Below are 56,619 nucleotides of genomic sequence, written 5' to 3' on the forward strand. Positions count from 1 at the left end.
GTTGATAGGTTCGGTGTGGAAGCGCGGTAACGCGTGGAGCTGACGAATACTAATCGGTCGAGGACTTATCCACACACTTAGCAACTGATCATGCAGATCCAGTTTTCAGGGAATAAAAGAAGCCTTCTTGCTGATGACAGCAGGAAGGTTTTTTCGTGTAGATGTAGATAAAGCAGTGGCAGGAAAACTAATACAGATCCGACGGCAAAGAGGGAAGGGGCATCCGGTGATTTCGGTGAAAATGCCTTCGAATAACCGAGGGGAAAGTATCCATATGGTTATCCAAAAAATGTTCGACCAAATAGCGCTCAACAAGTCCATGAGACATCGTTAGCTCTCCCCACCACTCCGTTTCATAGCGACAAAGCATGCTGAGTAAATAAAGCAGCAAGTAATGACTGGCCCATTCGGGAAGAGGTAGAGAAGAAGCAGAACCATTCCAGAAGAAGAGTACGTTCTGATGCAAACGAAATAACGGGTGTTGATCCAGTTCAGGCAGGGAACACTGAGGAAGGGTCAGTTCCTTTTTGTTTTTGTTTTTGTTATTTTCCCAGTTCAGTTTTTCCAAGTTACAAACAGATGGAGCCAACCTGCGAATGTATTGGATAAAGGTCTCAGTTGAATAGGATAGTGGCCCGTCCGTTTTTTCAGGAAAGGTAATGCGAACTAAATTATCCTGACTTATCTCGTCAATTTTTAGCGTTAACCAGTTACGCGGTTTATCCGTAGCAATTCCGTAACTATCGCTGACGCTGGGGATGGATGAAAATAAGTCATGGACAGAATAGCGGTCTTGTAACGGCACAAGCTGGAACGCGTGAGCTAATTGTGCAAAAAACCCTTCCTTTTGTGGACGAACTTCGTCTTCCATTAGCATATAGGCGTTTCGTTTAAGCTTTCGTGTCGTGACACCATGTTGAAGAACACGACTGTTTTGGGGATAATACGGATCACGAGTCAATAACATGGCCTTCAACAAGTGAGAGCAGCCATAAAACAGCAGCAATGGCTGGATGGACAAGTCAGCAACAACGGAAGTGGAATAAAAATGTCTGGCTTGTCTCCATAGATACAGGAAACGCGAGCTTTGTTGAAATGCTAGTCGCTCCGCATGCTCAGCACCCATGTCACGATAGCAGGCAGCCAAATATTTACGTGCAGTTGGTTCTGTCTCAAAATAGCGTAATGTTTTCCAAGCGTTATCCATGTTACCCACCTTTACCAATTTTCGTAATATGGTTAAGTTTCCCTAATTGTTTTTTGATTTATCTGTCTAATAGAATCTATAACCGAACGATATACTCATTTCTTGACAGTAAATTAAGCCGTTTGTTAAACTGTCTTAAACTATTCGCCGAGAGGAGCTTTCAACTGTGCGGGAAGACAAATTTGTTAAAGAGGGCTTAACGTTTGACGATGTATTGCTCATTCCAGCAAAATCTGAAGTTTTGCCAAGGGATGTTGATCTACGAGTACAATTGAGTGAAAATGTGAAGCTGAATATCCCTCTGATCAGTGCTGGTATGGACACCGTAACGGAGTCTGGACTTGCAATCGCCATGGCTCGCCAAGGTGGTATCGGGATTGTTCATAAAAACATGACCATCGAGCAACAAGCAAGCGAAGTAGATCGTGTAAAACGCTCTGAAAGTGGCGTTATTACCAACCCATTCTCTTTGTCCCAAGAACATACTGTCGAAGAAGCGAATGCTCTCATGGGTAAATATCGTATCTCAGGTGTTCCGATTGTCGATGCGAATCAAAAGCTGATCGGAATTCTCACCAACCGCGATCTTCGCTTTGTACATGACTTCTCCATCAAGATCAAAGAGGTTATGACCAAGGAAAACCTGGTGACGGCTCCTGTCGGTACTACACTGCAACAGGCAGAATTGATTTTGCAACAACATAAGATCGAGAAGCTCCCGTTGGTGGATGACAACAACACCCTGCGTGGACTCATTACGATTAAAGATATTGAAAAAGCCATCCAATACCCAAATGCAGCAAAAGATAACCAAGGCCGCTTGCTGTGTGGTGCTGCTGTTGGGGTATCTGCAGACACGTTCGAGCGCACAGCTGCACTGGTACAAGCTGGCGTGGACGTATTGGTGATCGATACCGCTCACGGGCATTCCAAAGGCGTAATTGAAACGGTAAAAGCCGTTCGCAAAGAATACCCAACGCTCACCATCGTCGCGGGGAACGTTGCAACTGGACAAGCTACTCGCGATTTGATCGAAGCTGGGGCATCTGTGGTGAAGGTTGGTATCGGTCCTGGTTCCATTTGTACAACTCGTGTCGTAGCAGGTATCGGTGTTCCGCAAATTACAGCGATCCACGATTGTGCACAGGTAGCGCGAGAGTACAATATTCCAATTATTGCCGACGGCGGCATTAAATACTCCGGTGATTTGCCAAAAGCAATTGGTGCAGGTGCTTCTGTGATCATGATCGGCAGTCTGTTCGCTGGTACAGAAGAAAGTCCGGGTGAATTTGAGATTTTCCAAGGTCGTCGTTTCAAGGTATATCGCGGAATGGGATCGATTGGCGCAATGAAAGCCGGCAGTAAGGACCGTTACTTCCAAGAGAACGCACAAAAGCTCGTTCCGGAAGGGATCGAAGGCCGTGTTCCTTACAAAGGCCCATTGGCGGATGTTACGTATCAGTTGATTGGTGGACTGCGTGCAGGTATGGGATACTGCGGAGCAAAGACCATCGAGGATTTGATTGAAAACTCCCAGTTCGTTCGTATTACCGGCGCTGGCTTGCGTGAGAGCCACCCGCACGATGTACAAATTACAAAAGAATCACCTAACTACTCGATTTCCTAAACGAAAAATAGTATGGAAGACCTACGTCCCCTTTCTTTTAAAAAGAGAGGGGATTTTTACTAGCTACTAACATGTGGAAATAGGAGGAATCTCGCTTCAAGCCACCATGCAAACTATGGTACACTTACAATTGTGTGCTTGTTTCATAAAAAAATAAAATCGACAGAAATAGGAGAGTGAGAGATTACATGAAGCGAAAGACATGGACAAAGCGATTGACAGGTCTGTTCCTTTCTGTCGCTGTTTTTGCTGCAGCAATGGGAGGAACGGTTTCAAAGGTGGAAGCTGCCCCTGTAGCATCTCAAGCGAATTTACAACTGGAAGCGAAGTCTGCCATTCTTGTTGAGGCATCGACGGGAAGGGTTCTCTATAGTAAAGATCCTGACGTAGCACTTCCGGTAGCTAGTATGAGTAAAATCATGTCTGAATACCTGGTTCAGGAAGCCATCAAACAAAAGAAAATTAAATGGGATGATGTTGTCCCGGTTAGTGAGTATGCTTTTTATATCGCGAAAATTTCAGATTCGTCTGGTGTGTATTTGAATTTAGGCGAATCCTTTACGGTTAAACAATTGTACGAAGCGATGGCAATCGTATCGGCCAATGACGCTACTGTACTTTTGGCTGAGAAGATCGCAGGCAGTGAGCCAGCCTTTGTTGAACTGATGAACAAAAAGGCAGCAGAGCTTGGTATGAAAAATACTTCGTTCGTCACTTCTACTGGTTTGCCAGCCAATGAGTTGGGTCCATACTCTGTTCAGACCGAACAAACAGAGAACTTGATGTCTGCTCGTGATTCAGCGATCCTTGCCCGTGCTCTGATTCACGATTTCCCGGATGCGTTGGAGGCTTCCAAAAAACCAATCTTCAGCTTCCGTACAGGTACATCGAATGAGTGGAGCAAGAAAAACTATAACTGGATGCTGCCTAGTCTGATTAGCTATTACCCAGGTGTAGATGGATTAAAAACGGGGCATACAAATGCAGCAGGTTATTGTTTTACAGGTACGGCTGTTCGCGACAACATGCGTTTGATTAGCGTTGTGATGAATGCAAGCACCGAGACAAAGCGTTTTGCTGAGACGAGAAAACTGTTTGACTACGGTTTTGGCAATTTCAAACTCACAAAACAAATGGACAAGAATGTACCAGTCAAAGGATTTGAAACAGCTCCTGTGAAAAACGGTGTAGAGGTAACTGTACCAGTTGTTACAGGCAGCGAAGTAAATATGATCACCAAAACCGGTACAGAAGCAAAATACACACCAACAGTTACCTTCCAAGAGCTAACCGCACCGATTACGCAAGGACAAGTGGTCGGTAAGATCGTTTTGAAGGAAGAAGGTACGAAGGAATCCGATTTCTTGCAGCCTGAAGACGCAGCAAAAGCAGGCGTGGATATCGTAGCAGGACAGGCAGTAGAGGAAGCCAGCTGGATTCGTCTGTTCTTCCGGAGCATCATAGAGTTTTTCAGCAATTTGTTTAGCAGTGGAACAGGAAATTAAATAACTATTGTTTTCCCCTACATCTATCGTTTACAATGGCGGTAACAGGAACCATAACACCGCATAACAGTTTCGGTTCTGACTCATGATGTAGGGGGTATTTGTAATGGTACAAGTAGGAACATCCCGCGTTAAAAGAGGTATGGCTGAAATGCAAAAAGGCGGCGTCATTATGGACGTCGTGAATGCTGAACAAGCAAAAATTGCAGAAGCAGCGGGTGCTGTTGCTGTAATGGCTTTGGAGCGTGTACCGTCTGACATTCGTGCAGCTGGTGGAGTTGCGCGTATGGCTGACCTTAGCATTGTAGAGGAAGTACTGAATGCTGTTTCGATTCCTGTTATGGCGAAAGCTCGTATCGGTCATTTTGTTGAAGCGCGTGTTCTCGAGTCTCTGGGTGTAGATTATCTCGATGAGAGTGAAGTACTCACACCAGCAGATGACTTGTACCATATCAATAAAAAAGAGTTCACTGTACCGTTTGTATGTGGCGCTCGTGATCTGGGTGAAGCTCTCCGCCGTATTGGTGAAGGTGCATCCATGATCCGCACAAAAGGTGAGCCAGGAACCGGAAACATTGTAGAGGCTGTTCGTCATATGCGCACGATGATGTCCCAAATCCGCAAAGTGCAAGCCATGTCCTACGATGAACTGATGGCGGAAGCAAAAAACCTGGGTGCCCCATACGAACTGCTTGAAGAGGTACACAAAACAGGTAAGCTGCCAGTCGTAAACTTCGCAGCAGGTGGAGTAGCAACACCAGCAGATGCTGCCCTGATGATGCAACTGGGCTCCGATGGCGTGTTTGTAGGCTCTGGTATCTTTAAATCAGAGAATCCAGAGAAGTTTGCTCGCGCGATTGTGGAAGCGACCACCCACTACACGGATTACGAACTGATTGCTCGCGTATCCAAAGGCTTGGGAACGGCAATGCCAGGAATCGAAATCTCCAAAATTCGTGAAGCTGATCGCATGCAAGAGCGCGGCTGGTAAGGTGAGTAGCATGAAAATCGGCGTACTCGCTCTACAAGGAGCTGTAGCAGAACATGTGCGACTGCTAGAAGAGGTTGGTGCCACAGCCGTCCCGGTCAAAAAAGTAGAAGAACTGGATGACCTCGACGGGCTGGTCATTCCCGGCGGAGAGAGCACCACGATTAGCAAGCTGATGCACAAGTACGGATTCATGGAGGCGGTTCAAGAGTTCGGTAAGGCGAACAAGCCGATCTTCGGAACTTGCGCAGGAGCGATCCTCCTGGCAAAACAGATTCAAGGACAAGACGATTGCCATTTAGGCTTGATGGAGATCAAAGTCGAGCGGAATGCTTTTGGTCGCCAAAAGGAGAGCTTCGAGGTCTTGATGCCTGTTGCGGGTGTGGCGGCAGATTACCCGGCAGTGTTCATCCGGGCACCGTATATCATGGAAGTGGGAGAGAACGGTCAAGTCTTGGCCAAGCACGAAGACAAGATTGTTGTCGCCCGAAGCGGTCACTATTTGGCAGCAGCCTTCCATCCAGAATTGACGGAAGATACAAGGCTGCACAAATACTTCCTCGACATGGTCAAGGAATACAGAAGCTAGCTGTTATACCGGAAGATCGGCCGTAAAAAGGCGCCGATCTTCTTTTTTTCTGTATAGATGTAGGCGGGCTGCTCTTTACAGAGGTATAGAACCTGTAGTACAGTTAACAATAATAGTATTCATGAATGAGAATGCGATGATGAGAACAAGTACTTCACAAGAGCCAGGCCTAGAGAGTCGGTGGTAGGTGCGAACCGATCCGGTTATGTGAAGGAATCCATCTCGGAGTGGCAAAGGACAACAACTTTGCCCGGAACCGTCCCGTTATGACGGAAGAGTGGGCATATGCATGAAGGATTGCTGCATGTGTCAACGAGGGTGGCAACGCGGGTATACAACACTCGTCCCTTACCAGGGGACGGGTGTTTTTTGTTTTTTTTCAATACGATTCGGAGGGATTTACACATGTTGGACGTAAAAGTATTACGCCAGGATCTAGAAGAAGTAAAACGCCGTTTGGCTCACCGCAATGAAGATATTTCTGCGTTGGATCAATTTGTGGAAGTTGATGAAAAGCGTCGCGAAGTCATCCAAGAAGCAGAAGCACTGAAAAATAAGCGTAACACGGTATCCGAGCAAGTAGCGGTTATGAAACGCAATAAGGAAAATGCAGACCATCTGATCGCTGAAATGAAAGAAGTAAATGAGCGCATCAAGGCTTTGGATGAAGAGCTGCGCCAACTGGATGAGCAGTTGGAGTTCATTTTGCTGAGCCTCCCGAACCTGCCGCATGAGAGCACACCGATCGGTACGACAGAAGACGATAACGTGATTGCCTGGACATGGGGAGAGCCACGTGCATTTGACTTCGAGATTAAGCCTCACTGGGAGCTGGCTAGCCAAGCAGGCATCCTCGATTTTGAAACGGCGGCAAAAGTAACAGGTAGCCGTTTTGTTTTCTATAAAGGCATGGGCGCACGCCTGGAGCGCGCACTGATGAATTTCATGATGGATTTGCACTCGAATGAGCATGGCTATGAAGAAGTGATTCCGCCGTATATCGTCAACCGCACGAGCATGACGGGAACGGGTCAATTGCCTAAGTTCGAAGAGGATGCGTTCAAAATCGAGGGACCAGATTACTTCCTGATTCCAACTGCAGAGGTGCCAGTCACCAATATGCATCGTGATGAGATCATGGATGGAGCGGATCTCCCTCGTTACTACACTGCTTTCAGCGCATGTTTCCGTTCGGAAGCGGGTTCTGCTGGTCGTGATACGCGTGGGTTGATTCGTCAGCATCAATTCAACAAAGTTGAGCTGGTGAAATTCGTGAAACCAGAAGAGTCTTATGACGAGCTCGACAAACTGGTGAAAAACGCTGAAACGGTGCTTCAACTGCTTGGACTGCCATACCGTGTCCTGAGCATGTGCACAGGCGATCTAGGATTTACGGCTGCGAAGAAATTCGACCTGGAAGTTTGGATTCCGAGCGGCGGCACATACCGTGAAATCTCGTCTTGCTCGAACTTTGAAGATTTCCAAGCGCGCCGTGCCAATATTCGTTTCCGTCGTGATACGAAATCGAAGCCGGAATTTGTGCATACATTGAATGGTTCTGGCTTGGCGATTGGACGTACAGTAGCAGCGATCTTGGAGAACTACCAAGAGGCAGACGGAACAATCGTGGTTCCAGAAGTTCTTCGTCCGTACATGGGCGGAGTAGAAAAGATCGCACCGAAGTAATAAGCGAGAGATTTGGAAAGCAGCTCTTGATCCATAACGGGTCAAGGGCTGTTTTATATTGTGTACTAATACAGGTGGGATTTTTCAAAAAACGTGTTGCACTGTACTAATCTCTGTTATATAATAAAAACAAATTTTAAGAATATTGTTTTAATACAGAAATGGAGGAATGGAGAATGGACTGCTATCGGTGTGAAGGAAACGGAGAACAAAATTGCCCAAAATGTGGGGGCGTTGGTCATGATGCCAACGGAGCGGCTTGCCACAATTGCTTGGGAGACGGGCATGTATGCTGCAGCCATTGCAGTGGCAGCGGGTATCAGGAGTAAGAACATTTTTTTTGCTACCACTGTTATATAATAAAAAATATTTTATCAATCTGTACCATAATAACTTTCGATTGAGGGAGGAGGAGCTGTTTTGACTACCGTACCAACGAATCCATATCCGCTGGGGGTTCAGATTTCCGGTGAGATGCACCTCGGTTATCAAGATATCCTGACACCAGAAGCAATCCAATTTGTAATGAAGCTGGAGCAAAAGTTTGGCGAAAGACGCCAGCAATTGTTGGCTAAACGCGTGGAGCGTCAATTGCAAATCGATGCAGGTCAACTGCCCGATTTTCTACAGGAAACAGCGGACATTCGAAAAGGAGATTGGACTGTTGCTCCATTGCCCAAAGATTTGCAAGACAGACGGGTGGAGATTACGGGACCTTCGGGTGACCGGAAAATGGTCATCAATGCGCTGAACTCGGGTGCTCGGCTTTTCATGGCTGATTTTGAGGACGCGAACTCACCGACCTGGGAGAACACCATCCAAGGCCAAATCAACATGAAGGATGCGGTACGCCGCAATATCTCTTACATCAGTCCACAAGGCAGATCATACACCCTCAATGAAAAAACGGCGGTTTTGATCGTGCGTCCTCGTGGCTGGCATCTTGAAGAAAAGCACATCCTCCTCGATCAAAAACCGATCTCCGGCAGCCTGCTTGACTTCGGACTTTACTTTTACCACAACGTAGATGCTCTTATCGCGAATCAGACAGCACCGTATTTCTACTTACCGAAACTGGAGAGCCATTTGGAGGCCCGCCTCTGGAACGACGTCTTCCTTTTCGCGCAGGATGAATTAAATATTCCACGCGGCACGATTCGCGCGACAGTATTGATCGAAACGATTCTCGCTGCTTTTGAGATGGATGAGATTCTGTACGAGTTGCGCGAGCATAGTGCAGGACTGAATTGTGGACGTTGGGATTACATTTTCAGCTATATCAAAAAGCTGCGGAATCAGCCTGATGTCATTACACCGGATCGTGCGCAAGTAACCATGACAGTGCCGTTCATGAAAGCATATACCACGCTGGCCGTGAAGACTTGCCATAAAAGGATGGCGCCCTGCATTGGCGGAATGGCTGCACAAATTCCGGTGAAAAATGACCCGTTACAAAATGCAGAAGCCATTGCCAAAGTGCGCGCTGACAAAGAGCGGGAAGCGTACGATGGACATGATGGGACTTGGGTTGCTCACCCTGGGCTGGTGCCGGTAGCCATGGAAGTATTCGATCGCCTGATGAGAGAGCCGAACCAAATCTGGTACAAACGTGAAGACGTAGACGTATCTGCTAAGCAACTGCTGGCAGTTCCAGAGGGCACGATTACAGAAGCGGGTGTCCGTACGAACATTAGCGTAGGCTTGCAGTACATCGAGGCTTGGTTGCGAGGCTCTGGGGCTGTGCCGATCAACAATCTGATGGAGGATGCGGCTACAGCAGAAATTTCGCGGGCTCAGGTCTGGCAATGGATGCGTCATCGTCACGGAGTCTTGCAGGACGGTAGAAAGGTGACGGAAGGTTTGGTGAAGCAATGGTTGAGTGAGGAGCTGCAAGCGATCAAGCAAGCAATCGGCCAAGAGAGATACGAAAACAGCAAGTATCCGATTGCTGGTGATCTGTTCTTGCAATTGGTAACGACAGAAGATTTCGAAGACTTCCTAACGGTACCGGGTTATCGCTATTTGTAAAAATAAAAAGAGTGGGGGAAATGAAAATGACGAAAGTAAACAAGCAAGAAGCGATTCAACAGGTGGAGCAAAGCTGGCAGGAGGAGCGTTTTCAAGGAATTACACGTCCGTATTCGGCAGAAGATGTTGTTCGTCTGCGCGGTTCCGTACAAATCGAGCATACGCTGGCTCGTCTCGGAGCAGAACGTCTGTGGGGCCTCTTGCATACCGAGCACCATATTAAAGCGTTGGGGGCTTTGACTGGGAATCAAGCGATTCAGCAGGTAAAGGCAGGATTAAAAGCGATTTATTTGAGTGGCTGGCAGGTAGCGGCCGATGCCAATCTGTCTGGTCAGATGTATCCTGATCAAAGCCTCTACCCAGCAAACAGTGTTCCCCAAGTCGTAAAAAGAATTAATCAGGCATTACAACGGGCTGATCAGATCGATCAATCAGAGGGCGGTACAGAGACGAATTGGTTTGCTCCGATCGTAGCGGACGCAGAAGCGGGCTTTGGTGGGCCACTGAACGTCTTCGAATTGATGAAGGGTATGATTGAAGCGGGCGCAGCAGGCGTTCATTTTGAAGACCAACTGGCTTCCGAGAAAAAATGCGGCCATATGGGCGGAAAGGTACTCATTCCGACGCAAGCAGCGGTACGTAATCTGATTTCCGCCCGCTTTGCGGCAGATGTAATGGGAGTTCCGACGATTATCGTGGCACGTACCGATGCCAATGGCGCTTTCTTGATTACCAGCGACATCGACGAGCAGGATAAACCATTCCTGACAGGTGAACGAACAGCAGAAGGGTTCTTCCGTCTACGCGGCGGATTGGATGCAGCGATTGCTCGTGGACTTGCGTACGCTCCGTATGCAGATTTGATCTGGTGCGAGACTTCTGAGCCGAATTTGGAGGAAGCACGCCGTTTTGCCGAAGCGATTCATGCCAAATACCCGGGCAAGCTGTTAGCCTACAATTGCTCGCCTTCTTTCAACTGGAAAAAGAAGCTGGATGAAAAGACGATTGCTCGCTTTCAGGAAGAGATCGGCGAGATGGGCTACAAGTTCCAATTTGTCACGCTTGCTGGCTTCCACTCCCTGAATTACAGCATGTTTGAACTGGCGCGCGGCTATCGTGACCGCGGAATGGCTGCCTACTCGGAATTGCAGCAGGCTGAGTTCGCTAGCGAGGTACATGGTTATACGGCTACTCGTCATCAGCGTGAAGTGGGTACCGGATATTTCGATGAGGTTGCGCAAGTTATCTCGGGCGGCAATTCCTCTACGACTGCACTCAGCGGGTCAACGGAAGAGGAGCAATTTGCTCACAACTAAAGAGGAAAAACGAAGGACGAGGTGGTTCTCTGGTATTCAGAGAGCCACTTTTTGCGTTCACTTCTATTTTTCATAGAGTCTTAATAGCTTTTTAACAACGCATTTATATCAGTTTCATTTTGGTTGTTTACGATTAGATTAGAAAAAACCAAAAGATCAAACACAAATAAAAACGAAAAGGGGCCTTAAAGATGAGAGGGAACCAGTTAAGCTGGAAACGAACCGTTGTTGTCATGACATCTGTTTTTCTGCTTGCGGGATGTGCCACCGAGACGAAATCAGGCACTTCTCTGGATACGTCGCAATTGACCCTGGATCAAATCGTAGAAAAAGCGAAGCAGGAGGGAGAAGTCAACTCCGTGGGTATGCCGGATACGTGGGCAAACTGGGGAGAGACCTGGAGCAATCTCGGAAAGGAATACGGCTTGAAGCATACCGACTCCGACATGTCGAGCGCAGAAGAATTGGCTAAGTTTGAAGCAGAAAAAGAAGACGCCACAGCAGACATCGGTGACGTAGGCATCGCTTTCGGACCGTTGGCCAAGCAAAAAGGGCTGACGCTGCCTTACAAAACCTCCTACTGGAACGACATTCCCGACTGGGCAAAAGATGATGAAGGACATTGGTTGCTAGGCTATACCGGAACACTGGCTTTCATCACAGACAAGACAAAGGTGCAAAATCCTCCCAAGACCTGGGCAGATTTGAAAAACGGAAACTACAAGATCGCAATCGGTGATGTCATGAAAGCGAATCAGGCACAGTTTGCCGTTCTGGCCGCCGCTTATGCGAATGGGGGAGATGAGAAAAATATTCAGCCCGGCATTGACTTTTTCGCTGAGTTGGCAAAAAACAAGCGGCTTAGTACCAGCGATCCGAGTCTTGCCAATCTAGAAAAAGGTGAAATCGAAGTCGCAATCCTGTGGGACTTCAACGCGCTCGGGTATCGGGACAAAATCGATAAAAACCGCTTTGATGTCCTCATCCCGGAGGAAGCATCAGTCAGCAGCGGGTACGCTACGGTTATCAACAAGTACGCCAAGCACCCACACGCTGCCATGCTGGCTCGTGAATACATCCTCTCCGACGCTGGACAGTCCAATTTGGCTCGGGGCTATGCACGACCGATTCGCGCCAACGCCAAGCTGGATGAATCCGCTAAAGCCATGCTGCTCCCCGATGAAATGTATAAAAACGCACGTCCGGTGGGCGATTTGACTGCTTGGGAAGAGACAGCTAAAAAATTGCCGCAGCTATGGCAAGAGAAGGTGTTAATCCATGTGCGCTAGCAAGCTCGCGATGATTGTGCTCGACGGATTGAGATTTGACACAGCTATCTCGCACATGGGGTACCTGCATCACCTGGTCGAATACGGCATTGCAGCCCGCTTTCAGGTACGATCGGAATTGCCCAGTCTCTCTCGTCCTTTGTATGAGGTTCTTTTAACGGGAACCCCTGTTTGGAAAAACGGCATTTCCAGCAATCAGACGGTTCGGCTTTCGCATCAGGAGAGTCTCTTTCACCTGACGCGGAAAAACGGGATGTCCAACGCTGCTGCGGCTTATGGCTGGGTAAGCGAGCTTTATAACAAGGCCCCATTCAATCCGTTTCACGACCGAATCCAATTGAACACCGACAAGCCGATCCAAAACGGGATGTTCTACTGGGAGGATCACTATCCGGATACACACTTGTTTGCTGACGCCAACTTTTTGTTGAATGGTTACAATCCGGATTTTCTTTACGTCCACTCCATGAACATCGACGATGATGGCCACAAGCATACGGCCGATTCCGCACACTATCGAAATCGCGTTCTGGCGGCAGATTCGATACTGGCAAATGTACTTCCAGCGTGGATTGATGCGGGTTATCAAATCATCGTGACAGCGGATCACGGGATGACAGCCGATGGAAATCATGGCGGCACTTCTAGCGCTGACCGGGACGTCCCCCTGTTTGTCATCAGCAACCTGATCTCTCCGGGTATTCGCGAGGAGGCAATCCCGCAATTGCAGGTGGCTCCGCTTGCCTGCCATTTGCTCGGGATCTCCCCCTCGAAAGAGATGCAGCCATTGAACGTATGAGGGCTGAGTAAGACGTCTCCCTAAGGGGGCGTCTTTTCCTCTAAGAAAGGAGCTTTTGCATGAAACGATTTGTCAGTATGTTTTGGATAACGACGATTCCGTTCTTTGCAATGATCGCTCTGTTTCTTCTCGTCCCGTTGCTTTCCATGATTGGAGGGAGCTTTCAGGCCGAGGGAGGCGGCGGTTTTACCATGAGTCACTATCGTGAAATTTTTTCAAATCCATATTACTTGCAGGCTTTTGAGAACAGCGTGCTCATCTCGTTCCTGTCTGCTCTCATTGGAATCGTCGTTGCTGTTTTCGCTGCCTATGCGATTACCCGTTTCCCACAGTCTCTGCAACAGCGAGTGCTTGTCATTACCAATCTAACCTCCAATTTTGCAGGGATTCCGCTCGCTTTTGCCTTCATTGTCCTGTTGGGAAACAGTGGATTGTTTGTTTTGCTCGCGAAGCAACTGGGGATTGATTTTGGACAGTCCTTTACTCTGTATTCGTGGAGCGGCTTGACGCTTGTCTATATTTATTTTCAACTGCCCCTGGCGGTAATGCTTTTGTATCCCCTGTACAACGCCATTCAGAAGCAATGGATGGAAGCGGCCGAGCTGCTTGGGGCAAGTCCATGGAAGTTTTGGCTGAGAATCGGTTTTCCGGTACTGCTTCCAGGCATCGTCGGTACATTCAGCATTCTGTTTGCCAATGCAATGGGTGCCTACGCTTCTGCCTACGCGCTCACCGGGAGCAACTACAATCTGGTGCCCATTCGGATTGGTGCGCTAGTATCTGGCGACATTTTTGCCAGACCCGAGCTGGGTAGCGCACTCGCTGTACTACTTGGCCTGACGCTTGCCGCCGCCCTGCTCGTGAACGAGTGGCTGACGCGGAAGATTCGGAGGGATTTGTCTTGAAGCGGATCAGTTTGCCATCCTTGTCGTTTGCGTTGGTCATGCTGTATTTGTTTTTGCCTGTAGCGGCTACCATCCTGTACTCATTGGCAACCGAGTGGAACAGCACGGTTTTGCCGGAAGGACTCACAGGAAAATGGTTCGCGGAGCTGTATGCTGATCCCCGATTCTTGCAGGCATTCGGGCGTTCTTTTCTGCTCAGCTTTCTGACGACTGTCGTTGCCGTCGTCGTTATTGTTCCTGCTGTATTCTCCATTATCGTCTACGCTCCCCGGATGGAGAGGCTGGTTCAGATTTTGGTGATGCTGACCTATGCCGTTCCGGGTGTCATTATGGCGGTCGGATTGATCCGTACTTATTCAGGAAATGGGATTCCAATGGTCATCATCACAGCCGGGGCGTATCTGGTCGGATTGCTTCCGTATCTTTATCAGGGAACGCGCAACAGCTTGCTTGCCATGCAGGCACGTTCGTTGATGGAGGCAGCCGAGCTACTGGGTGCGAGCCACTGGCAGGCATTCGTACGGATTATCGTTCCGAATATCATGTCTGGAATTTTCGTGTCCTCGCTCTTGTCGTTCTCTATTTTGTTCGGTGAATTCGTATTGATTAACATCCTGGTGGGAGGAAGATACGAAACCCTGCAGATGTATCTGTACGCCAAGCTATCGTCAAGTGGACATGTCGCCAGCGCGATTACGGTCACTTATTTTGTCCTGATGGCTATTATCACTGGCCTGGTTGTAAAATTCACGCGCCGAAGCTTCGCACGCAAGGAGGTCCCCTGATGAGTTACGTCCAAATCGAACACTTGTCCAAAACCTTTCACGGTCAACATGTGCTGCAGCAACTCGATCTTGCAATTGAAAAAGGCGAGCTGGTTACCTTACTTGGTCCTAGCGGATGTGGCAAAAGCACGCTGTTACGCATTCTCAGTGGTTTGACGGCTCCTGATACGGGCACGATCTTCATTGACGGAAAAGATGTGACGGACGTGTCGCCAAAAGACAGGCAGATCGGCATGGTGTTCCAATCGTATGCGCTTTTCCCCAATCTTACGGTCAGTCAAAACATTGCCTTTGGTCTGGAAATGAACAAAATCTCCAAAACGGAGATTCGGCTGCGTGTCCAGGAAATGATTGAGCTGGTGGGATTGGTGGGAAAGGAGCAGGCTTACCCACGTGAATTGTCTGGCGGTCAGCAGCAGCGTGTGGCACTCGCCCGTTCTCTGGTCACAAGGCCAAAAGTGCTTTTGCTCGATGAGCCGCTTAGTGCGCTTGATGCCCAGATTCGAAAAAATTTGCAAAAGCAGCTACGTACCATCCAACGTGAATTAAACATGACGACTGTGCTGGTGACTCACGATCAGGAAGAAGCCATGGCTGTCAGTGACCGCATCTACATCATGAATGGTGGACGGATCGTTCAGCACGGCAGTCCTAAAGAGATTTACACGCAACCTCGTTCTGAATTTGTTGCTCGCTTCATTGGCAATTACAACGTGCTGACTGCCGAGCAGCTTAACCGAATCACGCCAAAACTGTCTCATCCGGCAGTTGAACGTTTCGCAATCCGTCCTGAGACGTTTCGCGAACAGCCTCTGGATGGGGAGGACATCTGTTTGACCGGGAATATCGCTCAGGTAACCATGCTCGGCAACATTACCCGTTACGAGCTGAACATTGGCGATGTTCCTGTACTGGTGGACACTCTTCACCTGTCCTTCGAGCAGGAGCAGATAGGCACAACAAAAACATTGTATGTAAGTCCCAAGGATGTGATTCCGCTTTATGACACTATTGCCTGAAGAACGACAGCAAGTGATTCTCGATGAATTGAACCGCTACGGTAAAATTCAGGTGATGAGTCTGGCAAAAACCCTGGCAGTAACACCGGAGACAATACGACGTGATCTGGACCAGTTGGAACAGCAACGTTTGTTAAAGCGAGTGTACGGAGGAGCCATCCCTTATCATTTGGCGAAACGCGAGCCGCACTTTGAAAAGAAACAGGCGATCCAACAGACCGCAAAAACGAAAATCGGGCAAATCGCGGCAGAACTTTTGTCTGACGGGGATACCATCGCGCTCGATGTCGGGACGACAACACTGGAATTGGCACGTGCTATAAAGGGACTCAACCAATTAACGATTGTAACGAATTCGCTTCCCGCTGCTTCTTTACTAAACGAGCTGTTGGAAGCCAATCAATTCAACGGTCAGGTCATTATGCTGGGGGGGCTGACTCATCCGGCCCAGAAATCGGTTGCCGGGGCGTTTACCTGTGAGCTACTCTCTCGTTTTCATTTTGATAAAGCTTTTATTTCCTGTGGAGGAATGACGGCTGATGGCTTCACCGACTATGACATGGAAGAAACGCTGTGCTCGACCATGATGGTACAGCGGGCGGAGCAAGTCTATGTATTAGGAGATACATCGAAGATCGGCCAAACGCAATTTTTTCGTATTTGCGGCTGGCAGGATGTCAGCGCGGTTGTTTGTGACCAGCCGATGCCGGATGAATGGCTATCGTCTGGCATGCAAACTACCTGGATAAGCGAACATCCGGAAAGGAGAGACTTCACATGCTGATCGACTATCATCTTCATCTGGAAGAAGGGCCTTTTTCATTGCGTTGGCTCGACCGTACTAATGTGGCCCTCGACCACTTTTATCCGTTGACTGAACCTCGACATACCCGTGCTTGGCTGCTGAATAGTCTTGCGCGATTAAATAACCGCATGTCATTGGGGGCATACGACCCGTCCTGGATCGATCTGTATTTACGTGAAGCGTTAAACAAAGGCTTGAAGGAAGTGGGAATTGTCGATCATTTATACCGCTTTCGTGAAGCGCGTCCCTACTTTGAACGGTATATGGAGCTGGGCGACACCGAATTGGGGCGCTTGCAGCGAACGTGGCTTGATCAAGTATGCACCGAGAGCCTTAGTGACTTTTGTGTCGCCATTGAGGCAGCAAAGCAGCGTTGGTCGGCAAGCGGCGTGGAGTTGCGGTTGGGGCTTGAAGCGGATTACTTTATTGGCGGGGAAGCAGAATTGGAGGGCTTGCTCGCAGGCGCTTCATGGGATTATGTGATCGGCTCCGTTCATTTTTTGCAAGGATGGGGCTTTGACAATCCCGAGACTCGTCAATTGTTTGAGCAACATGACCTAAAACAGTTATACGCGGACTTTTTCCACACGGTTGAGTCCATGATCAGGAGCAACTTGTTTGATTTTGTTGCCCATCTGGACAATCTGAAAGTGTTCTCCTATCGCCCAGAGGAATCGGAGCTTGTCCCCTATTACCACCGAATCGCAACTGCTTTGAAAGAAACGGATACAGCGACCGAAATCAATGCGGGCCTGTACTACCGCTATCCCGTTCAGGAAATGTGCCCCAGTCCTGCTTTCCTCGACGTTTTGGTGGCGCATGGTGTTCCACTGACACTTTCGTCCGACGCCCACTTTCCCGACGATATTGGGAGATACGTGGCACAGAATCTGGAAAACCTCTATTCATTGGGGGTAACGGAGATTGCTACTTTTTCCAGTCGTCAACGGATTATGAAGCCAATCTGTGATTTTGAGCAAAATATTATTTGAGATGCAAAAAACCTTGGGATGCCAAGGTTTTTTTGTTATCTACACATCCGACTTGTATTTGCCCAAAAATGGATAAACACATATAATAAGAAAGTAGGTGTGATCATACTTGTCCCCGTAGCTCAGCAGGATAGAGCAACGGTTTCCTAAACTGTAGGTCGGAGGTTCGAATCCTCTCGGGGACGCCATAAAAAGCAAAAAACCTTGATACATCGAGGTTTTTTGCTTTTTATCTTTTGACTTTGAAATGAATGAAGAATATTAAAATTGTGTGATAAAAACATGAGAAGGTTTATTCTTTTGTTAAAGTATAGGAGAGTTTAATTGCTTCACAATACGAAGGCGTGTTTATGACAGACTAAAAATGTAGGTATATAAATTACCGTGTAGGGTAAGTATCTACAACTAAAAAATGGAAAATCCACAAAAAAGTAAAGGCGTGATCATTATGTCTTTTAATAATGTGCAGTCTTGGATAATTACTGTTTGTTTCGTGGTAATAGCGTTCAGTTCAGCTTATATAGCAATCAGAATAGATAAGATAATTGAGCGCTTGGCAACTATTGCTGAATTTATTAGTATTACAGGAGGTAGTTAAGTTGACGGAAGAATTAAACTCTTCCTATAAGGATAGTCAGTCGATTTACTAGAATTACCATTGTTATAACTTAACTTGAAACAATATAGATTACAGCCGCCACCTTACTTATAGAAAGGCAGGGCTTATTTGCAGTTCAGTTTGGGGCACTTGTTGGAGAATCATAAGATGTTGGGAGTCGGAGGTTTAAATCCTCTCGGAGACTCCATATAAGAAAAAGCCTTGGCGTATCAAGGTTTTTTCTTTTTTTGTTGAGATGTGTAGCATGCTTGAAATGTATAACGTATATCAAATAACGAACGAAATAAGGGGGATTTCTTTTGAAAAAAGTGATTGTAGGATGTATGGCTATGGTCTTCGCTATTTTCTTCAGTGGTTGTAGCTCGGATGCGGTTGTACAAAATCAGACAGTCTCGCCACCTGCAAAAGAAGTAACGAACACTGGCACAGAACCGAAACAATCGGTCGACAACTCTACAAGCTATAACCAAATCGCAAGCTATATGCAAGAAGAGAGCAAAAAAGCTTTCTCCCCCTACTATGAGCTGCTGGAGTTTACCCTGTCGGATTATGAAGAGAAAACAGTGGACGGAAAAGTGGAAGCGACATTCGGATATCAAGTGAAGTACAAAAACTTTGAGAAAGACCCTGACACCGTGGACTACATCAAAGCGGCAAAAGAAAAGAACGACCCCAACTACCAACAGTTGTATGATGAATATTTGCAGCCCAAGGAAATGAGTTTTCATTTGAAAGCCGTAGTTGAAGATGCGGACTCCATAACGCTTTACACCAATGTGAGTCCAAAAGGAATCCAATGGGAAAAGGCAGTCATGTCTGATTTCATCCTGAAGAAATAATAAAGATAACAAACACAAAAGGAACGTTCACTTTAAATAGGAGTGGACGTTCTTTGTTTAAGATAATTTGGAGAGGCGTCTCGCATGTAAATAGCAAATTCTAAGAATCACTATACTACTAATAAATCCAGTGATCGTAATGATTGTATGGTATTCATGGTAGCCTTTTATTAAGGATTCAACCATTGAAAAGCCCCAAAGAAAAGAAGGGATAACAAGGAAGTAAAACAATCGAGTGTTAGCTGAAAGTTTAACATAGAGCAGGACTACAATTGTGGAGACGAGTAATGTTAGAACCATATTTTGCATTTCATCCGAAGAAATGGACATAGGAATATCACTGGAAAGTAGCATCTTGTAGAGCCAAAGAATCATGAACCAAATAGCAATGGCACCGTTAGCACAAAAGATAAAAAGTTTTTTCATGTTTTCCCCTTAGATAGACATGTCATGAGAAATTACGTCTGCTACTCGGAATTTACGCCAATTTGGTAGGAAGGACCGCGTACTCACGCGGTCTTATTCATTTTTCTCACACCAGTACTCGTACTCGTTGTCGATCCAATCTTTTATATGATCGTAATTCTCCCAAGTATCTTCCACGTGATACACACTTGGCTCGCAATCAAACGCTTCTAGATAATGATAGCGATACTCCCCCGTATCGAAATCGAAGTAAAACATCGCGAACTGGTTTCCTTCTTCATTCAGCATGTCTTTTGCAAATACTCCACCCGTCTTCTCATAAACTTCAGGACCCGTAATCTTCCTTTGTTTAAAATCAGCAATCAGGTTTTCGAAACTCTTTTGAAAATCCCCGCTAACCATATCATTTTCAATCAACCAGCCGATGAAAAAGCCTGTATGTACGTATGCCTGTTTTTGCGGAAGATCCTCCTCAAAGTTTTCGTAATGATATTTCGCTTTATCGTATACCGTTGTCACTAGTGAATCCTCTCTTTCAATTTTCCTATTTTCCAAAAATTATACAGGAAAGATATAATCGTAAAAAGCCAAAAGAGGGTGAAGAAGGAAGGGTAGGAATTTTGTAGCATTGCCATGATGTGAAGTGGTAGTATTTAACTGTTATATAGAGAGAACCATTGGTTGGTTCCATAGAGGGGTCATATTTCATGCGGAAATTGCTTGCCTATTTTCTTAGCGTTGTCATGATTAGTCTGGTAATCCTTCCTGTAGAGTCTGCGTCATCTCGAGGCTCAAGTTCATCTAGCTCCAGTAGTTCTGGCAGAAGCTCAGGTTCGTCTAGTACAAGCTCATATTCGTCCGGCAAAAGTTCAGGATCATCGAGTACAAGCTCATATTCGTCGGGCAGAAGCTCAGGATCATCGAGTATAGGCTCATCCTCCTCAAGCAAAAGCTCAGGCTCGTCCAGCAGAAGCTCATATTCTTCTGGAAAAAGCTCAGGCTCATCCAGCAAAAGTTCAAGCTCCACGATCAAAAGCGCAAAACCGTCAAGCGGTTTTAAATCATCCAAGCCGGTTAAAATCAAAAAGCATGACGATGACGACGATGATGAAGAAAACGTGGAAGAAGAGGCTAGCCAAGAAGAGGAAACGACCGAAGAAGCCGTAGCGGAAGAGGAAAGAATCAAGCGGAACGAACTCTTAATACAAATCGATGGTGGTATTGGACCATACCATTTACAACCGAATCAATTTTATCATACGACCATATGGGGTGACCCAACTTATAATGGTTCTCTATACTTTACCGTACATAATAACGGGCAGTTAGAAGAGGTAGGTGAGACTGAGTTAGGTGGGGCAACAGTATTCAACATCCCATACAATTTCGATCCAACACCATTTGAAAAAGAGTATTATCTTCATAGCTTACCAACCAATCAAATCTATCTGACATCCTTTCAATATCAGGATATTTACTTATTTTTACGCTCGGATGGCACCATTCAATGGCTCCCTAAATATGAAGCCTTAGAGAAAAACCTCCCCATCATCGATGCAGAAGAGGTACTGCTGTCAGAGCAGACACTGGAAATGCATAGCAACGAAATGGCCTTGCATAATTTCCCGAAAAACAAAGTGTATCGGAAGAATATCAATAGGATTCCGAGGTATTTTCTGTTCAATAATGAAGAAAATGTTCAGTTAGTAGGGAAAAATGAAAGTAAGAACTATGAAGTTTTGGAATATGACCAAATGATTGATCCGACTTCTCCTGATCTTATGGGAGAGATCAAAGAAAAAATCCAGGATTCAGGTGTCCCGACAGGATACATATACCAAATGACAGTAAACAATGCCCCGCGGAATTTTATCTACTATGGAAGCGGCTCGGTTGGGTTTGTAAAGAACCTGTCGTCTGTTAAAGAAAATTATAAGGTTCGTGATTTTGAACAGGTTGTCCAAAAGATGCGGGAAGAAAAAAAGGAGGAAGAGAAAAGGCAATCGATCTGGAAGCTGTATTTGATTACAGCCGGTACAATTATGCTCGGTATTTTTCCTTTATCTTATTGGTTTATGAATAGAAAAAGAAAAAAGAAGAAGCAAGCCCCTAACAAGATCATTACGAAAAATACGAAAAGTACGAGAAAGAAAAAGAATGTAGTGCCTGTAAAGCCTGTAAAGCCAGAAAGAACACCGATTCAACAGCCCCTACCGAAAAAGAAAGAAATAAGAGTAGAAGAAAAAAAGAAGTATGACGGCGGATTGTTTCAGCAATTTGAAGCCGCAAACAAAAAAGAACAGCCAAAAAGCTCTGGAAGCGGGCTGTTTGATCAATTTAATTCCTCCAAATAGAAACCAGTAAAAAGCAAAACCCGTTTTCAGGCTAGCTGGAGACGGGTTATTCATTCCACTCTATAGCGTATACTCACTTAAAATAAACTGCGGGGCTAACAAATACTCGACGGGATATATATCATTTCTTCTTGTTAGTAACGCCTTCACTAACCCAAGTTGATACTCTCCCGTTACTTCCATGATCAAGAATGCATCCTGCTTCTCATTCAGAGGATAAATCACATTGCTCGAATCAAACACTTTGTGATCCATATCTAATGTAGCCAGGTGATAAGGTTGGCCTTTCCACTCTGTGCGATAAACCACAAACGCCTTATTTTCTAACAAGTGAACCAGCTTGTCTTTGGATAAATTCAGTTCAATTCCTGTCATATAGCCCTGCTCATCGAGATCGTTCTTGTACTCCTCATCGATCTCATCGCCAACCGCCTTCTTATACGTTTTCGTGGATAACTGCATGTCATCCAACAGCTTTCCCCTGTTGAAATCAACGACTAACGGGATGTGCAACAAGGAAGGATCGACATAACGGCTAATATGGTTATTCTTCTCCTTTTGATAATCTATGATTTCCTTATCGGGTTGCTGCAAATAACTATAGCCCATGTTGCAGTAAGCATCACATGTAATAATCATGAGGCTTTCCTCTCTTTCTTTGAGAACTTGAAGAATGGTCAGAATTTTTCGGGTATGATAGAATGGTTTACCAACAAATGTGAATCGGAGGGAGTATGTCGGATGCAAAATGATAAGCGAATCAAATTCATTAACCCTGAAACAATGCCACCTACGTTTGGCTACACTCATGCGGTGGAGGTTCGGAACGCACGGACGATTTATGTATCGGGCCAGGTGGCTCTCAACAGGGAAGGCCAAGTGGTCGGCACAGGCGACTTAGCGGCACAGACAAAACAAGTCTTTGACAATATCCAATTCGCGTTAGAAGCGTCAGGGGTCAGCTTTGATGATGTAGTGAAATTGACTTTTTTCGTGACCGACATCTCCAAGATGCACATTGTCCGTGAAATTCGAGATCAGTACGTGAATACAGAAACGCCGCCAGCGAGTTCTGCCGTTGAAGTGAGCAAGCTCATCAGGGACGAGCTGTTGATTGAGATTGAGGCCATCGCCGTTGCAGATATATAGTTGTCGCATCCCCCTTCTGTTCGATTATTCATCGTTCAGAAGGGTTTTTTTGTGCTCTTTTGGGAAGATTATGGAGCGAGATAAGCGGATCGGCAATGGTACGTGTCGGCTCTAAATCTTTTGCTATTGGAGTTGGTTGCATGAATTATATCATCGCAGGTATAGGTTTGATCACGGTATTTTTGCTTGCTTGGCTGGCAAGTAGCAATAAAAAGCACATTCGGTATCGTCCTATCCTCATTATGATTCTGATTCAGATCGTGTTTGGCTTGCTGTTGTTGCGAACCAATATTGGACTCATTTTAATATCTGGCATTGCCAGCAGTTTTTCTGTACTCCTGGGGTATGCTTACGAAGGGATTAATTTTGTTTTCGGTGGCATTGCGAATCCGGGTGCGTCACCATTTTTCTTACAAGTGTTGCTGCCTATTGTATTCGTATCCGCACTGATCGGCATCCTGCAGTACACGAGAATCCTCCCATTATTTATTCGGTATGTAGGACTCGTATTGAGCAAAGTGAATGGCTTGGGAAAATTGGAGTCGTATAATGCGATTGCTTCGGCGATCGTCGGGCAGTCCGAAGTGTTTATTACCGTAAAAAAACAGCTCGGTGCCATACCCGAAAACAGGCTGTACACACTGTGCGCCTCTGCGATGTCCACCGTGTCTATGTCGATCGTGGGTTCCTTCATGACCATGCTCAAACCGGAGTATGTAGTAGCTGCACTGGTACTCAACTTATTTGGTGGATTTATCATTGCTTCCATTATTACGCCGTATGAAGTGAAGCCGGAAGATGACTTGCTCGATCAAGAAAAAGAAGAGAGACAGGCCTTCTTTGAAATGCTCGGGGAGTATATTCTGGATGGATTTAAAGTAGCCGTGGTCGTTGCCGCGATGCTGCTCGGATTTATTGCACTCATTGCGATGGTGAATGGGTTATTCAGTGCGGTATTCGGTATCTCGTTCCAAGCGTTGTTAGGGTATGTCTTTGCGCCCCTCGCCTTTCTTATGGGAATTCCTTGGCATGAAGCTGTACAAGCAGGAAGTATCATGGCTACTAAAATAGTGGCGAATGAGTTTGTCGCCATCCTCGACTTTACGAAGATTCAAGGTCAGTTAAGTGAAAGAACCGTCGCCATCGTGTCTGTGTTTTTAATCTCGTTTGCGAACTTTGGCTCCATCGGGACGATTGTTGGAGCGGTAAAAGGCTTGAATGAAAGGCAAGGAAATGTCGTCGCCCGGTTTGGACTGAAGCTGTTGTATGGGGCAACGCTCGTCAGCATTTTGTCAGGAATTATCATCAGCATTGTGGTGTGAAGGGGACCCTTTTTGGGGTCTTTTTTATTAGGTTCGGTTTCGTAACCAAATGATGGGAAGTTGCGTCTATCAATTGAGATATTCGTCTTTGTTTCTCGGATCGTATCCTTCATCAAAGGAATGGGAATCACGGTTGTTACGCTCTATGAGGACTCTCTGCTTCCGGCGCTTGGCAATCCAATCGATGATGGCTCCAATCAGCAAAAGACCTCCGAAAATAAGTACGACGAGTAACCAGAGTGGCATTCAACCAACACCTCACTTTTACTAAAAGATACGTCTTACCAGTGGCGAAGTTGCGATGAAACCATTCAAGAGGAAGAAAAGGAGCGAAGTCGGATGAGAAAATGGGTATGTATGACCGTAATGGTAGGCTTGATTGTGGGAGGCTGTTCACCTGACACGAGCGTATCCACAGATTCTAAGCAACAGCCTGTTACCGAGCAGCAGCAAGAGCCGGGAAATAGCGGGGGGGACCAAAAGCAAGAGAAGCAAACCGCTACCGTACATCAAATTATTCTGGATGAGCAGTTTTTGAAGCTGCTCGCCAAAAACGAGATCAGTGGGTTTAATATCCATATCGGGATGAAGCGGGAAGAGGTTTCTGCGCTATACGGCAAGGTAACGAAACAGGATTATTGGGATGGCGGACGCTATGAAGTTTTTGAGAAGCTAGAGAGTGCGCTCATTTATTTTGATGGGCAAGATCGCGTGTATGGAATTGATTTGGCCGGTCTTCATCTCAATGAAACGAATCTGGACTCTATTCGTAAAAATCTGGGGGCGCCTGTCAGTGAAGAGAAGAGCATGGTCGATCAGGATTATGTCATGTTTTTTGAAGCGGGAGATAACTCCGTATTTATTAGTGCAAAGGACGAACAGTCACCAGCAGACAAAATAAGAATCATCAATAAAAAAATGATCGAGGAATCGCCGCAGAAAGAATAAAAAAAGCCAAGTCAGAAGGCTCTCAAATGGGACCTTCAGGCTTGGCTTTTATATGTGTAACAATAGAATTACTCAACCGATCTTTTTCCAAACAGGATAGCGTCCAGCGCGAACTTGGAGCTGCCGCTGATACCAAGAGCAACCAACATCGCAAGCAAGGCCAGATCCAATTCATAACCAGCTCCACCTTCACCGCCCAGGAAGCCGGCAGCGAGCTTGGCTTTAAAGATCGCACCAAGCATGACAACAGACAACGCACCTGCGAACACGCGAGTACCCAGACCGAGAATCAAGGCAATACCACCTACTACCTCCAAGAAGGCTACGAGATAAGCAATGAATGCAGGGAGTCCCATGGTCCCGAAGAAACCAGCGACATTCTCCAGCCCCATTTGAAATTTAGCCACTCCGTGAATGGCAAAAGTAAGTCCAGCAATCACACGAAGAATAAGTGCGCTCCATTCAAAACGATTAGACATGTATGAATCCCTCCGAAAATTTAAATGCGTAACAAAGTTACTTTTCGTTAGTAAGTATACAATAATAAATTCCTAAGTCAAGTGATTCAATAAAATCCCAACAGTTGGCAAGTGTAATTTTCAAGGTCGATTCACATCATTGGTTTTGATGGATTGAACAAAGAGCGGTATACTGGAGGGAGAATGAGGTGATACCTATGAAACAGTCTACCCTCTGTCCAAAGTTCGAAAAAGGTATGCAGTTGTTGGGGAAGCGATGGACAGGTCTAATCCTATACCAGTTGTTGTCGGGACCACAGCGATTCTGTGCATTGGAAGGGGCCCTGCCAGTAAGCGGAAGGCTACTTTCTGAGCGTTTGAAGGATTTGGAGAAGGAAGGACTCGTGCATCGGCAGGTGTTTACTGATTCTGCTCCTGTCCGCGTAGAGTATTCCTTAACGGAGATGGGGAAAGCTCTGACTCCAGTGCTCAAAGGAATTGAGTCTTGGTCGCAGAGCTGGATCGAGTTGAATGCAGACGAAATGGCTAAAGACATCGAAGAATAACACAGCCTATATAAAAAAAGCATCAGGAGAGTATGCCTGACGCTTGCCACGATGAAAACCCCTGGAGACAGGGGTTTTTCTGTTATTCGTTAATCTTCAAATCCTCAAGAAGGGTCTTCGTTCTTTTCTTGCAAAGCCTTCCACTTTAAAAATTCAATATGGCGCTTGACCTCAACCAGCTCGTCCTCTGTCAGGCCATCGACATCTAGGAAGGTCGCCGGTGTTTCCCGGACAGAACCGCGTTTCCAAGATGGTTCATCCGTGCGCCCGTGGAGAAAATCGGTGGATACTTCAAATAAATCTGCGACTTTGGAAATCAGATGAAAATCGACGCCTTTCTTTTCGCCTGACTCGATTCGCGAAAGTACCGTATTATGTATACCCAGCTTTTCAGCTAATTGAAGTTGTGACCATTGTTTTTGTTCGCGTAGCCATTTTATTCGTTGACCAACTATGGACATCGTGAGACCACCTTTATCGTTTTGGCAATTCCATTCTAACAATTTTCCAAAACGGAAAAAACAAGATTGCTAATATGACAAAATCTGTATTGACTTTGCTAAAATTGAAAGGATATGATGTAACTATAAATATTTGCCATTTTTGCAAATCAGGAGGGGATAACTGGTGGAACGACTCAACCTCCCGTTTATCGCGCAACGACGTAATGAGTGCAAGCTGACCTTGCAAGAAATGGCGGAAGCACTCGGATTTCGAAATGCTTCGACATACTTGAAGTACGAGAAGGGAGAATATGACTTCAAGGCTAATCATCTGCCAGTGTTAGCGAAAAAACTCCGGTGTAACATGCTTGATCTTTTTATCAGGATGATTTGCTGATTTAGCAAAAGGGGTGGGGGGCTTGAATGCTTGGGAGGCAAATAGAAGGCAACTGGAAATCTGGAGAAAAACTGTCGCTTACGAAATTGAAATGATGGCGCCACAGAGTATGCCAGCTTGCGAGGGATTTCTCGAGCGCTTGGTCATGTTTGAAAAGGAGTTGGAAAACAACGCGCGATGCCCATATAGTACGACACATGATGGGAATGATGCCGGGTCGCGTCCGTTGCCCATTCAGGAAACAGAAAAAAGCCCGGTACGGACTTCACCGTGACCGGGCATTCTTTGTATGTTACAGCTTGCTGATTTCTTCTTTTAACAGCTCTGAATGGGTTCCGAAGACGACTTGCACGCTTCCTTGACCCAGTCGCATAACACCTGCTGCACCGAGGTCCTTCAAGGCTTTGTCGTTGACCTTCTTGTCATCCTTCAAGACGAGACGCAAACGAGTGATGCAAGCGTCTACGCTAACGATATTTTCTTTTCCACCAATATGAGTGAGTACTTGAATGGCTTTATCCTGCATCGAATTGTTCCTTCCCGTAGTTGTAGCTGTCATATCCTCGTCATCTTCGCGTCCTGGCGTCTTGAGGTTCAGCTTCACGATTAGGAAACGGAACAGGGCGTAGTAGACCACGGCGAATGCCAGACCAATCGGGATGATCATCCAAGCATTCGTAGAGAGGTGGTAGTTGATGCCGTAGTCGATCAGACCCGCTGAGAATCCAAAGCCGTGCTTGATACCCAGAGAGGTTACGATATATCCGGACACACCCGTCAATATCGCGTGAACAAAATACAGGAGTGGAGCAGCGAACATGAACGCAAATTCAACTACCTCAGTAATCCCGGTCAGGAACGAAGCGAGAGCTGCACCAATAAACATAGAAGCCACTACTTTGCGTTTTTCAGGACGCGCTGAGTGAATAATAGCGAAAGCGGCTCCAGGAAGTGCGAACATCATGATCGGATAGAAACCAGTCATAAACATACCTGCTGATGGGTCTCCCGCAAAGAAACGGTGCAAGTCGCCGTGTACCACTTTTCCTGTCGCATCGGTAAAGTCACCGATTTGGAACCAGGCAATCGCATTGAGTACGTGGTGCAGACCAAATGGAACGAGCAATCGGTTGAAGAATCCGAACAGGAAAGAACCTGTTGCGCCGAGACCTACGATCCAAGAGCCCAATGAGTCAAGAGCAATCTGGATCGGCCCCCAAATGATCCCGAAAATCAAGCCGACGACAACCATGGAAAGAGAAGTGATGATCGGGACGAAGCGTTTTCCACCAAAGAAGCCTAGCCATTCTGGCAGCTTGATCGAATGGTAGCGGTTGTAGAAAAACGCTGCAATACCACCCGCCATAATACCACCAATGACACCCATGTTCAGTTTTAAATCGTCCGCGATGAAAGGCATGGCAGCAGGAACAGCCGCAAGTACTTTCGTCAATACGACGTAGGCAATGACAGCGGCCAAAGCAGCAACAGCATCTCCAGCCAAGCCAATGGCAACACCGACAGCAAAGATTAATGCCAGGTTGTCAAAAATAGCTGCACCACCAGCAGCCAAAAGCGGAGCGATGTACGAGTCCATGAATGCACCAAAGGCGCCGAGATTGAGGTCCTTCTCGAATTTGAGAAGACCAAAGCTTTGCAAAATCGCTGCGGCTGGCAACGTTGCGACCGGGAGCATGAGGGCTCTCCCAATCTTTTGCAGAAAAGCGAGCATAGGATAAAACCTCCTTGGAATGGAATGAATTTATCAGGGAAGCCGCTCTCCGGATAAAGGCAAAATGATGAGGGCACAAGGAATAAGCCGGAGAGAGACCATTCTGATCGATAAATTGGAAGCGCTTTCACTACTCGGGCGACAAAACCTTTTATAAGGCTTTGTCTTTCAAATATTGAACGACCTCGTCTACAGTAGAGAGTGTAAGGACGTACTCGGCCAGTTGCTTCGCTTCCTCTACGCTGGTGGCGCGGATACGTTCTTTGACTTTTGGCATGACCGAAGCGGCACCGCTGAACTCATCGAGCCCCAATCCGAGCAAGAGCTTGGTTGCCAACGGATCTCCCGCCATTTCCCCACACAGCCCGGTCCAAATGCCCGCCCGATGGGAAGCCTCAATGACTTGGGAAATCAATCGTAATACGGCTGGATGGTAGTAGCTGTACAGCTCGGCGATATTGGCATTCATCCGGTCTACTGCCAGCGTATATTGAACGAGATCATTGGTGCCGATGCTGAAAAAGTCTACCTCTTTCGCAAACGCATCTGCTTGCAGGCAAGCACCTGGAATCTCCATCATCATGCCTACTGCGATCTTCTCGTCAAAAGCGATTCCTTCTGCCCGCAGCTCTGCTTTCGCTTGTTCCAGCAAGCGTTTGGCTTCACGCAACTGCTCCAGATGGGAAATCATCGGGAACATGATCAGCAGGCGACCAAATGCACTGGCACGCAAGAGAGCGCGTAATTGCACCAGGAACAATTCCGGTCTGGCTAAGGAGATGCGCATTGCGCGGAAGCCAAGGAACGGGTTTTCCTCCTGTGGAAGTGCGAGTGCTGGCAAATGCTTGTCGCCGCCAACATCCAAAGTACGAATGATGACTGGTTTGTCGCCAAAAGCAGCGGCTACGTGCTTATATGCAGCGAATTGTTCGTTCTCATCGGGAAGAGTACTGCGATCCATAAACAAAAACTCGGAGCGGAACAACCCGATTCCTTCTACACCAGAGCCGATCAGTGCATCAGATTCTTCTGGCACAGCCATGTTTGCCATCAGGTGAATGCGGTGGCCATCGGTTGTTTCGGCAGGCAGTTCCTTAATGGCTTCGTACAATTGACGTTCCTTTTCTTCCTGTGCGGCTTTTTCCTGATAGGAAGCCAGAGTATCCGCATCAGGAGAAACAATCAACTGTCCAGAGGTTCCGTCGATGATCAGCAAACTTCCGGAGTCTACTTTTTCCATCAAGGTATCGCCTGCACCCATGACAGCGGGAATTCCGAGAGAGCGTGCCAATATGGCTGCATGAGAGGTAGCGCCGCCTTTTGCCGTGACAATTCCCCGTACATGCTGGAGTGGAAGCTGAAGCGTCTCGGATGGGGTGACGTCCCATGCAACCAGAATAAACGGCTCTTCCGGGTAGGAGATGACGGTGTCACCGCCCGAAATATTTCGAATCAGACGGCGGCTCACATCACGAATATCATCCGCGCGCTCTTTCATGTAGGCATCGTCCATACTCTCAAAGAGAGCGATGAACTGATCAGCTACTTGCGAGACGGCGGCAGATGCCGCCAGTTGTTGATTTTCGATGAGCGCACTCATCTCCCCGACAAATGCCGGGTCATCCAAAAAGGCGATATGAGCAGAGAGGATGGCCGCTTTTTCCGAGCCTAATTGTTCCTCTGTCTGTTCTTTTAGCTTTTCCAGTTGTTCGCGTGCTTGCTCTACGCTCTTGCTAAGTAGTCCTAGCTCCTGACTCGTATCCACTGGAGTGGTGGACTCTGCCTGCGTGATGGCTGTTTCGTGTGTGAGGCGTAAAACAGGGGCTATCGAAATGCCAGCGGAAACCGGGATTCCTTTCAACATACATCCTTCACCTTCCTGTTCGTCGTTTACACGGTATGATTTACGAGGATTGCTCCAATAGCTGCTGAATCGCAGTGGCTACGTTTTGTTCATCCGCTCCGTCGATCTGAACGGTTAGGGTGTCGCCTTGGGAGACACCCAACGTCATGATGCCGAGAATGCTTTTGCCATCCGCGTGTTTTGTCCCTTTGCTCAGCGTAATCTTTGACTGAGATTGCGACGAACAATTCACGAGCAGAGCTGCTGGTCTTGCGTGGAGCCCACCCTCTACATTGACGGTTACTTGAAATTGAACCATGTTGTACCTCCTTCAACCATGCGCTTCGCTTTATTTTAATACGACAGTCATAAGTGGCTCTTGGCCTGCTTGCACAGTTGCTTTTGCCACTACATTTTTTTCAGCAACTCGATCACCGTTTGTAATAACGATCGGTGTTACGATCGGACAGCCCGCATCCTCCAGTACACTCTTGTCGAATTGGATGAGCTTGTCGCCAGCCTTCACTTGATTGCCAACCGAGACAAACGGGGTAAAGCCTTTCCCGTTTAATTTCACCGTATCAATTCCGATATGCATCAATATCTCAAGACCACTTTCGGTCGACAGCCCGATAGCATGGTGAGTAGGGAAAAGATGCGTAACCTTTCCATCGACAGGGGAGACGAGCGTGTCTGCACTTGGCAAAATCGCTACACCATCACCGACGACTTTACCTGCGAATACAGGATCAGGAACTTCGGACAGGGGGAGTACGGTACCTGTTAATGGTGCAAGAAAGGTTACCTCTTGTTGTTGTTTTTTCCGGGAAAAAAGACTGCGTAGCATAGTATCCTCCTTTTGCGTCTGAACCAAAAAAGGCATGAGACGGTTGAATTCATACGACGACATACTTACTATGTCCGTATGATCTCACCGCTCATGCCTAGTCGAGCTAGTAACACGCAGGATTATGATTTAATTTTGTTGTAATAAGCGATAAAGGTGCAGAGCCATGTAACCAACCTCGTCTTCTGGTACAGCGATTTCGAGACGGGTGGAGATGTATTGAGCCAGCTCCGTTGCCAATTGATAGGCTTCTGGCATGGTGGTTTTGACTCGGTCCAGAAGCGGATTCTTGATGAATTTTTGTTGACGGATGCGCTCAACGGCAAAGCGCAAATGGGTAATGAGGCGAACGTAATCAATGGTACTGCGTTCAATCGTAATGGCTGTTCGCTCTTCAATCAGGCTTACCAACTCCGTGATGATGTTGGTGAATTGGACAGCCTTTTTTACTGGCACGTAACTGATTGCGGAGTGTATGTGCAAGGCCAGAAATCCGATTTCACTATCGGGAATGTCCAGGTCGAATGCGTTTTTGATCATATCCGCTGCCCGGTTCGCCAGTGCGTACTCTTTCGTGTACAGCGTCTGGATTTCGAACAAGAACGGATTCACGATCTCCATTCCGTTATTGAGCCGGTAGATCGCAAACTGGATATGGTCAGGCAAGGCAACGTGGACGTGTTCGTTCAATTCCGGCGTAATCTCACTTGCAATGAGAGCGATAATTTCTTCCGCAATTCCTACGACAGCAGGATCTACTTGGCTCAGGATGTTCTGATACTGCTTCTGATGATTTTCATTTTCGAGCGTGAAGCGCTTTTCCACTCGCGAGTCTTGGGAGGGGATGGTATTCCCGGGTTTTGCGCCAAATCCGATTCCTTTTCCGAACAGGACAATTTCTTGTCCGGATCCGGGTTCTTCTACGAGTACGACGTTATGGTTCAACACACGCGTAATCGCGTACGTTTTTTCCTTTTCACGGGACAATCCATTCCACCACCTTTAGATAGACAAAAACGGTCCATGACCGTATTTGCTTACCGCAAGCGGTCACATCCAATTTAATGAAAAACACCGATGAACCATGGCGTTAATCAGAAAAAAGAGCCGAAAAAACCTTTTTAACAAGAAAAAGATCTTCTCGGCTCATGCCTGCATTACCAGTAACACGCCTTGTGAAAACGCTTCAATTAAAGCTTATAATAGCTCACGTCTCGTACATTGTCAATCACCCTGTTTACGTGAAAAAACGCGGTGGGCAGGAGATGCAAGAGCCTGTCCCGAATTGTTTGAACCAACAGGATAAGGGGAAAACAAAGCCAAGCGGACGCCTCATTAGCAATCCGCCTGTTTTGTTTACTTGGTGTACTTGTCGGCAATCGTAGATGCACAGAAGGAGTTCGGTTTGATTTCGGCACGAAAGTGATTGGTTTCTGCTAAGCTCAACAAAGACTGGATAAACTTACGGGTAGGGCCATTCGTACCGATATCAAAATGCAGGCGGATGGGAGTATCTAAGTGGTGGTCCCGCAAATATTGGCGTACTTCTGTGGCAAGTCCGACTGCGTACATCGCTTCCTGAAATATACGCTGTTGCAAGGATGAATACCGGCGTTCTTGAAATTTGTGATAAAAGAAGGTGCCCCCATGGCCGGGACGAATCACTGTGATAACAAGGGCAAAAAAAGTCCCGCGGCTTTTTAATTGAGAGTCGGCCCCCACAATAATTTCAAATGGACCACCTATTGATGAGATGGTATGTTCGATGTGGGAAAACACTTCTTCTTTTGCCAGTAGACCTCTAGTCGGACTGTGAAAGCGATCAAATAACGTATTTGCAGAGGTTAAGCCCACTCACATCCCTCCAGAAAGAGGCTAACAAAGATTTGCATACTTCTTCCTTACATCATTAATGTATGTAATCTCTCAGATAGTATGTGAACGGGTAGGGACAAAAACTTCTTGAATCAACTTTTTTGGGTAAAATGGTCCGTTTGTTCGGGACGAAAGACTGTTTTTGAAGGAGCTTTAAGGAACGTGATACAAGCAAATGAACATGATTATTATATGAAACAAGCCATGGAAGAGGCCGGGAAAGCCGCTGCGATTGGCGAGGTTCCAATCGGTGCGGTCATCGTGCGCGACGGGGAAATCGTAGGTCGTGGCTACAACTTGCGGGAAACACAAAAAGACCCTACCTTGCACGCGGAATTGATCGCGATACGGGAGGCAAGTGAACGCTTGGGTGGATGGCGCTTGATCGGATGTACGCTGTACGTGACATTGGAGCCGTGTCCAATGTGTGCGGGTGCAATCGTTCAAAGCCGCATCGAACAGGTCGTGTATGGCGCTCGCGATCCGAAGGCGGGCTGTGCCGGGACATTGATGAACCTGCTCGCGGAACCGCGCTTCAATCATCAGGTGCCAGTCATAGAGGGTGTTCTTGCAGAGGAATGCGGGCAGATGCTCAAGGACTTCTTTCGAGGGTTGCGAAAAAAAAGACAGCCGGTACAGGAATGACCGGGCTGTCTGGACGAACCGTCTGCATGCAGGCGGTTCTATTTGTTTACGTTTTGCAGCATGTGTAGCTCTTCTTCGGTCAGTTCGCGATACTCACCAGGGGCCAGTGACGGGTCAAGGTGAAGCGGGCCCATACGAATCCGTTGCAGATAGGTGACCTGCAAGTCGAAAGCAGCAAACATCCGCTTTACCTGATGGAACTTTCCTTCCATGATGGTGACGCGAATCTCTGATGTTTCTCCCGAAGAGATAATCTCCAGCTTGGCTGGCAGTGTAGTGAAGTCCTCTAATTCCACGCCTTTGGCGAACTCCTGTACATGGTGCTCAGTGACCCGGCCATCGATGCGAGCAAAGTACTCCTTGTCCACTTTCTTTTTCGGGGACAAGAGGCTATGGGAGAGCTGACCGTCATTGGTCAAGAGCAAGAGACCCTCTGTATCAATATCCAGTCGACCTACCGGATGTACCTTGATTGCCCACTCGTACGGGAGCAAGTCCACGACAGTTTCATGGACATTGTCCTCTGTAGCAGAAACCACTCCAGGCGGCTTGTTCAGCAAAACGTATACCCAGCGCTTAAAGTTAAGTGGTTCTCCATCCACAAGGATTTCCTGTTCCTCGGCAATGACATGCATCCCCGGGTCTGTTGCGACAACGCCGTCTACGACGATCAGCCGCTGCTTCACTAATGCTTTCACTTCCTTGCGCGTGCCGATTGCCATATTGGCCAGCACCTTGTCCAAACGTTCACGTTTCATATATGTTCCTCGCTTTTCTTCTGATCGGATACCAATCTTGTGTGCTGTTATTAGTTTGGCCTAATGAGCCGCGCAAATCAAGGGGCATACAGAGGAATGAGTCTTGCATTTTTGACTGTATTTTGCTATAGTAAGTAATGTTTCTGACAAACTAAACATGGAGAGATACCCAAGTGGTCATAAGGGGACGCACTCGAAATGCGTTAGGCGTCGTGAGGCGTGCGTGGGTTCGAATCCCACTCTCTCCGCTTAGATTTTTCGGATTGAAAAAAATGAAGCATAAGTTTGCCGCTATGGTGAGCTTATGCTTCATTTTTGTTTTATCTAATAGCCAGACCGTGAAAACGGCCTCTGCCCTGCTGTCAAGAAAGCAATAGAAATGGTTGTTAATCTACATGGTTGATGTCTTGGGTAGGGAAAGTTCGATTCGTTGCCAAGACCGAGACCTCCACCTCCACAGCATAAGCAATCCTCTCAACCATTCATCGATGATAAATGCCCACCAGATGCCGGCCAGTCCAAAGCCTAAGCTGATACCAAAAATGTAGGATAGGGGTACGCTAAGTCCCCACATGGAGATGATTCCGACTACCACCGGAAACCTGACATCGCCAGCGGCGTTCAGGGAACCAATCAGGACAATGTTAAAAGTGCGTCCTGCTTCCAGGAGGAGCGTAAGAAGCATGAGTGTGCGGCCAGTCTCCAAAACAAGAGGGTCATTCGTGAATAGACCAAGAAGTGACTGAGCAAAGGTGAACATAATGACGCTTACCCCAAAAGTGATGACCAAGCTGATTTTCAGGCTCTTCAGACAGGTCCTGTAAGCATCTTCAGATTGTTGCGCCCCGATTAAGCGGCCGACCAAAATCTGGGTGGCTTGTCCGATCGAGACTGAAAACAAGAAGATGAACATCGTCAGATTTTGGGTGTAAATTTTGGTTGCGAGAGCTGCTGTCCCCAGAATGGCAACAAAAGATGTGATCACCACTTGTGAGGCGTTGTACGAAATATACTCCCCAGCAGATGGTATCCCGATCCGCAATATCGGCAGTGCGTATTGTCTCGTACAGCGAATCCCGTTCTGATAAGGGAGAAGATCAGGAAGACGCTTATAGAAAAGGATGAAGAGCATGACAAGTCCGATAAAACGGCTGATCACAGTGGCAATGGCTACTCCTTCTGTACCGAACACAGGAAGGCCAAAAGGTTCAAACAGTGCTACATAGTTTCCGATCACATTGAAAATGTTCATGATTACGGAAGCTACCATGGCTTCACGTACGAATCCGTGCCCTCGCATGATTACCCCGATTGTCACGATCAGAGAGGTGAGAAAGGACGAAGCTCCGACAATGGCCAGGTAGGGTACGCCATACTTGATCAACTCTTCGGACAGCTTGAACAGACGCAGCAGTGGTTCTGCAAAGACTACAAGCAAGCCACTAATTGCGACACTGACCAGCAAATTCAAGCTTAGTGCGGCAACGGATACTTCCCCCACCTGAGAATGGCGCTTTGCCCCAATCGCCTGGACAATCAGTACACTGGCTCCAGTGGCAACAAAGCCGAATAGAAAAGTTGCGAGGGTATAGACTTGTGTAGCCACTCCTACGGCTGCCACCGCTTCATCAGAAACCTGACTAAGCATAATCGTATCAATGCTGCCCATGAGCATTTGCAGGAGCTGTTCGAGAAAGATGGGCCAGACGAGTGCGAGCAAGCCCCATTTTTTAAGAGTAGATTCCTGGTGAGTCATAGAACGTTCATTCCCTTATATGAAACCGGACGGTGCTCTGCAACTGTCCCTGATAACGAGTTGGTGCGGAACAGTCGTTATGGTTGCAGGGCGAGCCGGATTCTGGATAGCCTCGAGCAGCAATTCGACGGACAGACGCCCAATCATTGCAATTGGTTGCTGCATGGAGGTAAGTCTCGGCCGGGCCAGCTCCGTTAATTGGCTGCCATCGAATCCCATGACCGACATTTGCTCTGGGACTTGAAATCCGCAATCGTGCAGGCAGTTCATCGCTCCGAGCGCCATGTCATCACTTGCTGCAAATACGGCAGTCGGACGCGATCCCTCCTGCAAAATGGATTTCATCTGCTCATAGCCACTTTTGACTTGATAATCACCGAACCGAATCCAGCGCTGCTCAATCGGAAGCCCGATGTCTTCCATGGCTTTCAAATAGCCTTCGTATCGCTTTTGACCGGAAGACACATCTGCGAGGTCACCTCCGATAAAGGCAATCTTCTGATGACCGAGGTCGCCGAGAAAGCGGATCGCGTCATACACCGCAGAAAAATCATCGACTGTGACCCCAGAGAAAGCAGGATCGACAGGTGAAGCCGAAAAAATAACCGGGATCTTCGTTTGGTGAAGGAAGTGTCGGATGTCGTCATTTGCCTTCTCATGCATAATGATGATGCCATCTACCCGCATTTCCTGAAAGGTTTGCAGATAACGGAGCTCTTTGTCGAGATTCTCCATAATATTGCACACAACCAGATTGTAATGATGCTGGTCTACCGTTTCTTCAATGCTGCTCAGGATAGTTGAGAAGAAATTGCTTGTAATATTGGAGACAATGACGCCAATCAGATTTGTTTTTTTACGTTTCAAGCTCCGGGCAATGTGGCTTGGAGTATAGCCAAGATCGTTTATCGCCTGATTGACCTTCCGTTTGATCTCCTCGCTTACATACTGCTCTTGGTTCAGGACTCTCGATACGCTGGTGACCGATACACCGGCTGCTCGTGCGACGTCCTTGATCTTGATATCCAAATCATCACGACCTTACTTAGTTAAAATCTGTCTTGCTTAATCATTTCTGGTATCGATTCCATAGTATCTGTTTCTCAGTTTAATCGCAGTGTGGTGCTGTGTAAACTGTCTTTTCTATTTTTACAAGACCTTTACAAGAAATCGAGCAATATCAACGGAAAATGCGATAAAACCTAGATGTTCTGCCCTATCTACATCCTTGTTTTTGAAGCTGAGTTTAAAGGTTATGTAAAGGCTTGCTTGAGTGAATTGACGGGTGACAAACGGTGGTTTTACACTAAAGGCGAAAAAGTTCTGGTATCGATTCCAGAGTGTATAAAGGCTCCAGAAAAACTTTATGTGCAGGTGATATGATCATGAATTTGAGATTCGAGACAGCGGGAAAGCTCACGTCAATCTGTTCCAAGACCCACCTTGCTTTCCGGTTTCACTTGCCGCAGCCAACGAACGAGCTGCATATCCTCTTTCATTATGCACCAAAACGACTAGAAGACCTCGAAACGGCGGAGCGAGAAATTAAGGCAGCCATTCTCCGTGACGCGACTGTGAAACAACAGCAGGCTCTGACGGAGAGATGGGCAGATTTTTCTCCACTCAACAATTTGATTACGGTATCCATAGACGATCCTGTAGGATTCCGGGGCTCGGCTCATCGGCACGATCCGGTTCAACACCACAAATTGTCGCAGAAGGAAGCCTCGCCTGGATTCACGTCTGGGCCACTGCCAAAGGGGATATGGACGGTGACGCTAAGCGCACACTGCATTGTTACGACAGAATGCCATTATGAATTGAAGGTATGGGAAGGGGGACAGGCATAAATGAACTGGTATCCATTTGAGCTGCACACCCATACGCCCCATAGCGATGGCAGGCACACGCTGGCCGAAATGGCGAGAGAAGCGAAAAGGCGTGGTCTGGATGGTCTTGCCTTAACAGATCATAATACGATTTCGGGGTTGACTGAACGAGGGGTTGTAGAAAAGGAGACAGGCATCGTCATCATCCAGGGGATGGAATGGACAACGTTCTACGGTCACATGCTGACACTTGGCTTGAAGGGCTACGCCGACTGGAGAGATTTGGGTCCAGATGACATTCATAAAGGCATTGAGCGGGTACATAAACAAGGAGGACTTGTTGGTATTGCTCATCCATATGCGCTAGGAAGCCCCATCTGTACAGGGTGCCATTGGGATTATCACATTTCAGACTGGACGGATGTTGACTATATGGAGGTTTGGCATGAGACTCTCCCATCCATTCGTATGCACAACCAGCCTGCACTCGAACTGTGGGAAGGACTGCTAAACGAAGGTTTACGCATCTGTGCGACATCAGGACGTGATTGGCATGGATCAAAAGCAGGAGACGATCCTGAGGCAGCGACGTTTCTCGGAATTCCGAATTCGGAAAAGTTGACTGAGTCTGGAGCCATTCAAGCCATTCGCAGTGGAGCAGTAAGTATCAGTATGGGGCCACTTTTGCTTTGCCAGATTGCGATCAATGGTCGACAGTTCGGGCTTGGGGAGACTGTACCCATTCGTGACGGTTTAGAAGGACTGGAAGCAACTGTCACTGTGTCACTCGATTTTCATGTACGTCATGGTGCTTGGACATTAGAGCCACAACCGCTCTCGATTGTGTTGAGAAGCAACCTTGGAAACATGGGTGAGGCAAGACTGCAACCGGGTGAGACAGAATTGACTTATGCTCTGCCTGTGAAGGAATTGAAGTGGTTAAGAGCGGATTTGTTCGGGGTGTTTCATGGTGTACGTACCAAAATTGCCTTTACCAATCCGATCTATTTTTCGTAAATAAAACGCAACGGACAGGAGGAAGGCAAAGATGCAAAGACATGCTTGCACATCAAGGGGGGATGACATATATGAGATGGTATTTTAAATCTCTTGGAAGAAGAAAGACTGTGGAATTCATTGCTTTGCTCCTGTTTGTATTCTTCTTCATGGGGCCCATGGTCAATTTGCTGCTTCTTGCCTTCTCAGGAAAATGGCAGTACCCGGCAGTTCTGCCGCAGGTTTGGTCGTTAGAATGGTGGCATTTCGTACTGAGTCAGGAAGAAGTTCTCTCTTCCATCGGACTATCATTTCTGATCGCCACGACGGTTACGCTCATCTCCATCATTATTTGTGTCCCCGCAGCCTATGCGTTTGCGAGGATACGCTTCCCGCTGAGCAGATGGTTCCTGTTTTCGTTCCTACTGACACAGGCGTTTCCCAAAATGGGGCTGTATGTGGCGATTGCTGTACTTTTTTACAAAGTAGGACTGATGAATACGTTCATTGGTATCGTCCTGATTCATATTGTAAACACCCTGATGTTCATGACCTGGATTCCTACCTCTGCCTTTCGCAGCATCAACAAGGCACAGGAAGAATCGGCACGGGATGCAGGAGCCAGTCCTTTCCGGGTATTCTGGCATATTACGCTGCCAATGGCGATGCCTGGGATTCTGGTAGCTTCCATTTTTACGTTTCTCAATTCGCTGGATGAGGCACAGGGGACCATGTTGGTCGGCATCCCCGATTTCAAAACGATGCCAGTTATCATGTATTCCATCATTTCGGACTATCCAAGCACGGCCGGTGCGGTGTTCTCCATTATTCTGACGCTGCCGACCATTGTACTGCTACTGGTGGCCAAGCGCTTTGTAAACGCAGACGTTCTTTCCGGCGGATTTCAGATCAAATAGATGCATCGTGGCAGTAAAAGAAGGAGTGAGCGTGAATGGCGCAGCTTTCGATCCATCAACTAAGCAAGCGATACAAAACGGGGGAAGGCGTCTCCGACATTTCCCTGGAAGTCCAAAAAGGAGAACTGATCTCTCTGCTTGGCCCTTCTGGTTGCGGCAAGACGACTGTGCTCCGTTCCATTGGCGGCTTCCTTGATCCTGAGGGCGGTGACATCCGAATCAAAGGACAGAGTATTCTTTCGATGCCGCCCGAGAAGCGACCGACAGCAATGGTGTTCCAAAGCTATAATTTGTGGCCGCATATGACGGTGTACGAAAACCTTGCATTTGGACTGAAAATCCGCAAAAGGAAAAAGGAAGACATTCATTATGCAGTGACTCGTGCACTGGAGATGGTGCGGCTTTCCGGAGCGGAAAAGAAATACCCTACAGAGCTCTCCGGTGGTCAACAGCAGCGGATCGCTCTGGCCCGAGCACTGCTTCTCGAGCCCGAGGTGTTGCTTTTGGACGAACCTTTCTCAGCATTGGATGCAAAGCTAAGGCTGGAGATGCGCGAGGAATTGCGGGAAATTCAGGCTGCTACCGGGATGACAATGGTGTTTGTCACCCATGATCAGGAAGAAGCTCTCTCCATATCTGACAGAATCGTCGTGATGAATGCGGGGAAAATTGAACAGCTTGCTACGCCAAAAGAGTTGTACGATCATCCTGCGACGCTGTTCGTGGCGAGCTTCATTGGTCGTATGAACTTTTTAAAGGGGGTGGCAGATGGAGGGGAAGCAAGGGTCGAGGGCCTGGATTATCCGCTGAAAACGGACTTGTCTGGTAATGTCATACTTGCCGTTCGGCCGGAAGAAGTGCAGATAAGGGATGAGCATGAAGCGGGTATGCAGGCAACCGTACGTCAGATCATGATGCTGGGACATTATGCGGAAATTTCGCTCGATACTCAGCATGGCATCGTAAAGTCGTTCCTGCCTAGAGAAAAGACAGAGCAGCTCCAACAAGGGCAATCCTGCAAGGTGCATGTAGGAAGAACATCCATATTTTCCGATTGAATCGTGCAAAGTGAATCATACATGAGAGACCCTTATCAGGGGTAGGAGGAAACCAATCATGACAATGTGGAAAAAATCAACAGTGGTACTACTCACAGCGCTAATGTCTGCATCTCTGTTGGCAGGCTGCGGAGCCAAATCTGATTCCGCCAGCAACGTCGCGGCAGGAAACACCAATGCTGGAAATACTTCTACTGAACCTGTCGAAATCAATTTCCACTACGGAGGCTCTCTGAATGTCAAGAATCTTTGGGAAAAGCTCGTCCCCATGTTCGAGGAAAAAAACCCTGGCATCAAGGTGAAGCAGACGTATCTGCCGCCTGGACAAGCTGCTTCTCCAATCGTGGATCGACTGGTTGCAGCAAAAAAGAGTGGACAGAGTTCTGTGGACATCGACCTGTTTGAAGGCGGTCTCGGCGAAATTACCGCAGGTGAAAAGGAAGGGATTTGGGAGATGCTGAGCGAGACTCACGTGCCAAATCTGAGCAAAGTAGACAAGAAATTCTTGGAGCAGATTCAATATAAGGGAATTCCTTACCGCGCCTCTTCTGTCGTCTTGGCGTATAACAGCGAAAAGGTTGCCAACCCTCCAAAAACGGCAGATGAGCTGTACGATTGGATTCGTCAAAATCCTGGGCGATTTGCATATAACGACCCAGCAACCGGAGGATCGGGAAATTCATTTGTCGTCACTGCGATCTATAATTTCCTTAAACCTGATGCGATCACCAGCAATGATCTAGCGGTTATGGCAGAGTGGGACAAAGGATTTAATCTGTTGAAGGAACTTCACCCATACATGTACGGGAAAGGTATCTATCCGAAGAAAAATCAAGGCACCCTTGATCTGCTGGCATCCGGTGAAGTGGACATGATTCCAGCTTGGTCCGACATGGCTCTCGAACAGATCAACAAGAAGCTGCTGCCGGAAACAATCAAGGTCACACAGATTGAGCCAAGCTTTACAGGTGGACCAGCTTATATGATGGTACCTGCCATGTCCGCGAAAAAAGAAGCGACCCAGAAGTTCCTTGATTTCTTGTTGACTCCAGAAGCACAAGAGATCATCGTGAACACGATGTACGGATATCCGGGCATCAAGTGGGAGGAAATGCCGAGTGATTTGCAGGAGCAATTTGCAAGCGTGGCAAAAGGTTACCGTCAATTCTCTGGCGGTGAGCTGGAGAAAGAAATGAACAAGCGCTGGCAGAAAGAAGTGGCGGGCGCAAAATGAGGCTGAGTAAAGAAAATAAATCGGGGATGCTGGGGCTTGCTCTGGTGTTCCCCTCCTTTTTACTGTTGCTTGGAGTCGTTATCATCCCTATTATTTTATCGATTCAGGAAAGTCTGATGAATGAGCAGGGAGGTTATGATTTCTCGCATTATATCGCTCTATTTACAGACGAAGTGATGCGCTCGAACATCATGTATACGCTCCAAGTGACAATCGTCTCCACAGTCCTTGTGTTGGCAATCAGTTATGGGGTAGCGCTCCTGCTGCGGTTTAGCAATGGCGCAGCAGCGACTTGGATACGCAGACTCTATCTCATTCCAATGTTTGTGCCTGGTGTAATCGCTACGTACGCGATCATCTCCATGTACGGCAATCATGGCTGGTTGGCCCGTTTTTTTGTCCTGATCGGAATTGAATCGTTTCCGATGTTTATCTTTGATTTTAAGGGACTCATCTTGGCCAATCTCTGGTTTAATATCCCTTTCTCCACGATGCTGCTTGCTTCGGCTCTCGGAGCTATCCCGAATTCGATTATAGAGAGTGCAAAAGACGCAGGTGCTGGAAAATGGCAGTTGTTCTTCCGGTTTGTTTTGCCACTCTCCTATAAAACAATGCTTGTTGCTGCAACTTTTGTGTTTATGGGCGTGATTGGCAGTTTTACCGCCCCCTATCTGATCGGTCCGAATGCGCCGCAGGTTCTTGGCGTCGCCATGCAACAAGTGTTTTCCGTCTATCAGGAAACCGCCCAAGCCAGTGCGCTTGCCGTCTTCATGTTCCTGCTATGCTCTGCGATGGGTTATTTTTACATCCGCACCATGGCGAAGGATGCGAAGGAAGAAGCAGCTCGCGCGGGACATTAGGCTTAAAAGGTCGAGTATGCAGACAAGAATGGAGTCGATTGCAGAATGAAACTACCTGACATTACCGCACATACTGGCTGTATGGGAACCCCTGACAATACCCTTGAATCCAGTCTGGCAGGAATCAAAGCCGGGGCAGGCCTGATCGAGGTGGATATACAGTCAACGCGAGACGGAATTGCTTTCTTGTTTCACGACGAGTTGCCCATTTTTCTCACCTCGACTTTCTCGGAACTGAATCACCCCGAGCTGCGGCAATCGCTTTCCCCCATTTACAAGGACCGCGAATTGGTGACATTGGAGCAGTTGTTCGAGGCAACGATGGGCACTGACATTCGATACAATCTAGACCTAAAGACCGAGGAAGCGGCTTTTCCTGCTATTGAAGTCATGGAGCTAATGGGGATGACACAGCGGGTATTCTTCACTGGAAATACGCAGACAATTGAGCATTACCGCAACCGGGTCGTCTGGAACACCCCGGAAGAGTGGGGCGCTTCTCTATGGATGAAAAACAGGGAACTGGTGAAGCAAAAATGCGACAATCTCGCTCAGAAAGGCTATTTTGGACTGAACATGGACTATCGTACTTGCTGCCAAGAACTTGTTGACTATGCGCATGAGATAGGGCTGGCAGTCTGGGTATACACAGTCGATGATCCTGCTAACCAAAAAAATATCATCCAGATGGGCGTGGATGCCATTACGACACGCCAGGTAGATACACTGCGAACACTTTTGGAAGTGTAGTCTTGCTAAACGAAAGGAAGCATGCGTTGCCTTTGCAGGTAACAGCATGCTTCCTTTTTTATGATCTGCTTCATAATTTATACTTTGATTCGCGAGCGATGGTAGAATGATGTCGATTTCGTTCTGTAAAACTGTAAGCAAATTTCATTTTCGCGTCTAATAAGATACAAACTTCATAAAGGAGCGTACGAATGGATTCCGATGACCGAATAGAGCGATGGTTTCAGCAATACGGCCATGATATTTACAATTACCTCGCGTATTTTACCGGACGTAGAGATGTCGAGGATTTAGTCCAGGAAGTTTTTACAAAGGCGCTAAGAGCATTATCGAGCTACGAAGGCAGAGCACAGCCCAAGACATGGCTTCTGACCATCGCACGCCATGCAGCGATTGATTATAGGCGTAAGCAAAAAATGATGGACTGGTTTCCCGAAAACGTCCTTCGACTTCTCACTTCCAAAGAGCGTACACCTGAGAAGGCATTAGTGTTAAAGGAACAATTGCAAGAAGCTTATGAAGCGATGAATCGCCTCAAAAGCACGTATCGAGAAGTTCTCATCCTGCGGTTGATAGAGGGGATATCTACAGCAGAAACATCAGAAATTTTAGGCTGGAGTGAGGCAAAAGTGAGCACGACGCTCCATCGAGCCATCAAGGAATTGCAAAAACAAATGGGCAATAGCGGCAGGGAGGTCAATCTACATGACGCCATCTTTTGAAGAAAAAGAGATAAGCACAGTGCTGCAATCATTTCCGTCGCTTCAGATGGACGAGGACAAACGACGTGAAATCGCGAGTCATATTCGTCGAGAAAGGGAGCTGCTCGTACAAATGAAAAGGCGAAAAAAGTATGCCAAGGTCATCGGGGGCGCAGTTGCTTCATTTGCTTTATTGTTTATCGCTTATCAGTGGATGCCTTCGGAGGTAACCCCATTAGTGCCAAGCGCACAACAGACGAATGCAGGGGAGAGTCAAAAGGCACAAGCCGCGGAAACGACATCCCAAACAGATAAGGTTCTGACCCTCGATTCACAAATTCAGGTGTATATAGAAGAAGCGTTACATAAGACCAGCAAAGCCTATCAACCCGAAAATATGACGGTAATCGTTACCGATCCAAATACCGGAGAAATTCTTGGGATGAATCTAAAAAAACAGGATGCCAATGACCGGGTTCCCGACATAGTAAAAGCGAAACCTGATCCTGTGGCCGCATTTCCGATCGTGACGTTGGCGGCAGCTATTGAAGAGGGAAAGTATAAGAACTACGAAACTTACGAGTCCGGAACCTACGAGATTACCCCGGGCAAGTTTATTAAAGACCACAATAATGGTGCAGGGTGGGGACAGATTACGTATTTAGAAGGGATCCAACGTTCTTCGAATGTCGCTTTTGCCAAGTTCAGTGAACAGATACCAGCGGATTCGTTGCAGCAATATTTTGAACGGTTCGGTTTTGGAGCGAAAACCGGTATCGAACAAATTAATGAACAGCCTGGAAAGATACCAAACATGGATACTCCCTATGATAAGGCATTGTCAGCTTATGGACTTGGGGGCTCTGCCTCTGCAATTCAACAAGTAGCTGCTGTCGGGGCCATCGCAAACGGGGGTGAATTGATGAAACCCCATGTCACGAGGGAGGAAAGGAATCACATTGACAAAGGGCGTCGAGTCATATCAGAGGAAACAGCTAAACAGGTTCGAGAAGTTTTAGAAGTGGTAGTAAAAAACAAGCCTGGCTTAGATACAGCCTTTTCCATAAAAGAACATACAGTCGCTGGGCGCACAGGAATTGCAGAGAAACGCGACCAGCAAGGAAACTTCATCGAAGGGAAATATACGTACTCATTTATCGGATTTGCACCCAGTGATGATCCAAAGCTATTGGTTTACATAGCTGTTGATGAACCGAAGACAGACCTCTGGGTAAAATTATGGGGACAAGAAATTGTTGCTCCCCCTTTCAAAGAGATCATGGAAAACAGTTTGCAGTATCTTCAGCAACGATAATCAACCCATCAATCAAATAAGGAAGTATAGCGGCATACCCCTAAAGGTATCCGAATGCTTCCTCTCTTTGTTTTCCCCACTCTACTTCCTGCAAAAATAAGGCCCACACCACTTGGTTTCATGAGTCTTCACATACGTCCACGTAAAATCCTTATCCACGACATACACATCGTATTCCATTTCCAAGTCCCCGACAGAAAACGCCGCAGCATTTTCCAAGATCAACACCTCGTTGGAAAGCTGGTAAAACACATAGTATGACTCGTGGGCAACTTGCTGAAAGGCTTTATCCGCTTCCTCGCGTTCAAGACAATCCCTCAGCTTATTGCTAAATAAATGCCACAGATACCCCTGGTAGCCGTCTTTATTTTTGAGAAAAATCCTCTCTTTATCTTCTTCGGTCAGATGGCTCGCAAAATGCTTCTCCCATTCTTCCCGTAAGTAAGGTCCCCAAATAGACAGCTCTGTTGTCTTCGTGTTCTTTGCCTTCATCCGGTCAGCTAGTTTCATTGGGCCCTCCATGTCGGTACAAGATCCTTTCTAAGAAAATACGTATGAATGAGTGGGTGGGTCACGTTTCGACTATTGACAAAGGAAAACGAGGGGCATATTATAATACCCATAGGGGTATACGTATTAAGTTGATCGATCAACATTTCCACTCAAAATGTAGGAGGTAGACAACATGTCCGTACAATCGAATTTTTCTGCTGATAAAACATTAGATTGCAAAGGCTTGGCATGTCCAATGCCTGTCGTACGCACAAAAAAAGCAATGGAAGAGATGTTACCGGGTCAGGTGATGGAAGTGCAAGCAACTGATAAAGGGTCATCGGCTGACCTGAAGAGCTGGGCAAACAATACGGGGCATGAATTTTTGGGCACGGTTCAGGAGGGGGAAGTATGGAAGCATTTCCTGCGAAAAGCGAGTACCCATGAGGTGAAGGAGGAGACGAACTTCTTGCGGACCATTTCTAATGAAGAACTGCAAAAAAAGCTGGAAGCCAAAGAGAAGCTGACACTCATTGATGTGCGAGAACCGGCGGAATACGCTTTTCACCGCATTCCTGTAGCCATTTCGATACCCCTGGGAGTATTGGAGCAGCGCTTGAATGAGCTACAGCCCGATGACGACATCTACATTATCTGCCGATCCGGCAAACGCAGCGACATGGCTTGTCAGTTGTTGGCCGAAAAAGGTTTTCCCAAAATCACCAATGTGCTACCGGGTATGTCTAGCTGGAATGGCCCGGCAGAAAAACAATAAGGGGGAGAGAAACATGATGGAACAACAAACAAGCGTGAAGGCAATGACAGCATACGAGCTAACCCAGCTTCTTTTTGCGAAGGAGGAATTGTTTATTCTCGACGTTCGCAATACGAGCGATTATGAGAATTGGCGAATCGAAGGGCATCGAGTAGTGAGCATGAACATCCCTTACTTTGATTTGCTGGATGGGGTGGAGGCTGTTCTTGAGAAAATCCCAGTGAAACAGAAGGTGTTGGTCGTCTGTGCAAAAGAGGGCTCATCCATTTTTGTCGCAGAGATGCTAGCAGAGGCGGGCTTTACGGATGTTTCTTACCTGCAAGGTGGCATGAAAGCGTGGAGTGAGCATCTGGAGCCAGTGAAGGTAGGAGACCTCCGTGATGGCGGTGCGATTTATCAGTTTGTCCGTATTGGAAAAGGCTGCTTGTCTTACATGATCGTATCAGGAGGGGAGGCGGCTGTCGTCGATACATTGCGGATGACGGATGTGTACGAAGCATTTGCAGCAAAGCATCAATGGACGATCAAGCACACCATCGATACCCATCTGCATGCCGACCATATTTCCGGTGGAAAGAAGCTGGCAGATCGGCTCGATGCATCGTATTGGCTTCCGGAAAAAGATGCGGAAGAAGTTACGTATTCTTATCGTAAGCTAGAGGAAGGGCAGGAAATCCAGGTGGGTGCAACCAAAATCGCGATCCTGCCGATCTACTCCCCCGGACATACCATCGGAAGTACGTCACTGATTGTCGATGATACGTATTTTCTCACGGGTGACAGTCTATTCGTAGCTTCGATCGGACGCCCGGATTTGGCTGGGAAAGCAGAAGATTGGGTGGGAGACCTGCGCAACACCCTGTATAATCGATATAAAGAGCTTCCCGAGCATTTAGTCGTGTTGCCTGCTCATTTTGGCAGCTACACGGAGCTTGGTCCAATGGGTGTGGTATCTGCTCGTTTGGGTGACTTGTATCGCAACAATCCAGGGCTAACGATTGCGGATGAAAGTGAATTCCGCCATATCGTTACGCACCATTTGCCGCCGCAGCCGAATGCGTATCAAGAAATTCGTCAAGTGAACATGGGGAAATTAAAACCGAGCGAAGAGGAACAACAAGAGATGGAAGTAGGGCCAAATCGCTGCGCCATTCACGATAAATAACGGAGAGGTAGTTCAAAAAATCGTCTTTTGATCATGCACTTATATAACAGGAGGAATGAAAACATGGCGGATATTGTGGTAGATACAAAAGGTCTGGCTTGCCCGATGCCAATCGTCAAAGCCAAAAAAGCAATGGACGGAATGCAATCCGGTCAAACCATGGAAGTACTCTCGACGGATAAAGGCTCTCTGAACGACTTCACTGCTTGGGTCAAGCAAACAGGGAATGAGCTGGTTTCCCATGAGGTTGAGAACGGTGTGTACAAATTTTTAGTGAAAAAGCTGTAGGGAGACAGAAGCGAGCACTCTTGGATGAAGTGCTAACGGTTCGTGTAGTGCTCGCTTACTCCTGATTTTCATAAACGATACGTACGCCAAGGTGCGTATAGATTTCTTCTTTGTAGTGGCCATTAGGGCATTGCTTTTCACTGAACAAGGCATTTTTGTGTGAGTGCAAAGGTTCTTGGCAGGTGGGGCACCGATGCTGAAAAATGGATTTGAAAAAGCGGACCATTTAAATCACCTTATTCACAGTTATTTACTTGGAATTGATTTTACCTGATGTTGGTTCATTTGAAAAGAGGGTTGAGCATTCCGATGCGTTAGGTAGGAATGCGAGGAGGATATATGGACGTATTACTGCTTCTGCTCATGGTCTCTCTCGGTTTTGTCGGCTCCTTTTTTTCCGGACTACTCGGGATTGGCGGAGCGATCATCAGCTATCCGATGCTTCTGTTTATACCACCGGCACTAGGTGTGGCGCAGTTTTCCGCCCAGGAAGTTTCGGTGATCTCGATGTTTCAAGTATTTTTCGCGTCGCTGTCTGGCGTACTGGCTTTCCGCAAAAGAAACGGGAAAAACTCGCCCCTGATTCATAAAGGACTCGTCAGAGATATGGGTGTAAGCATCTTGGCGGGAAGTCTGATTGGTGCAGCTCTCTCCCAGTACTTGTCGAATGAAAGCATCAATTTGGTGTACGGGATCCTGGCGATTATTGCCGTGATTTTGATGCTCGTGAAAAATAGAGGAACAGAAGCGGCAGCAGGGGAAGTTACGTATAACCGCTTCATTGCTGTTGGTGCTGCGTTTGCCGTAGGAATCGTATCCGGGATTGTCGGGGCAGGGGGAGCGTTCATCCTCATTCCGATCATGCTGACTGTGTTGAAAATACCTACGCGCGTGACAATTGCCTCATCTTTGGCCATTGTATTCATCTCCGCAATAGGTGGTGTGATCGGGAAGCTTTCGGGTGGGCAAATTCCGCTCTTGCCCGTTTTGTATACGGTCATCGGAAGTGTTTTGGGGGCACCGGTGGGCAGTATGGTCAGCGCCAAGAGCGATGTGAAATATTTGCGTTATGGCCTGATTGTGCTGATCAGTGGAACGGCTATCAAGATTTGGAGTGACATTTTATAAGGAAAGATGCTTTTCTTTGCAAAAGCTTCTTTCGCTTATTTTTATACCTATACAAGTATAAGTATTATAAAGGAGTGTTCTGACATGGAAAAACAACAAAAAGAAAAAACGACGATTGTGTTGTTCAGTGGTGACTTGGATAAAGCGATTGCGGCCTTTATTATTGCGAACGGAGCGGCGGCCTATGATCATGATGTCACGATTTTCTTCACCTTTTGGGGACTGAATACGATGCGCAAGGACGAGATCGTGAAGGTAGAAAAGGGATGGCTTGAAAAAGCGTTTGGTTGGATGATGCCAAGAGGCGCCAAGAAGCTCGGACTGTCTAAAATGAACATGATGGGGATGGGGCCAGAGATGATCAAGCATGTCATGAAAAAACACAATGCCCTGACGCTTCCGCAACTAATCGAGCTGGCTCAGGAGCAGGGAGTGAAGCTGGTCGCTTGTACGATGACGATGGACTTGCTCGGTCTCAAACAGGAGGAGTTGCTCGACGGAATGGAATATGCAGGTGTAGCCGCTTATTTGGGGGATGCGACTCAGGCAAGAGTAAACCTGTTCATTTAAACAGCACGCGCAGGCAGCTTGCTTGACATTACCTGGATTTCGCATAAGATACCTGTATGTAAGGTAGTTCCAAGATGGATACGTATGCCTTGTCGTGAAACAGGAGGAATTCATATGGATTACAACTATAGTGACGATATCAAAAGACGTTTAAAACGTATCGAAGGACAAGTACGCGGTGTGCTGAAAATGATGGACGAGCAGAAAAACTGCAAAGACGTAGTAGCGCAGCTCTCCGCCGTTCGCAACGCTTCAGACAAGGCGATTGCCCAGATTGTAGCGGAAAACCTGCAACGCTGTTTGTTAGAAGAGCAGGCTGCTGGAGGAGACACGAGCAAGCTGGTGAAAGAAGCCGTAGAGCTTTTGGTCAAGAGCCGTTAAACCGATTTTGGAGAGGAGCTTCCTATGAGTTTCACTACGATTCTTTTGCTGTTCGCCTATGCGGTAATTATTTGGTATGTCATCTCTCGCTTCGTTCCTGTAAAAGGATTGGAAAATCTCAAGTCAGATCAGTTCAAGGAACGGGTTAACCAAAAAAGCAGGGTGCTGCTCATCGACGTACGCGAGCCGCACGAATATAAAGCGGGTCATATTCCATCAGCAGTGAACATCCCTTTGTCTCAGCTCGACCATCGTGCAAAAGAAATTTCCAGCAAGAACGATATATTGCTATACTGCCGGAGCGGGATGCGTAGTAAGCAGGCAGCAAAAATTTTAAAGAAACACGGCATTCCACAGATGGCACATCTTCAAGGCGGGTTCATTACCTGGAATGGTCCGACGAAAAAGAAGTAACAGCTAGCACCTGGTGTATGTGTGAATGCCGGGTGCTTTTTTATGCGTTGAAAAACAGGGTTGACATTTTGTTTAGTTGTAACTAAAATGATTACAACGAGGCGATGCGATAACGCCTATTATTTTTGAGAGAGTTGTAACTAATTCAGTTACATCCACAACATAAAAAATGGAGGGAATATCATCATGAAGATTGCAATTGTAGCAGCAAGCGGTAAAGCAGGAAAGGTAATTATGAAAGAGGCGTTGGATCGTGGTCATCAAGTGACAGCGATTGTACGTGATGCATCCAAAATCGAGCAGACTGACGTAGCAGTGATTCAGAAAGATGTATTTGACCTGACAGCAGCAGATTTGAACGGCTTTGACGTAGTCGTGAACGCTTTTGGTGCACCAGCAGGCCAGGAACATCTGCACGTAGAGTCAGGGAAAGCTTTAATTGAAGCATTGAAGGGTGCTCCTTCTACACGTTTGCTCGTTGTAGGTGGTGCAGGTAGTCTGTTTGTAGACGAAGCCAAAACACTGCGTCTCGTAGAAACGCCTGATTTCCCTAAGGCTTACTTGGCAACAGCACAAAAGCATGGAGAGTACTTGCGTGTATTGGAAGAGTCAAACGGCATTCAATGGACTTATATTAGTCCATCTGCCTTTTTTGATCCAGCAGGGGAGAAAACAGGCGCGTACCAACTCGGAAAAGACCATCTGCTAGTAAACGCTAGCGGACAGAGCTATGTGAGCTATGCCGACTTCGCAGTGGCGTTGCTCGATGAAATCGAAAATCCGAAGCATCGCAATGAGCGCTTCACAGTAGGCTCCTAATCTAAATTGGAATTAGGCTCCTGAACAAAAAGACCAGCTTCCTACTAAAGGATAGCTGGTCTTTTTTGTGTATCGTGATTATCTGCCAATCCCACCGACGAATGGGTAGGAAAACGGGCGTCCATTTAATGAGTAGATGATACCTTTAATCGGGTAGTAGATCGCCATCAGTCCAAACACAATCAGGAATGGAATCCCAATCAACAAGAAGGTGAAGAACCAGGAAATAGCGATGAGCACCGTCATTATGATGTGAAAGAACAAAGCTTGCAGGGCCATACTTTTGGCGCCACGATTTTGTACGAGCAGCCAGACAAGAATGGGTACAAGGATCGGTGCAAAAAATGTGCTAGCGTGCGTTATGACTTTTACACCTTTATAATCCATGAATAAGTCCTCCTTGATTAGATGTAAAACTTGATCTACTGCCATTGTAACGTATGGAAATCACTCGAAAAACCATCATGAGCGTGATTATTTGATCCGACCAGAGACGGAGGAATTTTTATTTCCATTCGTTTACTGTTATAGTAGTAAGAAAATCTTTCGTTTTTGGTAGATAATTCGTAATGTTTTTTGGATATGATAATGGATAAGCAAGAACTGAGAAGGGAGCTTATAGACATGATGATCGATTGTCATCATCCGTCCAGCATGAAGGATCGGCTGATGTTCTTCTATAATTTTTTGCAGTCGCCAGGCCAAGTAGGCAGTATTACTCCTAGCTCCCGTGCACTTTGTAAACAAATGGTTGCGCCCATCGACTGGGAGCAAGCACATACAATTGTGGAATTAGGAGCAGGAACGGGGATTTTTACGAAGTGGATCGAGCAAAAGAAAAAACCGGAAGCCGTACTGGTATCCTTTGAAAAGGAGACCAAAATGCGCAAAAGGTTGGAACCACTATTTCCCGATGTACGATTCCACGAAGATGCGGTAGATTTGAATCGGGTTCTTTCGGACGCGGGATTGGGCAAAGCCGACTGTATATTGTCGGGCCTACCATTTGCCAACTTCCCACAAGAGCTGCGTGATCAAATCATGGATCAGGTATATCATGCGCTAAAACCAGGCGGAGTATTTGTCGCCTTTCAATATTCGCTGCAAATGAAAAAGCAGCTTTCTTCTGTATTTGAGCAAGTATCGGTGAAGATGGTTCCATTGAATCTGCCACCTGCCTTTGTTTACATTTGCCGGAAGGATGATGGCAAGGGTGTCGGCTAGGAGGATTTTTAAATGATTGTCGATATGCTGTCCGAGTCTGTGGGTCAGTTTGGCTATTTTGCTCTTTTCTTTATGTTATGGCTAGGGATTGTTGGTATGCCGATCCCTGATGAGGTGATCGTGCTGTCTGCAGGAGTGCTGACCTCGATGGGACTTCTGCATGTTATTCCTGCATTTATTGCGACCTATCTGGGTGTCGTTTCGGGGCTATCATTGGGATATGTGCTCGGGAGATGGCTAGGTGCACCTGCACTGAACTGGATTAGTCGCAAAAAAGGAATGAACAAGTACGTAGATCAAGCGCAGTCGCTTCTCGATCGTTACGGAAGCTACGCCCTATGTATCAGCTATTTCTTTCCGGTTGTCAGGCATGTGGTTCCTTACTTGGTCGGGATCGGGAAAATGACGTTTCCACGGTACGCCCTGTTTTCGTACACAACCGGCTTTGTATGGACGCTGATCTTGTTTTTGCTCGGTCATTTCATGGGAAATAAGGTGGAGATGCTTACTTCTTATGTGGCCTTGTTGAATAATCGAACCGTGATTTTCTCTGTCTTAGGTGCACTGGTTCTCATTGTTGCTGTTTACTATGGATTTACCGTTTGGAGAAAACAAAAAAACATGGCGGCTGCGCCACAGCCTCTAATGATCGATCGTGATCGAAAAGAGTAACCCGAATGGAATAATGACGAAGTCAACAACCCTTTGCGTGGAGCAGAGGGTTGTTTTTTTGATCATAAAAAAACCATCCGTATGTGCGGCTGTGGCACAATGGATGGGCTTTGGACAACGCTTATGAGGTAGCCTTGTTTCTTCGAATGTTTCGCTGGCGTAGCCATTCCGGCAAGATGATTCCGAGTAAAATGATCACGACTCCGCTCACTTGGAGTATAGAGACAGATTCATTCAAAATGACATAGGAGGAGAGCACAGCCATAGGTAGCTCAGCTGCTCCTAATATAGCTCCCATCCCCGGTCCAATGTGGGGCATACCATAATTGAAAAAAACGGTCGGGATGAAAATACCGAAGAAGGCGAGCAAAAATACGTATGGAAACAACCCGTCCAACAATGCTCCGTTGAATAGAAAAACGGGTGGGTAAATCAGGCTGGCCAACAGAAAAGAGCCAGTCGCCATGCTGGAACTACGAATCCACGGATTAACAGCAATGGCGATTTTCCCGCTAAACAAAATAAACAACGTAAAAGAAACGGCTGAGAGAAGACCGAAGACAACACCAAGGATATGAAATTGGGCCAATCCACCACTCTCAAAAATTCCTCCTGCAAGAAGGGTCCCTGTCAGCAGCAAGAGAAGGGAAAAAATCGTCTCCTTTCCAGGCATTCGGCGAGTCATCACAGCTTCAACCAGTACGCCCATCCATGTGAACTGAAACAAAAGGACGATGGCGATCGAGGCTGGGATATATTGCAGGGCATTGTAGTACATGATTCCGGTGGAACCGACAGACAGACCTACGGCGACCAATAATAGCAACTGGCGAAGGGGAGGCTTGGTCCGCAGGAAAAAAAGAGCGGGTATCCAGGTCAGCACAAAGCCCAAAAACATTTGCCCACCAATTACTTCTGCGGGCGAATAGCCTTGCTTGTAGGCAAGCTTTACGATGGTTGATAGTATGCCGTAACTACATGCTCCGAGAAAAACCAGGAGGATGTATCTCATCTGATGCATCTCCTCACATACGATAATAATTCTTAGCTAGGATATTACGACAGCGTCCGTTTGTCTATGGATGAAGAAGATTCCATTTTTGGTTCGAACAAAGGTTTACGTTTGATCCCAGCGGGAAATAGTGAAGTGACACTATATAATCGTACCCACTAACAATGGTGTAGCTATAGGTTTGGTGAACAGCTTGGAAAAAAGGGGGAGGCTTGTGTACCTGAAGTGGAGGGATCGATTATTTTCCACATTTTTATTGTTGATTCTAGGGCCGACTATTCTTGTTTGCTTCCTTTTTTATGATCAAGCCAAAGCGGCCGTGTTTGAACTATACAAAACGAACATGGACGCGAATATAGGGCTCGTCGATGAACGGCTTTTGTCCCTTTTTCAGTCTATCCAAAAGGATACCGATGAATTGGCGAATAGACTAGCCAAACGTATCACAGAGGAACCATCTTTTGTCGAAGGAAAAAAGAATGGCTTTAGACGGGAATGGACATCACAGGAACAAGTCCAAAATCTATTCGAGCGTTTCTCCCGTAACCAAAAAGTGGTAGGAAATATTGTTTATCTCGGTGAGGATGGAAGAGTTTTCTCATTACATGAAGATAAGAGCTGGAGTGCGGATAATCAATTTATGGAACGAGAGCAATGGGGAACTGGAGAAAACAGGGTAGATTTTCTTACAAAAAGGGAGCAAGAGAAGCACCCAAGATCATTTTTTCTTGAGAAGCGCCTGGAGAGCTCGAACCCAAAAGCTACGGGACTTTTATTGGTGGAAATCAATCTGGATAAACTGACTGACTGGATTCGTACCTATGTCGTTCCAAAAGAGTATGGCATGATGGTTCTATCCCCCTCCCGAACTATTATGATTCACACCGATAAAGCTATGATTGGAAATCATGTTTCGACGCTTCCTCATTATGAAATGGTACGCAGGCAGTGGGAACAATCCAATGAAAAAGGACTCTTTTCCTTGCTTATCCAAGGCAAGGACATTTACGTATACCGTCTAGTGTCTGAAAAAAGTGGTGGTGCTTATTTTGAATGGTTGCCAAGAGAGGGGATTAATGAACGATTACAACAATTGAACCTCATCTTTTGTTTCACCCTTTTTATCGTAGTCTTATTTGCCTGTTATGTGGCACACCGTTTATCAAAATGGATTGGTGAGCCGATCTATAGCTTGGTATCCGCCACTGATTCCTTGTTGAAAGGTGATTTTTCCATACGCGTCCCGATACATGGGATGAAAGAAATAACGCTACTGGAGAATAAGTTCAACACGATGGCAGAACAGATGCATGCGTTAATTATCCGAGAGCGGGAGTATTCGCAACAGAGCTTGGATCAAATCGTTCGGAGCTTTTATTTAGCGGTAGAGATGAAGGACCCTTATACAGCAGGACATACAGAACGAGTTACGCACTATGCCCTTATCATTTATGATTATTTACAGCAACAGGAACAGCTTGCAGTTTCACGAGATGATTTAC

The 56,619-nt window shown here is 46.9% G+C and carries 61 protein-coding genes, 2 tRNA genes and 1 other annotated feature (1 of these 64 only partly in view); of the genes, 45 read left to right on the top strand and 18 right to left on the bottom strand.

Translation table 11 applies throughout. The features are described 5' to 3' along the window. Positions 1-187 precede the first annotated feature (187 nt). Positions 188-1,207, bottom strand: coding sequence for a YaaC family protein (locus ASG16_RS00900; RefSeq protein ID WP_056496128.1), 1,020 nt, complete (start codon positions 1,205-1,207; stop codon positions 188-190). A gap of 166 nt (positions 1,208-1,373) precedes the next feature. Here ASG16_RS00900 and guaB point away from each other — a divergent pair, with 166 nt between their 5' ends. The 16 genes from guaB (at position 1,374) to ASG16_RS00985 (ending at position 18,998) form a co-directional block, all read left to right on the top strand. Beyond that, on the top strand, positions 1,374-2,834 hold the full coding sequence (guaB, locus tag ASG16_RS00905) for an IMP dehydrogenase (RefSeq protein ID WP_056496126.1): 1,461 nt from the start codon (positions 1,374-1,376) through the stop codon (positions 2,832-2,834). Between the two features lie 188 nt (positions 2,835-3,022). Further along, a complete protein-coding gene (locus ASG16_RS00910; protein ID WP_056496124.1) occupies positions 3,023-4,339 on the top strand; it encodes a D-alanyl-D-alanine carboxypeptidase family protein in 1,317 nt (438 codons plus the stop codon). 106 nt (positions 4,340-4,445) lie between these two features. Beyond that, positions 4,446-5,330, top strand: coding sequence for a pyridoxal 5'-phosphate synthase lyase subunit PdxS (gene pdxS, locus ASG16_RS00915; protein WP_012683798.1), 885 nt, complete (start codon positions 4,446-4,448; stop codon positions 5,328-5,330). Between the two features lie 10 nt (positions 5,331-5,340). Further along, positions 5,341-5,916: a pyridoxal 5'-phosphate synthase glutaminase subunit PdxT gene (pdxT, locus tag ASG16_RS00920; protein ID WP_056496120.1), complete on the top strand. Its 576-nt coding sequence runs from the start codon at positions 5,341-5,343 to the stop codon at positions 5,914-5,916. Positions 5,917-6,043: 127 nt separating this feature from the next. Next, positions 6,044-6,268 (top strand) — a binding site (T-box leader). 53 nt (positions 6,269-6,321) lie between these two features. After that, positions 6,322-7,602: a serine--tRNA ligase gene (gene serS, locus ASG16_RS00925; RefSeq protein ID WP_056496118.1), complete on the top strand. Its 1,281-nt coding sequence runs from the start codon at positions 6,322-6,324 to the stop codon at positions 7,600-7,602. Between the two features lie 420 nt (positions 7,603-8,022). Further along, entirely contained in the window at positions 8,023-9,630 is a 1,608-nt protein-coding gene (gene aceB / locus ASG16_RS00935) for a malate synthase A (protein ID WP_056496112.1), read from the top strand. Positions 9,631-9,656: 26 nt separating this feature from the next. Beyond that, on the top strand, positions 9,657-10,946 hold the full coding sequence (gene aceA / locus ASG16_RS00940; RefSeq protein ID WP_056496109.1) for an isocitrate lyase: 1,290 nt from the start codon (positions 9,657-9,659) through the stop codon (positions 10,944-10,946). Positions 10,947-11,137: 191 nt separating this feature from the next. After that, a complete protein-coding gene (locus tag ASG16_RS00945; RefSeq protein WP_056496106.1) occupies positions 11,138-12,235 on the top strand; it encodes an ABC transporter substrate-binding protein in 1,098 nt (365 codons plus the stop codon). Further along, positions 12,225-13,034: an alkaline phosphatase family protein gene (locus ASG16_RS00950; RefSeq protein WP_056496103.1), complete on the top strand. Its 810-nt coding sequence runs from the start codon at positions 12,225-12,227 to the stop codon at positions 13,032-13,034. The genes ASG16_RS00945 and ASG16_RS00950 overlap by 11 nt, the downstream gene beginning before the upstream one ends. 59 nt (positions 13,035-13,093) lie before the next feature. Further along, positions 13,094-13,939: an ABC transporter permease gene (locus ASG16_RS00955; RefSeq protein ID WP_056496099.1), complete on the top strand. Its 846-nt coding sequence runs from the start codon at positions 13,094-13,096 to the stop codon at positions 13,937-13,939. Further along, positions 13,936-14,724, top strand: coding sequence for an ABC transporter permease (locus ASG16_RS00960; RefSeq protein WP_048035504.1), 789 nt, complete (start codon positions 13,936-13,938; stop codon positions 14,722-14,724). Before ASG16_RS00955 ends, ASG16_RS00960 begins: the two co-directional genes overlap by 4 nt. Then, a complete protein-coding gene (locus tag ASG16_RS00965; protein WP_056496096.1) occupies positions 14,724-15,743 on the top strand; it encodes an ABC transporter ATP-binding protein in 1,020 nt (339 codons plus the stop codon). The genes ASG16_RS00960 and ASG16_RS00965 overlap by 1 nt, the downstream gene beginning before the upstream one ends. Next, positions 15,727-16,527, top strand: coding sequence for a DeoR/GlpR family DNA-binding transcription regulator (locus tag ASG16_RS00970; protein WP_056496093.1), 801 nt, complete (start codon positions 15,727-15,729; stop codon positions 16,525-16,527). Before ASG16_RS00965 ends, ASG16_RS00970 begins: the two co-directional genes overlap by 17 nt. Next, on the top strand, positions 16,521-17,540 hold the full coding sequence (locus ASG16_RS00975; protein WP_056496090.1) for a histidinol phosphate phosphatase domain-containing protein: 1,020 nt from the start codon (positions 16,521-16,523) through the stop codon (positions 17,538-17,540). The genes ASG16_RS00970 and ASG16_RS00975 overlap by 7 nt, the downstream gene beginning before the upstream one ends. A gap of 111 nt (positions 17,541-17,651) precedes the next feature. Beyond that, a tRNA-Arg gene (locus ASG16_RS00980) sits at positions 17,652-17,728 on the top strand. Positions 17,729-18,488: 760 nt separating this feature from the next. Continuing rightward, positions 18,489-18,998, top strand: coding sequence for a hypothetical protein (locus ASG16_RS00985; RefSeq protein ID WP_082517321.1), 510 nt, complete (start codon positions 18,489-18,491; stop codon positions 18,996-18,998). Between the two features lie 519 nt (positions 18,999-19,517). On the opposite strand, the gene ASG16_RS00995 is transcribed toward ASG16_RS00985, so the two are convergent. Beyond that, positions 19,518-19,943: a DUF7832 domain-containing protein gene (locus ASG16_RS00995; RefSeq protein ID WP_056496080.1), complete on the bottom strand. Its 426-nt coding sequence runs from the start codon at positions 19,941-19,943 to the stop codon at positions 19,518-19,520. Positions 19,944-20,131: 188 nt separating this feature from the next. On the opposite strand from ASG16_RS00995, the gene ASG16_RS01005 reads away from it, so the two are divergent. Then, positions 20,132-21,778 (top strand): hypothetical protein, encoded by a 1,647-nt coding sequence (locus tag ASG16_RS01005; protein ID WP_241970666.1) that lies wholly within the window; start codon positions 20,132-20,134, stop codon positions 21,776-21,778. Between the two features lie 60 nt (positions 21,779-21,838). On the opposite strand, the gene ASG16_RS01010 is transcribed toward ASG16_RS01005, so the two are convergent. Beyond that, the gene (locus ASG16_RS01010) at positions 21,839-22,417 is read right to left on the bottom strand and encodes a hypothetical protein (RefSeq protein WP_056496075.1); all 579 of its coding nucleotides are present in this window, start codon (positions 22,415-22,417) and stop codon (positions 21,839-21,841) included. Between the two features lie 102 nt (positions 22,418-22,519). On the opposite strand from ASG16_RS01010, the gene ASG16_RS01015 reads away from it, so the two are divergent. After that, positions 22,520-22,927, top strand: a complete 408-nt coding sequence (locus tag ASG16_RS01015; protein WP_056496072.1) for a RidA family protein — start codon at positions 22,520-22,522, stop codon at positions 22,925-22,927. A gap of 140 nt (positions 22,928-23,067) precedes the next feature. Further along, a complete protein-coding gene (locus ASG16_RS01020; protein ID WP_056496068.1) occupies positions 23,068-24,249 on the top strand; it encodes a NupC/NupG family nucleoside CNT transporter in 1,182 nt (393 codons plus the stop codon). Positions 24,250-24,318: 69 nt separating this feature from the next. On the opposite strand, the gene ASG16_RS30795 is transcribed toward ASG16_RS01020, so the two are convergent. Next, a complete protein-coding gene (locus ASG16_RS30795) occupies positions 24,319-24,495 on the bottom strand; it encodes a hypothetical protein (protein WP_007719793.1) in 177 nt (58 codons plus the stop codon). Positions 24,496-24,588: 93 nt separating this feature from the next. On the opposite strand from ASG16_RS30795, the gene ASG16_RS01025 reads away from it, so the two are divergent. After that, positions 24,589-25,197 carry a hypothetical protein gene (locus tag ASG16_RS01025; RefSeq protein ID WP_056496065.1) on the top strand — a complete coding sequence of 203 codons (609 nt, stop codon included), beginning with the start codon at positions 24,589-24,591 and terminating at the stop codon, positions 25,195-25,197. A 68-nt stretch (positions 25,198-25,265) separates the two neighbouring features. Here ASG16_RS01025 and ASG16_RS01030 read toward each other — a convergent pair whose 3' ends face one another. Continuing rightward, the gene (locus ASG16_RS01030) at positions 25,266-25,676 is read right to left on the bottom strand and encodes a DoxX family protein (RefSeq protein ID WP_056496063.1); all 411 of its coding nucleotides are present in this window, start codon (positions 25,674-25,676) and stop codon (positions 25,266-25,268) included. Between the two features lie 197 nt (positions 25,677-25,873). On the opposite strand from ASG16_RS01030, the gene ASG16_RS01035 reads away from it, so the two are divergent. Continuing rightward, a complete protein-coding gene (locus tag ASG16_RS01035) occupies positions 25,874-26,221 on the top strand; it encodes a winged helix-turn-helix transcriptional regulator (protein WP_056496060.1) in 348 nt (115 codons plus the stop codon). 104 nt (positions 26,222-26,325) lie between these two features. On the opposite strand, the gene ASG16_RS01040 is transcribed toward ASG16_RS01035, so the two are convergent. Beyond that, entirely contained in the window at positions 26,326-26,682 is a 357-nt protein-coding gene (locus ASG16_RS01040) for a helix-turn-helix domain-containing protein (protein WP_048035522.1), read from the bottom strand. Between the two features lie 166 nt (positions 26,683-26,848). Between ASG16_RS01040 and ASG16_RS01045 the strand changes: the two genes are divergently transcribed. Continuing rightward, positions 26,849-27,061, top strand: coding sequence for a helix-turn-helix domain-containing protein (locus ASG16_RS01045; protein ID WP_047074382.1), 213 nt, complete (start codon positions 26,849-26,851; stop codon positions 27,059-27,061). 13 nt (positions 27,062-27,074) lie between these two features. After that, positions 27,075-27,335, top strand: a complete 261-nt coding sequence (locus ASG16_RS01050) for a hypothetical protein (protein WP_241970667.1) — start codon at positions 27,075-27,077, stop codon at positions 27,333-27,335. A gap of 18 nt (positions 27,336-27,353) precedes the next feature. Here ASG16_RS01050 and nagE read toward each other — a convergent pair whose 3' ends face one another. The 6 genes from nagE to ASG16_RS01080 form a co-directional block, all read right to left on the bottom strand. Next, positions 27,354-28,793, bottom strand: coding sequence for an N-acetylglucosamine-specific PTS transporter subunit IIBC (gene nagE, locus ASG16_RS01055; RefSeq protein WP_056496056.1), 1,440 nt, complete (start codon positions 28,791-28,793; stop codon positions 27,354-27,356). Between the two features lie 151 nt (positions 28,794-28,944). After that, the gene (gene ptsP / locus ASG16_RS01060) at positions 28,945-30,657 is read right to left on the bottom strand and encodes a phosphoenolpyruvate--protein phosphotransferase (protein WP_056496054.1); all 1,713 of its coding nucleotides are present in this window, start codon (positions 30,655-30,657) and stop codon (positions 28,945-28,947) included. A gap of 40 nt (positions 30,658-30,697) precedes the next feature. Further along, complete coding sequence (locus tag ASG16_RS01065) at positions 30,698-30,955, bottom strand: HPr family phosphocarrier protein (protein ID WP_056496051.1); 258 nt, start codon at positions 30,953-30,955, stop codon at positions 30,698-30,700. 30 nt (positions 30,956-30,985) lie between these two features. After that, on the bottom strand, positions 30,986-31,483 hold the full coding sequence (locus ASG16_RS01070; RefSeq protein WP_056496048.1) for a PTS sugar transporter subunit IIA: 498 nt from the start codon (positions 31,481-31,483) through the stop codon (positions 30,986-30,988). Positions 31,484-31,612: 129 nt separating this feature from the next. Beyond that, positions 31,613-32,470 (bottom strand): glucose PTS transporter transcription antiterminator GlcT, encoded by an 858-nt coding sequence (glcT, locus tag ASG16_RS01075; RefSeq protein ID WP_048035527.1) that lies wholly within the window; start codon positions 32,468-32,470, stop codon positions 31,613-31,615. A 369-nt stretch (positions 32,471-32,839) separates the two neighbouring features. Beyond that, positions 32,840-33,337 carry a ribonuclease H-like YkuK family protein gene (locus ASG16_RS01080; RefSeq protein WP_056496045.1) on the bottom strand — a complete coding sequence of 166 codons (498 nt, stop codon included), beginning with the start codon at positions 33,335-33,337 and terminating at the stop codon, positions 32,840-32,842. A 183-nt stretch (positions 33,338-33,520) separates the two neighbouring features. Between ASG16_RS01080 and tadA the strand changes: the two genes are divergently transcribed. Then, positions 33,521-34,003: a tRNA adenosine(34) deaminase TadA gene (tadA, locus tag ASG16_RS01085; protein ID WP_056496043.1), complete on the top strand. Its 483-nt coding sequence runs from the start codon at positions 33,521-33,523 to the stop codon at positions 34,001-34,003. 38 nt (positions 34,004-34,041) lie between these two features. Here tadA and ASG16_RS01090 read toward each other — a convergent pair whose 3' ends face one another. Further along, positions 34,042-34,761, bottom strand: coding sequence for a pseudouridine synthase (locus ASG16_RS01090; protein WP_048035529.1), 720 nt, complete (start codon positions 34,759-34,761; stop codon positions 34,042-34,044). A 159-nt stretch (positions 34,762-34,920) separates the two neighbouring features. Between ASG16_RS01090 and ASG16_RS01095 the strand changes: the two genes are divergently transcribed. After that, a tRNA-Ser gene (locus ASG16_RS01095) sits at positions 34,921-35,009 on the top strand. A gap of 143 nt (positions 35,010-35,152) precedes the next feature. On the opposite strand, the gene ASG16_RS01100 is transcribed toward ASG16_RS01095, so the two are convergent. After that, entirely contained in the window at positions 35,153-36,517 is a 1,365-nt protein-coding gene (locus ASG16_RS01100; RefSeq protein ID WP_056496040.1) for an MATE family efflux transporter, read from the bottom strand. A gap of 15 nt (positions 36,518-36,532) precedes the next feature. Then, positions 36,533-37,546 carry a LacI family DNA-binding transcriptional regulator gene (locus tag ASG16_RS01105; protein WP_056496037.1) on the bottom strand — a complete coding sequence of 338 codons (1,014 nt, stop codon included), beginning with the start codon at positions 37,544-37,546 and terminating at the stop codon, positions 36,533-36,535. Positions 37,547-37,902: 356 nt separating this feature from the next. On the opposite strand from ASG16_RS01105, the gene ASG16_RS01110 reads away from it, so the two are divergent. The 9 genes from ASG16_RS01110 to ASG16_RS01150 all read left to right on the top strand — a co-directional run bounded on the left by ASG16_RS01110 (position 37,903) and on the right by ASG16_RS01150 (position 46,177). Then, positions 37,903-38,367 carry a hypothetical protein gene (locus ASG16_RS01110; RefSeq protein ID WP_056496034.1) on the top strand — a complete coding sequence of 155 codons (465 nt, stop codon included), beginning with the start codon at positions 37,903-37,905 and terminating at the stop codon, positions 38,365-38,367. Further along, complete coding sequence (locus ASG16_RS01115) at positions 38,368-39,363, top strand: CehA/McbA family metallohydrolase (protein ID WP_056496030.1); 996 nt, start codon at positions 38,368-38,370, stop codon at positions 39,361-39,363. 71 nt (positions 39,364-39,434) lie between these two features. Beyond that, the gene (locus ASG16_RS01120; RefSeq protein ID WP_056496142.1) at positions 39,435-40,259 is read left to right on the top strand and encodes an ABC transporter permease; all 825 of its coding nucleotides are present in this window, start codon (positions 39,435-39,437) and stop codon (positions 40,257-40,259) included. 35 nt (positions 40,260-40,294) lie between these two features. After that, positions 40,295-41,317, top strand: a complete 1,023-nt coding sequence (locus ASG16_RS01125) for an ABC transporter ATP-binding protein (protein ID WP_056496027.1) — start codon at positions 40,295-40,297, stop codon at positions 41,315-41,317. 58 nt (positions 41,318-41,375) lie between these two features. Beyond that, complete coding sequence (locus ASG16_RS01130; protein ID WP_082517319.1) at positions 41,376-42,551, top strand: extracellular solute-binding protein; 1,176 nt, start codon at positions 41,376-41,378, stop codon at positions 42,549-42,551. A 2-nt stretch (positions 42,552-42,553) separates the two neighbouring features. Then, positions 42,554-43,411: an ABC transporter permease gene (locus ASG16_RS01135; protein WP_056496137.1), complete on the top strand. Its 858-nt coding sequence runs from the start codon at positions 42,554-42,556 to the stop codon at positions 43,409-43,411. Positions 43,412-43,456: 45 nt separating this feature from the next. After that, positions 43,457-44,161 carry a glycerophosphodiester phosphodiesterase gene (locus ASG16_RS01140; RefSeq protein ID WP_056496023.1) on the top strand — a complete coding sequence of 235 codons (705 nt, stop codon included), beginning with the start codon at positions 43,457-43,459 and terminating at the stop codon, positions 44,159-44,161. 191 nt (positions 44,162-44,352) lie between these two features. After that, a complete protein-coding gene (locus tag ASG16_RS01145) occupies positions 44,353-44,883 on the top strand; it encodes an RNA polymerase sigma factor (protein WP_056496020.1) in 531 nt (176 codons plus the stop codon). Further along, the gene (locus tag ASG16_RS01150) at positions 44,867-46,177 is read left to right on the top strand and encodes a peptidoglycan D,D-transpeptidase FtsI family protein (RefSeq protein WP_056496018.1); all 1,311 of its coding nucleotides are present in this window, start codon (positions 44,867-44,869) and stop codon (positions 46,175-46,177) included. The genes ASG16_RS01145 and ASG16_RS01150 overlap by 17 nt, the downstream gene beginning before the upstream one ends. Positions 46,178-46,258: 81 nt before the next feature. Here ASG16_RS01150 and ASG16_RS01155 read toward each other — a convergent pair whose 3' ends face one another. Further along, positions 46,259-46,687: a DUF4275 family protein gene (locus ASG16_RS01155; RefSeq protein ID WP_056496013.1), complete on the bottom strand. Its 429-nt coding sequence runs from the start codon at positions 46,685-46,687 to the stop codon at positions 46,259-46,261. A 175-nt stretch (positions 46,688-46,862) separates the two neighbouring features. Between ASG16_RS01155 and ASG16_RS01160 the strand changes: the two genes are divergently transcribed. From ASG16_RS01160 to ASG16_RS01195, 8 genes are all read left to right on the top strand, one after another. Continuing rightward, positions 46,863-47,444 (top strand): sulfurtransferase TusA family protein, encoded by a 582-nt coding sequence (locus ASG16_RS01160; RefSeq protein WP_056496010.1) that lies wholly within the window; start codon positions 46,863-46,865, stop codon positions 47,442-47,444. Positions 47,445-47,457: 13 nt separating this feature from the next. Beyond that, complete coding sequence (locus ASG16_RS01165; protein ID WP_056496007.1) at positions 47,458-48,609, top strand: MBL fold metallo-hydrolase; 1,152 nt, start codon at positions 47,458-47,460, stop codon at positions 48,607-48,609. A gap of 63 nt (positions 48,610-48,672) precedes the next feature. Next, entirely contained in the window at positions 48,673-48,897 is a 225-nt protein-coding gene (locus ASG16_RS01170; RefSeq protein WP_007719853.1) for a sulfurtransferase TusA family protein, read from the top strand. A gap of 339 nt (positions 48,898-49,236) precedes the next feature. Next, entirely contained in the window at positions 49,237-50,025 is a 789-nt protein-coding gene (locus ASG16_RS01175) for a sulfite exporter TauE/SafE family protein (RefSeq protein ID WP_056496005.1), read from the top strand. An 84-nt stretch (positions 50,026-50,109) separates the two neighbouring features. Next, on the top strand, positions 50,110-50,595 hold the full coding sequence (locus ASG16_RS01180) for a DsrE/DsrF/DrsH-like family protein (protein WP_048035536.1): 486 nt from the start codon (positions 50,110-50,112) through the stop codon (positions 50,593-50,595). 114 nt (positions 50,596-50,709) lie between these two features. Further along, entirely contained in the window at positions 50,710-50,976 is a 267-nt protein-coding gene (locus tag ASG16_RS01185) for a metal-sensitive transcriptional regulator (protein ID WP_012683835.1), read from the top strand. 24 nt (positions 50,977-51,000) lie between these two features. Next, positions 51,001-51,390: a rhodanese-like domain-containing protein gene (locus ASG16_RS01190; protein WP_048035537.1), complete on the top strand. Its 390-nt coding sequence runs from the start codon at positions 51,001-51,003 to the stop codon at positions 51,388-51,390. 186 nt (positions 51,391-51,576) lie between these two features. Beyond that, positions 51,577-52,209: an NAD(P)-dependent oxidoreductase gene (locus tag ASG16_RS01195; RefSeq protein WP_048035538.1), complete on the top strand. Its 633-nt coding sequence runs from the start codon at positions 51,577-51,579 to the stop codon at positions 52,207-52,209. 78 nt (positions 52,210-52,287) lie between these two features. On the opposite strand, the gene ASG16_RS01200 is transcribed toward ASG16_RS01195, so the two are convergent. Then, the gene (locus ASG16_RS01200; protein WP_048035539.1) at positions 52,288-52,596 is read right to left on the bottom strand and encodes a DUF4870 domain-containing protein; all 309 of its coding nucleotides are present in this window, start codon (positions 52,594-52,596) and stop codon (positions 52,288-52,290) included. 237 nt (positions 52,597-52,833) lie between these two features. Between ASG16_RS01200 and ASG16_RS01205 the strand changes: the two genes are divergently transcribed. Together ASG16_RS01205 and ASG16_RS01210 are read left to right on the top strand one after the other, a co-directional pair. Further along, positions 52,834-53,433, top strand: coding sequence for a class I SAM-dependent methyltransferase (locus ASG16_RS01205; protein WP_048035540.1), 600 nt, complete (start codon positions 52,834-52,836; stop codon positions 53,431-53,433). A 12-nt stretch (positions 53,434-53,445) separates the two neighbouring features. Then, on the top strand, positions 53,446-54,105 hold the full coding sequence (locus ASG16_RS01210) for a DedA family protein (protein ID WP_056496002.1): 660 nt from the start codon (positions 53,446-53,448) through the stop codon (positions 54,103-54,105). A gap of 121 nt (positions 54,106-54,226) precedes the next feature. Here ASG16_RS01210 and ASG16_RS01215 read toward each other — a convergent pair whose 3' ends face one another. Beyond that, positions 54,227-55,117 carry an EamA family transporter gene (locus ASG16_RS01215; protein ID WP_056496000.1) on the bottom strand — a complete coding sequence of 297 codons (891 nt, stop codon included), beginning with the start codon at positions 55,115-55,117 and terminating at the stop codon, positions 54,227-54,229. A gap of 214 nt (positions 55,118-55,331) precedes the next feature. On the opposite strand from ASG16_RS01215, the gene ASG16_RS01220 reads away from it, so the two are divergent. Continuing rightward, positions 55,332-56,619 carry the 5' portion of an HD domain-containing phosphohydrolase gene (locus ASG16_RS01220; RefSeq protein ID WP_056495997.1) on the top strand. Its footprint extends 473 nt past the window's final position, so the window shows 1,288 of its 1,761 coding nt (coding positions 1-1,288); the start codon lies at positions 55,332-55,334; its stop codon lies beyond the right edge, outside the window.

Source organism: Brevibacillus sp. Leaf182 (assembly GCF_001423865.2).
GTDB lineage: Bacteria > Bacillota > Bacilli > Brevibacillales > Brevibacillaceae > Brevibacillus > Brevibacillus brevis_C.

Excerpts from the sequence above, each read along its gene's own strand:
- ASG16_RS00900 (WP_056496128.1), bottom strand. The coding sequence starts at position 1,207 with ATGGATAACGCTTGGAAAACATTACGCTATTTTGAGACAGAACCAACT.
- ASG16_RS00910 (WP_056496124.1), top strand. The coding sequence starts at position 3,023 with ATGAAGCGAAAGACATGGACAAAGCGATTGACAGGTCTGTTCCTTTCT.
- pdxS (WP_012683798.1), top strand. The coding sequence starts at position 4,446 with ATGGTACAAGTAGGAACATCCCGCGTTAAAAGAGGTATGGCTGAAATG.
- pdxT (WP_056496120.1), top strand. The coding sequence starts at position 5,341 with ATGAAAATCGGCGTACTCGCTCTACAAGGAGCTGTAGCAGAACATGTG.
- serS (WP_056496118.1), top strand. The coding sequence starts at position 6,322 with ATGTTGGACGTAAAAGTATTACGCCAGGATCTAGAAGAAGTAAAACGC.
- aceA (WP_056496109.1), top strand. The coding sequence starts at position 9,657 with ATGACGAAAGTAAACAAGCAAGAAGCGATTCAACAGGTGGAGCAAAGC.
- ASG16_RS00945 (WP_056496106.1), top strand. The coding sequence starts at position 11,138 with ATGAGAGGGAACCAGTTAAGCTGGAAACGAACCGTTGTTGTCATGACA.
- ASG16_RS00950 (WP_056496103.1), top strand. The coding sequence starts at position 12,225 with ATGTGCGCTAGCAAGCTCGCGATGATTGTGCTCGACGGATTGAGATTT.
- ASG16_RS00955 (WP_056496099.1), top strand. The coding sequence starts at position 13,094 with ATGAAACGATTTGTCAGTATGTTTTGGATAACGACGATTCCGTTCTTT.
- ASG16_RS00965 (WP_056496096.1), top strand. The coding sequence starts at position 14,724 with ATGAGTTACGTCCAAATCGAACACTTGTCCAAAACCTTTCACGGTCAA.
- ASG16_RS00970 (WP_056496093.1), top strand. The coding sequence starts at position 15,727 with ATGACACTATTGCCTGAAGAACGACAGCAAGTGATTCTCGATGAATTG.
- ASG16_RS00975 (WP_056496090.1), top strand. The coding sequence starts at position 16,521 with ATGCTGATCGACTATCATCTTCATCTGGAAGAAGGGCCTTTTTCATTG.
- ASG16_RS00985 (WP_082517321.1), top strand. The coding sequence starts at position 18,489 with ATGGTCTTCGCTATTTTCTTCAGTGGTTGTAGCTCGGATGCGGTTGTA.
- ASG16_RS01005 (WP_241970666.1), top strand. The coding sequence starts at position 20,132 with ATGCGGAAATTGCTTGCCTATTTTCTTAGCGTTGTCATGATTAGTCTG.
- ASG16_RS01010 (WP_056496075.1), bottom strand. The coding sequence starts at position 22,417 with ATGATTATTACATGTGATGCTTACTGCAACATGGGCTATAGTTATTTG.
- ASG16_RS01015 (WP_056496072.1), top strand. The coding sequence starts at position 22,520 with ATGCAAAATGATAAGCGAATCAAATTCATTAACCCTGAAACAATGCCA.
- ASG16_RS01020 (WP_056496068.1), top strand. The coding sequence starts at position 23,068 with ATGAATTATATCATCGCAGGTATAGGTTTGATCACGGTATTTTTGCTT.
- ASG16_RS30795 (WP_007719793.1), bottom strand. The coding sequence starts at position 24,495 with ATGCCACTCTGGTTACTCGTCGTACTTATTTTCGGAGGTCTTTTGCTG.
- ASG16_RS01025 (WP_056496065.1), top strand. The coding sequence starts at position 24,589 with ATGAGAAAATGGGTATGTATGACCGTAATGGTAGGCTTGATTGTGGGA.
- ASG16_RS01030 (WP_056496063.1), bottom strand. The coding sequence starts at position 25,676 with ATGTCTAATCGTTTTGAATGGAGCGCACTTATTCTTCGTGTGATTGCT.
- ASG16_RS01035 (WP_056496060.1), top strand. The coding sequence starts at position 25,874 with ATGAAACAGTCTACCCTCTGTCCAAAGTTCGAAAAAGGTATGCAGTTG.
- ASG16_RS01040 (WP_048035522.1), bottom strand. The coding sequence starts at position 26,682 with ATGTCCATAGTTGGTCAACGAATAAAATGGCTACGCGAACAAAAACAA.
- nagE (WP_056496056.1), bottom strand. The coding sequence starts at position 28,793 with ATGCTCGCTTTTCTGCAAAAGATTGGGAGAGCCCTCATGCTCCCGGTC.
- ptsP (WP_056496054.1), bottom strand. The coding sequence starts at position 30,657 with ATGTTGAAAGGAATCCCGGTTTCCGCTGGCATTTCGATAGCCCCTGTT.
- ASG16_RS01065 (WP_056496051.1), bottom strand. The coding sequence starts at position 30,955 with ATGGTTCAATTTCAAGTAACCGTCAATGTAGAGGGTGGGCTCCACGCA.
- ASG16_RS01070 (WP_056496048.1), bottom strand. The coding sequence starts at position 31,483 with ATGCTACGCAGTCTTTTTTCCCGGAAAAAACAACAACAAGAGGTAACC.
- ASG16_RS01090 (WP_048035529.1), bottom strand. The coding sequence starts at position 34,761 with ATGAAACGTGAACGTTTGGACAAGGTGCTGGCCAATATGGCAATCGGC.
- ASG16_RS01100 (WP_056496040.1), bottom strand. The coding sequence starts at position 36,517 with ATGACTCACCAGGAATCTACTCTTAAAAAATGGGGCTTGCTCGCACTC.
- ASG16_RS01110 (WP_056496034.1), top strand. The coding sequence starts at position 37,903 with ATGAATTTGAGATTCGAGACAGCGGGAAAGCTCACGTCAATCTGTTCC.
- ASG16_RS01115 (WP_056496030.1), top strand. The coding sequence starts at position 38,368 with ATGAACTGGTATCCATTTGAGCTGCACACCCATACGCCCCATAGCGAT.
- ASG16_RS01120 (WP_056496142.1), top strand. The coding sequence starts at position 39,435 with ATGAGATGGTATTTTAAATCTCTTGGAAGAAGAAAGACTGTGGAATTC.
- ASG16_RS01125 (WP_056496027.1), top strand. The coding sequence starts at position 40,295 with ATGGCGCAGCTTTCGATCCATCAACTAAGCAAGCGATACAAAACGGGG.
- ASG16_RS01130 (WP_082517319.1), top strand. The coding sequence starts at position 41,376 with ATGACAATGTGGAAAAAATCAACAGTGGTACTACTCACAGCGCTAATG.
- ASG16_RS01140 (WP_056496023.1), top strand. The coding sequence starts at position 43,457 with ATGAAACTACCTGACATTACCGCACATACTGGCTGTATGGGAACCCCT.
- ASG16_RS01145 (WP_056496020.1), top strand. The coding sequence starts at position 44,353 with ATGGATTCCGATGACCGAATAGAGCGATGGTTTCAGCAATACGGCCAT.
- ASG16_RS01150 (WP_056496018.1), top strand. The coding sequence starts at position 44,867 with ATGACGCCATCTTTTGAAGAAAAAGAGATAAGCACAGTGCTGCAATCA.
- ASG16_RS01155 (WP_056496013.1), bottom strand. The coding sequence starts at position 46,687 with ATGAAACTAGCTGACCGGATGAAGGCAAAGAACACGAAGACAACAGAG.
- ASG16_RS01160 (WP_056496010.1), top strand. The coding sequence starts at position 46,863 with ATGTCCGTACAATCGAATTTTTCTGCTGATAAAACATTAGATTGCAAA.
- ASG16_RS01165 (WP_056496007.1), top strand. The coding sequence starts at position 47,458 with ATGATGGAACAACAAACAAGCGTGAAGGCAATGACAGCATACGAGCTA.
- ASG16_RS01170 (WP_007719853.1), top strand. The coding sequence starts at position 48,673 with ATGGCGGATATTGTGGTAGATACAAAAGGTCTGGCTTGCCCGATGCCA.
- ASG16_RS01175 (WP_056496005.1), top strand. The coding sequence starts at position 49,237 with ATGGACGTATTACTGCTTCTGCTCATGGTCTCTCTCGGTTTTGTCGGC.
- ASG16_RS01180 (WP_048035536.1), top strand. The coding sequence starts at position 50,110 with ATGGAAAAACAACAAAAAGAAAAAACGACGATTGTGTTGTTCAGTGGT.
- ASG16_RS01185 (WP_012683835.1), top strand. The coding sequence starts at position 50,710 with ATGGATTACAACTATAGTGACGATATCAAAAGACGTTTAAAACGTATC.
- ASG16_RS01190 (WP_048035537.1), top strand. The coding sequence starts at position 51,001 with ATGAGTTTCACTACGATTCTTTTGCTGTTCGCCTATGCGGTAATTATT.
- ASG16_RS01195 (WP_048035538.1), top strand. The coding sequence starts at position 51,577 with ATGAAGATTGCAATTGTAGCAGCAAGCGGTAAAGCAGGAAAGGTAATT.
- ASG16_RS01200 (WP_048035539.1), bottom strand. The coding sequence starts at position 52,596 with ATGGATTATAAAGGTGTAAAAGTCATAACGCACGCTAGCACATTTTTT.
- ASG16_RS01205 (WP_048035540.1), top strand. The coding sequence starts at position 52,834 with ATGATGATCGATTGTCATCATCCGTCCAGCATGAAGGATCGGCTGATG.
- ASG16_RS01210 (WP_056496002.1), top strand. The coding sequence starts at position 53,446 with ATGATTGTCGATATGCTGTCCGAGTCTGTGGGTCAGTTTGGCTATTTT.
- ASG16_RS01215 (WP_056496000.1), bottom strand. The coding sequence starts at position 55,117 with ATGAGATACATCCTCCTGGTTTTTCTCGGAGCATGTAGTTACGGCATA.